Source organism: Streptomyces caniscabiei (genome assembly GCF_014930365.1).
Lineage (GTDB): Bacteria > Actinomycetota > Actinomycetes > Streptomycetales > Streptomycetaceae > Streptomyces > Streptomyces caniscabiei.
The window spans coordinates 170920-228590 of sequence record NZ_JABXWI010000008.1 but is presented as its reverse complement, the minus strand read 5'-3'; the positions used below and the strand labels follow the sequence as shown (position 1 = coordinate 228590).

Here is a 57671-nt window from a genome sequence, read left to right as displayed (position 1 = left end):
GCGAACGTCGTCATCGCCCAGCTCCTCCATCTGGAGGCCGCGATGCCGGACCGCGAGATCTCCGTCTACATCAACTCCCCCGGCGGCTCGTTCACTTCGCTGATGGCGATCTACGACACGATGTCGTACGTCCGCGCGCCGATCTCGACCCTCTGTGTGGGGCAGGCGGCCTCGACGGCGGCGGTGCTGCTGGCGGGCGGGGATCCCGGGCGACGCTTCGTGCTGGAGCACGCGCGGGTGCTGCTGGGACAGCCGGCGAGCGGAGGCCGTCAGGGCACGGTCTCCGATCTCGCCCTCCAGGCCAAGGAGATGGTGCGGATCCGAGCGCAGGTCGAGAGGGTGCTCGCGCGGCACACGGGACGCGAAGTGCCGGAACTGCGGGCCGACATGGACCGGGACAAGGTGTTCACCGCGGAGGAGGCGGTCGGGTACGGGCTGGCCGACGAGGTGTTGAGCCGGCGGCCGGTGGGGGTGTGAGGCCCGCGCCCCGTCAGGGGCGCGGGGAACTGCGCGAGCGACCACGTCCGACCCGCGGTCGCCGGACGAGCGGGAACCCCCGCCCCCTGGGGCGAACCGTCGAACCCGGTCAGGCCACGAGGCACAGGCCGTTGTAGGAGGCCTTGGGCGTACTGCGGGTCAGTTCGGTCTGGGCCAGGGAGAGCAGGTCCCCGAGGCCCAGGCCCAGGGCCTGAGCGGCTGCCGCGAGGACCTCCGACGAGGCCTCCTTGCGGCCGCGTTCCACCTCGGAGAGGTACGGCATCGAGATACGGGCCGCGTCGGCGACGTCCTTCAGGGTGCGTTCCTGGGCCAGGCGCTCGCGGCGGAGCACGTCGCCGACGAGGTCGCGCCACAGGGGCTCCCTGGCGGGCGGGCCGGCAGGCGGGGCCGCGGCCGGGCGCAGGGGGATGACTCGGGCTTGGTTCGAGGCGTGTGGGCTCACTTCTCCAGCCTAGGAACGGCGGGCGGGAGGGGAAGGGGGTGGCGTTCCGCCCTGAGGGGAATCCGGTTCCGCGCCGGGCGTCACTGGCCGATGCGGCCGTCGATCCGTTCGCGCAGGAAGTCGGCGTGGCCGTTGTGGCGGGCGTACTCCTCGATCAGGTGGACCAGCACCTCGCGCAGGGCGACGGGCTCGCCGTCGTGCTGTCCGGTGACGGCCAGGTCGGGGGCGGCGGCCACGAAGCGCTCGGCGAAGTCGACCTCCGCGCGCCAGGTCCGCCAGGCGTCGGCCACGGCCTCGGGGTCGGCCACGGCGCCGTTGAAGTCCCCGTCGGGGTCCTCGCCGGCGCGGTAGTGGCGAGGCTCCGGCCGGCCCGCCAACGCCTCGCGGAACCAGTACTGTTCGACGCCGGCCAGGTGGCGTACGAGCCCGAGCAGCGACATGTTGGACGGCGGCACCGAACGGCGGGCCAATGCCTCGGCGTCGAGACCCGCGCACTTCAACTCCAGGGTGAGGCGCTGGTTGCGGAGGTATCCGACGAGGGTGGCCCGTTCCCCTTCGAAGCCACCGTCGGCGCGCGGGTCCCCCTCGGGGCCGACGAAGCGGTCACCCCACCCGGGCCGCCGCTCGGGCAGCGGCTGTTCGTGCTGAGGCTGTTCCTGCAAGGGCTGTGCGTCGGGCAGCGTCCCGCGTCGGTCGGTCATGCGGAGGAGCATCGGCGCTCACCGGGCCGGCGCGCCACCGCTTTTCCCCCGGCCGGTCCTTTCTGTCGCTCCTGTCCGTGCAACCCTTCCCCCTCCTCCGCGGTCGAACAGGACGCCGGGCAAGGAACGGGCCCTTTCCGGATACCCCCGCGCAGCCCGGCCGTTCTTACTCTTTGGAGCCGTACATGCGCAAGAACCGTTCGGCTGCCCTCGCGGCAGCCGCCTTTCTTCTCGTCTCCGGCGCGGCGATCGTCGCCGCGCCGTCGGCCTACGCGGGGGTGCCCGGCAGTACGCAAGCCAGTGACCGTAACAGCGACTTCAACGGCGACGGCTACGAGGACGTGCTGGTCGGCGCGCCCGGTGCCACCGTCAGCGGCAGCAAGGGCGCGGGGCTGGTGACCGTGCAGTACGGCTCGGCCAGAGGCATCGACACCGGCAACGTGGCCCGGTTCAGCCAGTCGACCTCGGGGGTCGCGGGGGCGGCCGAGGCCGGCGACGGCTTCGGCCGGGCGGTCGCCACCGGCGACCTGGACGGCGACGGGTTCGACGACGCGGTGGTCGGCATCCCCGGCGAGGACCTCGGCACCCTGAAGGACGCGGGCGGCGTCGCCATCCTGTGGGGCTCGAAGGCCGGGCTCACGGGCGCCGCGAGCGACTGGCTGGAGACCCAGGAACCCGCCGCCGGCGAGCGGTTCGGCCTCGGCCTCGCCGCCGCGCGCTTCACCGCCGAGACGGAGGGCGACCTCCTCGCCGTCCTCGACGGGTACGACGTGGAGCTGTTCGCGTACGACGAGGCGGCCCGCGCCTCGATGCGCCACGAGACCACCCGGCGGGTCGGGCCGAAGTCCGCCGCGGCCCGCCAGATCGCCGCCAAGTCCCTGACCACGGGCGACTACGACAAGAACGGCTTCGCCGACCTCGTCGTGTCGGGACTCAGCGTCGGTGACGAACCCGGCTACGGCTGGTCGACCTATCTGTCGGGGAACGCCGACGGACTGACGTACGAGCGTGATCTGCGCGGCGGTCCGGTGGCGGCGTCCGGCGACATCAACGGCGACGGGTACGACGACCTGGTGACCGGTGAGCCGAACTCCCCGGACGACCAGCCCGGCGAGACCATGACGGGCGGCCTGGTGGGCGTACGGCTCGGCGGTCCGGACGGACCGGCGGCCGAGCCGGACTGGTGGGTGCAGGACTCCGACGGCGTGCCCGGGGTCGCCGAGGCCGGTGACGGCTGGGGCTCGGACCTGTCGGTCGCGGACACCGACGGGGACGGCTACGCGGACGTGGCGATCGGTGCCGCGGGCGAGGACATCGGCGCGGTGCGGGACGCCGGTGCCGTGTGGGTGCTGCGCGGCTCGGCCTCCGGGCTGACCTCGACCGGCGCCAGGTCCTGGGACCAGAACTCGGCGGACGTGCCGGGCGCGGCCGAGAAGGGCGACAAGTGGGGCGCCCAGGTCCGGTTGACCGACCCGAACGGCGACGGCCGCTTCGGGCTGCTGGCCGCCGCGCCGGGCGAGAACACCGACGACGGCCATGTCTGGGTGCTGTCGGCGGGCGCGGGCGGCATCACGGCGTCGGGGTCGTGGACCTTCAACGCCGCCTCGCTCGGGGCGCCCGCCGTGGACGCGTTGTTCGGGTCGGCGATCGACGAGTGAGAGATGCGGCCCCGGGGACTGCCGGACGGAACGGGTCGGCAGTCCCCGGGGCCGCCCGGCGGGCCGGTCACGAGTTCGGGATGACCGGCTCCGGGATGTCGTGGAGGGACGCCGACCCGCTCGTCGTCGTGTCGTCCGGCGGCGAGTCGGCGGTCTCGGGGCTGTCCGGCTCGGGCGCGGGGGTCCGGGTCTCCGTCGGTGCGGAGGTGGAGGGGGTCACCGAGGACGAGGAGGGGCACGGACTGGCGGTCTCGTCGCCCTCGGCTCCGCCCGGGGTCGAGGGACACGGTTCGGGCGACTCGGTGGGCGGTTCCTCGGAGAACGACGTGGACGCCGACGGGGAGGGCTGGTCGACGGGCGGGGTGGTCTTCTTGTCCTTGCCCCCTGTGTCGCCGGAGGGGCGGGTGAACCAGTCGTCGCGCTCGGGGTCGTAGAGGACGAACACGTTGATGATCACCGTCGAGGGCTCGACCACCACCACGTTCTGCGGCCGGTACGACGGCCAGGAGTCGCCCTTCGGCTCCGGTGTGGTCTTCAGGGCGACCGGCGGCTTCAGCGGGTTGCCGCAGGCGCACCGCACCCGGGGCACCCCGCGGTCGTCGACGAGGACGGCGGTGCCGGCCTGGAGGACTGCCTGGTAGCTGGTGGCGGCGCCGTCGCGGTAGCCGTGGTTGGTGACGCGGGTGTCCATGCGCAGCTGCACCGGGGTGAGCTCGCGCAGATAGGCGGGTACGCCGGAGGGCTCGACGCCGGCGACGGCGGCGAACGCTTCGTTCTTGGCGGGGTTCGCCCCGAGCACCTCGATCTGCTTCTCGACGTCGCAGCTGGAGACGTTGCGGGTGCCGCCGTAGAGGCCGGCGGCCGCACCGTCCACGGCGCGGGTCACGTTGGCGGGGTCCGATCGGGTCGGTGTCGCCGTGGGGGTCTCGGGTGGGGTGGAGCTGTCCTTCGCGGTCGACTCGGTGAACGGGTCGGGGCCGGACTTGCCGGCGGCCTGGAGGAAGACCTCGCCGTCCGCCGAGCCGCCCGCGTCGTCGGAGCGGGTGAGGACGACGACCAGGACGACGGCGACGACGGCCGCGAGGGCGATGAGGGCGACGCGGGGAGCGGACCGCCACCACGGACGGCTGGGGCCCCCGGGTCCCGCCCCGGAGCCGCCCGGGGTCCCGCCCGGCCCACCGGGGCCCTCGGGGCCGCCAGGCCCTCCCTGTCCACCAGGCCCTCCAGGGCCGCCGGGTCCGCCACCTGAGTCGCCCGTTCCGCCCGCGCCCGAGGCTCCGCTCGGCGGTTCCGGCGGCCGTTCGACGCTCGGCCGGGTCGGGTCGTGCGGGGTGGGGCCGGGCTGCGACGGCCCGGACAGGGGGCCGGAGGGCGGGCCGGTCGGGCGGCCGGAGGACGGTTGGTCGGCGCTCACGGGGCTTCTCCCGCCGTAGGGATTCTGCGGCGATTCACGCCGATGACGGCGTTTTGCTCCACAACAGGCCCATTGTGTGCTCTGGTCCCGTGCCACTCGCAAGCCGAACGGCGTCGGCCCCGGGTCCGCGGGCTCGCCGCGCGGAGTGCCCCGGCCGTGCTTAGCGTGGCAAGAGTGAGTCCCCAGACCCTGCGTCCGCGGCCGACGGCTCCGTCCGAACGGGCGGTCTCCCGCCACGGCTGGCTCCATGCCCTCGGAGCCGTGCTGGCCGGGCTGCTCGCGATGATCGTGACGGCGTCCCTCGGGCTCTGGGCGGCGGGCGCGACGGACCTCCCGGACGGCGCGTTCCCCCGGGTCGTCGCGGCCACCGTGGTGACGGCGGTGGGCGGCACCATCGAGCTCTCCGGCGACGCCGGGGCCCTCGCCGAGACGCGGGCGGGCCTGACCGTGGTCCCGCTGTCGGTGACCCTCGTCGGCGCGCTGGTGATCGCCGCCGGATTCCTGCGGCCGCTGCGGCACCGGGCGGTCGCGGGGGCGGGCGAACTCGCGGGCTGGGCCGCCCGGATCGCGGTCCTGTGGCTCGTGGCGCTGATCGGTCTCGCGCTCGCGGCCCGCCAGGACTTCGACATCTCCCTCGGCGACGTGGGCGACTTCTTCGGCACCTCCGCCGAGGTGGGCTTCGAGACGGCCATGGCACCGACCGCGTTCTTCGGGCTGCTGTGGCTCGCCGGTGTTCTGGTCCTGGCGCTGCTGGTGTCGCGCGGCGCACCGCTCCCGGCGCGGCTGCTGCGGTTCCAGGAATCGGTGCGGCCCGCCGCTTACGCGATGGTGGGCCTGCTGCTGGCGTACGTCGGCATCGGGCTGGTGATCGCGGTGGTGGTGGCGCTGACCCGGGGGCACGCCGCCGAGACGGCCGCGGTGATCCTGCTGGGGCTGCCGAACGTGATGTGGCTGGTCCTCACGATCGGGCTGGGCGCGACCTGGGACAGCCAGGTCGAGGGGCCCTTCGGGCTGCCGATGCCGAAGATCCTGGACGAGGTCGTGCGCGGCCCCGACGTGTCGACCCTGAACCTGGGCTCCCTCGCCGAGTACGACGGCCGGGTCTGGTGGCTGCTGCTCGTGAACGCCGTGCTGCTGACGCTCGCCGCGTTCGTGATGGCGGCCCGCTCCCCGGCCCGGGTGCGGTGGTGGCAGCATGGGGTGCACATGGCGGCCGCGCTCGCCCTCACCGTCCTGACGATCTGTCTGGTGGGCCGGGTCTCCGCGCACTACGGACTGTCGGTGCTCGGCATCGGCGACCTCGGCGGCGATCTGGGCGGAGAACTGTACCTGCGCCCCCACCTGTGGTCCGCGCTCGGGCTCGCCGTGCTGTGGGGTCTCGTGACCGGTGCCCTGGGCGGCGCGCTGGCGAAGGGCGTACGACGAAGGGGCGCGGTCGACGCGCGCCCCGGCCACCGGTAGCGCGGGCCCGCGTCGACCGCCGGCCACGACGAGGGGCGCACGCGGCACGGCGTCCGCCCCTCGTCGGCCGCTCAGGCCCGTCGGACGGGCACCGGCTCGGGCGTGGGTGCCGCGAGTCGGCCCGTGCGGTGCGGGCCCCCGACCGACAGGGAGGCTGTGGGTGGCATGTCACCGCGGTGGAGGAGGAGTTCGGACGGCCCGGTCGCGTGTATCACGGCGCCGGTCGTCCCGTGCGCACCGGCGCTGTGCGGAGTCGCGCCGTGTGCCGGCGCGACGGAGAACATCACCCCGCGATGCCGGCCCGCCCCGGAATCCGATCGTCCGGCTCTCCCGGGGCGAACCTCAGCGGTCGATCACCCCCGCGCCGCCACGGCCGTGGCGCGGCGGGCGAGGAGGGAGGCGCAGATCTCGCCCGCGCGTACGGCGGTGGTCGACAGGAGGGTCGAGGTGAGGCCGTGGGTGTGCTCGGTGCCGCCCTGCAGATAGATGTCGGCGGTGACGTTGGGGTTGGTGGTGACCCGGTGGTCGCGGCCGACCATGAGGGCGTCCTCGTCGTCCCGCAGGCAGAGTTTGCCGATCTCGCCGAGGTTGTCGCCGACGCCCTGGGGCCGGTAGCCGGTGGCGTAGACGAGGAGGTCGGCGGAGAGGATCTCGCGCTCCCCCGTCGGCAGGAACTCCACCGTCACCTTGACGTCCTCGGTGTCGGTCTCGACCTCGCGCAGCCGGGAGACGTTCATCATCCGCAGCCGTTCCCGGCCCTGGACTTTCTCCTGGTACATGGACCGGGACAGGGACTCGATCAGGTCCATGTCGACGACGGAGTAGTTGGTGCTGCGGTGGTAGTCGAACAGCGACTGCTTCACCTCGCGGGGCGCGCCGTAGTACAGGTCGACGGCCTCGGGATCGAAGATCTTGTTGGCGAAGGGGCTGTCGTCGGCGGGCGTGTAGCCGTACTTGGCGAAGACCGAGCAGATCTCGGCCTCGGGGAAGCTGCGGTGGAGGTAGTCCACGGCCTCCGCCGCGCTCTGTCCGGCGCCGAGGACGACCGCGCGGCGCACCGGCTGTCCGGAGCGCACGACCTGGTCGACGCGGGGCAGCAACTGGCTGTTGTGCCAGACCCGTTCGGAGAGGGCGGCGCCGGGCGGGAGGTGGGGTTCCAGGCCGGTGGCCACGCAGATGCTGCGGGTCCGGCGGACGGTCAGGCTGTCCGGGTCGCCGGGTGTGCGGCTGGTGACGTCGAAGTAGCGGATCTCGCCGTCCCGGGTGACGGGGCGCACGGAGACGACCTCGGCGGAGTACTCGACGAGGTGTGCGACGCGGGCGGCCGCCCACTCGAAGTAGTCGTGGAACTCTATGCGCAGCGGGAAGAGTGTCTTCAGGTTGAGGAAGTCGACCAGACGTCCGCGGTCACGCAGGTAGCACAGGAAGCTGAAGTCGCTGGTGGGGTCACGCATCGTCACCAGGTCCTTCAGGAAGGACACTTGCATGGTGGCGTCGTCGATGAGCATGCCCCGGTGCCATCCGAACCGGGGTTGCCTCTCCAGGAACCCGACCCGCAGTCCGTCCTCGGTGCCGGACGCCACGGAGTGTTCGTGCAATGCGATGGCGAGTGCGAGATTGGATGGGCCGAACCCGATCCCCAGTACGTCGTAGATGGAATCCGCCCCGGTGTGCAGCGTCGTCACCGCGTCATCTGCCTTTCATAGAAGGGGTCACAGAGTCTCCCAAGCCGGAACACAGCCTCCCCCAGCAGAGCCATGTTAGATAAGGTAAGCCTTACCTAGCAACGGCTGAGGAGGGCTCATATGCGGGTCGTCATGTTCGGGTACCAGACCTGGGGACACCGGACGCTGCAAGCACTGCTGAAATCCGACCACGAGGTGGTGCTGGCGGTCACCCATCCGAAGAGCGACCACGCGTACGAGAAGATCTGGAGCGACTCGGTCGCCGACCTGGCCGAACAGCACGGCGTGCCGGTGCTGTTGCGCAACCGGCCGGACGACGACGAGCTGCTGCGGGCGCTCAAGGAGGCCGAGCCCGATCTCATCGTGGCGAACAACTGGCGCACCTGGCTGCCGCCGGAGATCTTCGATCTCCCGCCGCACGGCACCCTGAACATCCATGACTCGCTGCTCCCGACCTACGCGGGCTTCTCGCCGCTCATCTGGGCGCTCATCAACGGCGAGCCGGAGGTCGGTGTCACGGCCCACCGCATGGACGCCGAACTCGACATGGGCGACGTGCTGTTGCAGCGTTCGGTGCGGGTCGGACCGCAGGACACGGCGACGGACCTGTTCCACCGCACGGTCGATCTGATCGGCCCGCTGGTCACCGAGTCGCTGGACCTCATCGCCTCCGGCGAGGCCGTGTGGACGCCCCAGGACCGCTCCCGGTCGAGCTTCTTCCACAAGCGGTCCCTGGAGGACAGCCGGATCGACTGGACCTGGCCCGCCGAGGACCTGGAGCGGTTCGTACGGGCCCAGTCCGACCCGTATCCGAACGCCTTCACCCACCACCGGGGGCAGCGCATCCGGATCGTCTCGGCCGCCGTGTCCGAGGGCCGCTACGGCGGCACGCCGGGGCGGATCTTCATCCGGGAGGGAGACGGTGTCGTCATCGTCGCCGGTGCCGAGGCCCGCTCCGGGCGGCTGCCGGGACTGGTGGTCAAGCGGGTGCGGACGGAGGACGGCACGGAACTCGCGGCCACGGACTACTTCCGCACGATGGGCGGTTATCTGACGGCCCGCCCGTGAGACCGGGCGCCGTCGGCCGTGGCGGCCGGCGGCGCCCGACCTGGTGCCCGTGTCAGCCGGCGGTGCCCGCCACGGGCACCGCGTCGGCGTCCACGCCGTCGCCGTCGCCCTCGTGGTGACGGCCCATCGGGATCACCAGCGGTGTGCGGCTGACGGGGTCCTCCCCGACCACACAGCGCAGTCCGAAGACGTCCTCGACCGTCCTGGCGGTGATGACGTCGGTCGGGGCGCCCTGGCCCGCGATGCGCCCGCCCTTCATGGCGACGATGTGGTCGGCGTACCGGCAGGCCTGGTTGAGGTCGTGCAGGACCATCACGACCGTGCGGCCCTGGTGCCGGTTGAGATCGGTGACCAGGTCCAGGACGTCGATCTGGTGGGCGAGGTCCAGATAGGTCGTCGGCTCGTCCAGCAGCATCACGGGGGTGCCCTGGGCGACGGCCATGGCGATCCAGGCGCGTTGCCGCTGTCCGCCGGAGAGTTCGTCGACGGGGCGGTGGGCGAGGTCGCTCATGGCGGTGGCCCTGAGCGCCTCGTGCACGGCCTCCTCGTCGCTCTGGGACCACTGCCGCCACCAGGTCTGGTGCGGGGAACGCCCGCGCCCCACCAGGTCGATGACGGTCAGTCCCTCGGGGGCGACGGGCGTCTGGGGGAGGATGCCGAGCCGCTGGGCGAGGACCCGGGTCGGGATGGAGTGCACCGAGCGCCCGTCGAGGTGGACGGTGCCCGCCTTGGGGGTCAGCAGGCGGGCCAGGGCGCGGAGCAGGGTCGACTTGCCGCAGGCGTTGGCGCCGACGATCGCGGTGACCCGGCCGGTCGGGATCACCAGGTCGAGGTCCTCGACGACGATCCGGTCGTCGTAGGCCAGGCGCAGGCCCTCGGCGCGGAGTTCGGGGCCGTCGGCGGGGCCGCCCGCCCCGGGATCGGAGACGCGGGCGTCGGCGCGGGTGTCGCGCTTCGTCGTCGGCTCGTCCTTCGATGACACGTCTTCAGCCTCCTGAACCGGCGCGGTTGGCGCGGATGAGCAGCCACAGCAGTACGGGCGCCCCGAGCACCCCGGTGACGACCCCGACCGGCAGCTCGGTGTCCGGGACGAGCTTGCGGGCGGCGAGGTCCGACACGAGGACCATCACGGCGCCGGTGAGCCCGGCGGCGAGGGGCGGCGGGAAGGGGGTGCCGGCCAGGCGCTGGGCGACCTGGGGCGCGGCGAGCGCCACGAAGGCGATGGGGCCGGCGGTCGCCGTGCCGAAGGCCACGAGGCCGACGGCGATGAGCAGGACGGCCACCCGGACGACCTGCACCCGGGTGCCGAGGCCCTTCGCGACGTCGTCGCCGAGTTGCATGACACGGATCTGCCGGCCGAGCAGGATCGCCGGCGGCACGAGCACGGCCATGGTGACGGCGAGCGGGCCGATCTGGTCCCAGGTACGGCCGTTGAGGTTGCCGACGAGCCAGCCGAGGGCGGCCTGGGCCTGGAAGCGCTGGCCGCGCGCCATGAGGTAGTCGGTGAGGCTGGTGCAGATCCAGGCGACGCCGATGCCGACGAGGACGATGCGGTAGCCGGTGGTGCCGCGTTTCCAGGCCAGCGCGTAGACCAGCAGGCCGGTGACCGTCGCGCCGAGCAGGCCGAGGGCCTGGGTGCCCATGCCCCCGTCCCAGCCGAGGACGATCCCGGCGACGACCGCGGTGCCGGCGCCCTGGGTGATGCCGATCATGTCGGGGCTGGCCAGCGGGTTGAGCGTCACCGTCTGGAGGAGGGCTCCGGAGACGCCGAAGGCGATGCCGACGAGCAGTCCGGCGAGGGCGCGCGGCAGCCGCAGTTCGTGGACGATCAGCTCGGTGCCGGGGTCGCCCGTGCCCACCAGGGCCTTCATCACGTCGCCGAGCGGGAGGGCGATGTCCCCGACGGAGGTCACCACCGCGAACGCCAGGAACGCGGCGGCCGCGAGCAGCAGACAGACCACCAGCAGCCGGGGCCGTACGACACCGGAGACCGGCGGGGCGGGCAGACGGAAGGCGATGCGGTCGGCCGTACGCCGCGCGGGTGCGGGGTCCCCGGCGCCCTTCGGGGGCGGCACGGGCGCGAGTTCGGTGGTCATCGGCTCACAGCTCCACGGATTCGGTTCGCACGGGCCCGCGTACGCCCGGTCGTGAGGTCATGGTTCACAGCTCCGCGAGGCGTCGGCGGCGGACCAGCGCGATGAAGAAGGGGCCGCCGACGAAGGCGACGAGGACGCCGGCCTGGATCTCGGTCGGGCGGGCGAGCAGACGGCCGGCGATGTCGGCGGTCAGCAGGAGGCAGGGGGCGAGGACGGCCGACAGCGGGAGCAGCCAGCGGTGGTCCGGGCCGATCCCGGCGAGTTGGGCGAGGACGCGGGCGATGTGCGGGACGACCAGGCCGACGAAGACCACGGGACCGATGACGGCGACCGCTCCGCCGGTGAGCAGCGTGACGGCGACGACGCCCTGGACGCGGACCAGGCCGAGCTTGAGGCCGAGCGACTTCGCGACGTCGTCGCCGAGGGCGAGGCTGTTGAGGGCGGGGGCGCAGGCGAGGGCGAGGATCGCGCCGACGGCCAGGAACGGCAGGACGCGCAGGAGCACGGCCTCGTCCTGGTTGGCGAGGGATCCGGCGCTCCAGAAGCGGTAGCGGTTGAGCGCGTCCGGGTCGGTCAGGGCGATGGCGCTGGTGAGCGAGAACAGCAGGGAGGTCACCGCCACGCCGGCCAGCGCGAGTTTGACCGGGGTGGAGCCGGAGCGGCCCAGTCCGCCGAGGAGGTACACCAGGACGCTGGCGGCGAACGCGCCGCCGAAGGCGAACCAGATGTACCCGTACACCGATCCGATGCCCAGCACGCCGACCGACAGGACCACGGCGAAGGCCGCGCCCGCGCTCACCCCGAGGATGCCGGGGTCGGCCAGCGGATTGCGGGTCAGCGCCTGCATCAGCGAGCCCGACAGACCGAGGGCGGCGCCGGTGGCGAGCCCGAGGGCCGTGCGCGGCAGGCGCACCGACCAGATCACGTTGTCGACGCGGGTGCTGGGGGCGTCGCCGAGCAGGGTGTGCCACACCTGGTCGAGCGGGACGCCCAGGGCACCGAACGCCATCGACAGGGCGCACAGTGTGAGCAGGAGGACGCCCGAGAGCGTCAGCAGCAGTACCGCGCGGGGGCCTTTCGCCGCCCGGACCGTCGAGGTCCCCACGTCTTCAACTTTCTTTGATGAGGCTTGCCTTAACTGTAGGGCGAGCACGGGATGAACTGTAGGTCTTCCGTCGAATGCCGCACCGTCCCGGCGGGTACCTCTCTTTGCGGGCCCTGTGAATTAGGTAACCCTTACCTTAGTATGTCGGCGACCCCGGCCCCAGGTCCGGGACCCCGACCCGCTGGGGAGGCTCGCGGCTGTGTGCGGTTCCGAGGAAGTTCTGTCCCATTGGCGGCGGTTGCTGACACCGCTTCCGCTCGAGATCGCGCTGCCCGCCGACCGGCCGCATCCGCCACAACCGCTGCCCGAGCGGGACTCGCGGGTGCTGTCGGACGTCGCGGACGCCCCCGACGTCGTCCGACTCGCGGCGTTCGTCGCGCTGTTGCACCGCTACACCGGGGCGACGGACCTCACCGTGGGCCATGACGGGCTCCCGCTGCGGGTGTCCGTCGAACACGAGCCGACGTTCGCCGAGTTGACGCGGCGGGTGACGCAGGCGTGGGAGGAGGCGCAGACCCACCGGGTGCCCGTCGGCCTCCTGGTCGAGGAGCTGCGGCCCCGGCCGACGCGCGGCGGCGGACTGTTCTTCAACACGGCGTTCGGCACGGCCTCCCGCCCGGCCGGTGAACTCCCGGCCCCGGTCGACGTGTTGCTGGAGGTGGACGGGGACTCGGCGCGGGCGGCGTACTCCCCCGCCCTGTTCGACGGCACGACCATCGAGCGGCTGCTCGGTCACTACCGCACGCTGCTCGCCGACGCCGTGGCCCGCCCCGGGACGGCGGTCGCCCGGCTGGACCTGATGTCCCGGGAGGAGTATGGGCAGGTCGTCCTCGACTGGAACGACACCGCGCACACGGTGCCGTCGGACACCTGGCCCGCGATGTTCGCCGAGCAGGTGCGACAGCGGCCCGAGGCCGTGGCGCTGGTCTTCGAGGACGAGGAACTCACCTACGCCGAGCTGGACGAACGCGCCAACCGCCTGGCCCACGCGCTGATCGCGCGGGGTGCCGGGCCCGAGCGGATCGTCGCCCTGGCGCTGCCGCGTTCCGTCGAGCTGATCGTCGCCGAGGTGGCCGTCCTGAAGTCGGGCGCCGCCTATCTGCCGATCGACCACGACTACCCGGCGGACCGCGTCGCGTACATGCTGGGCGACGCACGGCCCGTCTGCATGGTGACCACCGGCGAGACCGCGCGCGACCTCCCGGACCCGGCCGAGGGGATGACCCTCCTGGAGCTGGACACGCCCGCCACGGCCGCCGAGTTGGCGGAACGGCCGGTCCACGACCCCACCGAGGCGGACCGCGGGGCACCGCTGACCGTCCTCAACGCCGCCTATGTGATCTACACCTCGGGTTCCACCGGCCGTCCCAAGGGCGTCGTCCTCGCCCACGGCGGTGTGGCGAAGCTGGTGGCCACGCAGAGCGAGCGGTTCGGCATCGGCCCGCACAGCCGGGTGCTGCAGTTCGCCTCGCCCAGCTTCGACGTCGCCTTCTGGGACCTGTGCCTCGGACTGCTGTCCGGCGGCCGGCTCGTCGTCGTCCCCGCCGAGCGCCGGGTGCCCGGGGCGCCGCTCGCCGACTACGCGAACGCGCACGGCATCACCTTCATGATCCTGCCGCCGGCGCTGCTCGCCGCCATGCCCGACGACATCGAACTGCCGCCGACCGCCACGCTGTTGGCCGGCACCGAGCGGGTCTCCCCCGAGCTGGTGGGCCGGTACGCGCGCGGCCGGATGATGTTCAACGCCTACGGCCCGACCGAGGCCACCACCAACTCCACGCTCGGGCTGTGCGATCCCGACATCCCGGCCGGGGCGATCGTGCCGATCGGTGTGCCCGACCCGGGGACCCGGGCGTACGTCCTGGACGCGTTCCTGCGGCCGGTGCCCGCCGGGGTCACCGGCGAGCTGTACCTGGGCGGCGCGGGCCTGGCCCGGGGCTATCTCGGGCGGCCGGACCTGACCGCCGAGCGGTTCGTGGCCGACCCGTTCGGGGAGCCCGGCGAGCGGCTGTACCGCACCGGCGATCTGGTGCGCTGGCGCGCGGACGGGCGGCTGGAGTTCCTGGGGCGCGCCGACGCCCAGGTCAAGATCCGCGGCTTCCGTATCGAGCCGGGCGAGATCGAGTCGGTGCTGCGCGGCCATCCGGCCGTCGACCAGGTCACGGTCGTCGTCCGCGAGGACCGGCCGGGCGACCGCCGCCTCGCCGCCTATGTCGTCCCGGCCCTCGACGCGCCGCGCGACGCGGACGCGGACGCGCGCGTCGAGGAGTGGAAGGAACTGCACGAACTCCTCTACGGGGCGGCCGGCGCCGAGGACTCGCGTGCGGCGGACACCGACGGCTCCGGCCTCCGTGAGAACTTCGCGGGCTGGAACAGCATGTACGACGGCACGCCGATCCCCGTCGAGGAGATGCGCGAGTGGCGGACGGCGACCGTCGACCGGATCCGTGAACTCGGCCCCGCCGGGCGGGTGTTGGAGATCGGCGTCGGCAGCGGTCTGATCCTGTCCGCGATCGCGCCCGACAGCGAGGCCTACTGGGGGACCGACCTCTCGGCCCAGGCGGTCACGGCACTCCGCGCGCAGGTCGACACCGAGCCAGAGCTGGCCGCCAAGGTCGAGCTGCGGGCGATGCCCGCGCACGACACCGAGGGCCTGCCCGAGAGGTACTTCGACACCGTCGTCGTCAACTCCGTCGCGCAGTACTTCCCCAGCGGGGAGTACCTCGCCGACGTGCTCCGTCAGGTGGCGGGGCTGCTCGCCCCCGGCGGCCGGATCTTCGTCGGCGACGTCCGCAATCTGCGCCTGCTGCGGACGCTGCGCGCGGCCGTGGAGACCCGGCGGGCCGCCGGTGGTGACGAGGGCGACAAGAGCGCGCTGCGGGCGGCCGTCGAGCGCTCGGTGCGCTGGGAGGGCGAACTCCTGCTCGACCCGGACTTCTTCGCCGCCCTCGACGGCTTCGACGCGGAGATCCGCCTCAAGCGGGCCGCGCACCACAACGAGCTGAGCCGGTACCGCTACGACGTCGTGCTGCGCCCGGCGGCTCCGGTGGCCGCCCGGGAGCTGCCGGAGGCCGACTGGTCGGCGGTCGGTGGACTCGGCGGACTTGCGGAGCTGCTGGCCGGGCGCCCGGAGGGGCTGCGCGTCACCGGTGTGCCCAACGCGCGCCTGGCCGACGACCTGGCGGACCTGCGGCGGCTGGAGGACAGCAGCCGGCAGGCGGCCGACGCCACCGACCCCGAGGACCTGCAGGCGCTGGCGGCCGAGCACGGCTACCGGGCGGCGCTCACCTGGAACGGGAACGCCGACGACGGCGCGTTCGACGCCGTGCTCGTCCTCGACGGCCCCTTCGGCCCGCTGTACCGGACGACCGGGGCCCGTCCGCACGCCAACCGGCCCGCGCCCTTCCGTGACGTGAACGCGCTGATGCGGACCCTGCGCGGGCACGCCGCCGAGTGGCTGCCCGACTACATGGTCCCCTCGGCGTTCGTCCCGCTGCACGCCCTGCCGGTCACCCCCAGCGGCAAGATCGACGCGCGAGCGCTGCCGGCCCCGGACTACGCCACCATGAGCTCCGGCCGGGCCCCGCGCACCCCGCGCGAGAAACTGCTGTGCGCGCTGTACGCCGAGGTGCTCGGCGTGGACGCGGTGACGGCCGAGGACGACTTCCTCGCGCTCGGCGGCGACAGCATCAGCGCCATCCAGCTGCTCATCCGGGCCCGGGAGGCGGGCCTGAGGCTGACCACCCGCGACGTCTTCCGCCACCGCACGGTCGAGGCGCTGGCGCAGGCCGCCGTCGAGCGGGTCGCCGTCGAGCGGGTCTCCGAACACACCGCCGACGAGCCCCTGATCGAGGTCGACGCGGCCGAACTCGCCGAGATCCAGGGCGCGCGTCCGCTGACCGTCGCCGAACTGCTGCCGCTCACCCCGCTCCAGCAGGGCTTCTTCTTCCACTCGCTCACCGGCGGGGCCGACGGGGACACCTATGTCGTCCAGCAGGTCCTGGACCTCGCCGGACCGGTCGACGCCGCGGTGCTGCGCCGTGCCGCGCAGTGCCTGCTGGACCGGCACGCGCCGCTGCGGGCCGCGTTCCGCCAGCGCCCCGACGGCACCCCGGTGCAGATCATCACGCGGGACGCCGCACTGCCCTGGCGGGAGGTCGACCTGTCGTCGCAGGACGCCGAGGTCCGCGAGACGCTGGGCGACGCCGTGGCCGCCGACGAGCGGGCCCGGGGCTTCGACCTGGCCGCGCCGCCACTGCTGCGCTGCGCCCTGGTCCGGCTCGGCGAGGAGCGCAGCCGCCTGGTGCTGACGTTCCATCACATCGTGGCGGACGGCTGGTCGCTGCCGGTGCTGCACCGCGAACTGATGGCGTACTACGGCACCGACGCGCCCGCGCTGCCCGAGGTCGCCCCCTACCGCGGCTTCCTGCGCCGCCTCGCCGAGCAGGACGGGGACACGGCGCGCGAGGTCTGGCGCGACGCGCTCGCCGGGCTGGACGAGCCGACGCGGCTGGTCGGCGCGCCGGGCGACGGGGCACCCGTACGGCCCGAGCATGTGCGGGTGGAGCTGTCCGAGCGGACCACCGCGCGGCTCGCCGAGCGGGCCCGTGAACTCGGTGTCACCCTCGGCACCGTGGTGCAGGGCGCCTGGGGTCTGCTGCTGGGCCGGCTGACCGGCCGGGACGACGTGGTGTTCGGCACCACGGTCTCCGGGCGCGACGGCGAGGTCGACGGCATCGCCTCCATGGTGGGTCTGTTCATCAACACCCTTCCGACACGCTTCCGTTGGGCGCCGCGTGAGTCCCTCGGGGCGCTGCTCGTCCGCCTCCAGGAGGAACAGGCGCGGCTCCTGGACCACCAGCATCTGGGCCTCGCGGAGATCCAGCGGCTCACCGGGCACGCGGGCTCCGGCGAACTCTTCGACACCCTCGTGGTGTTCGAGAACTACCCCGCCGAGTCGGACCTCCGGGACGCCTCGGGCACCGTACGCATCACCGGCGACGCCTTCCACGACGCCGTGCACTATCCCCTCGCCCTCGTCGTCAAGCCCGGCCGACGGCTCGACCTGCGGCTCAAGCACCACGCCGAGCGCCTCGACGGCGACACCGTCCGCGCCCTCGGCGACCGGCTCGCCCGCGTCCTGGAGGCCGTGGCCGAGGCGCCGGAGGGCGCGGCGGCCTCCGTGGAACTGCTCTCCCCCGACGAGGCCCTGCGCGCGCTCCTCGCCGGCGAGGAGCGCGTCGTACCGGAGATCACCCTGGCGGAAGGGTTCGCCGCGCAGGTCGCCCGGACGCCCGACGCGACGGCCGTCGTCTTCGAGGACGAGCGGCTGAGCTATGCCGAACTGGACGCCCGCGCCGAGAAGTTGGCCGTGCGGCTGCGCGGCCGGGGCGCGGGCCCCGGGGCGTTCGTGGCGGTCGCCGTGCCGCGCTCGGCGGAGCTGATGGTGGCGCTGCTCGGCGTGCTGAAGTCGGGCGCCGCCTATCTGCCGGTGGACCTCGACTACCCGGCGGACCGGGTGGCCCACATGCTGGCCGACTCGGGAGCCACGACCGTGGTCACCCTCGCCGCGACGGCCGACCGACTGCCCGCGCCGAGCCCGTCCGCCGGGGGGAACGCGCCTTCCGTACTGCTGCTGGACGCCGCCGACGCCCCGTCGGCCGACGCCTCCACCGAGGCCGCCACCGCACCCGCACGCCCCGACGACCCCGCCTACCTGATCTACACCTCCGGGTCGACCGGTCTGCCCAAGGGCGTCGTCGTCACCCACCGGGCCATCGTGAACCGACTGGCGTGGACACAGGGCGAGTACGGACTCGGTCCCGACGACCGGGTGCTGCAGAAGACGCCGTCCAGCTTCGACGTGTCCGTCTGGGAGTTCTTCTGGCCGCTCCTCGAAGGCGCGACCGTGGTGCTCGCCCGCCCGGACGGCCACCGCGACCCCGCCTACCTGGCGGAACTCGTGCGGGAGCGGGCCGTCACGACCATGCACTTCGTGCCGTCGATGCTGGAGGCCTTCCTCCAGCACGAGGACGTCGCCGGCGACCCCACCTGGTCGGCTTCGCTGCGCCGCGTCCTCAGCAGCGGCGAGGCGCTCCCGGTCACCGCCGCGAGCCGCTGGCACGCTCTCACGGGCGTACCGTTGCACAACCTGTACGGCCCGACCGAGGCGGCCGTCGACGTCACGTACCACCCGTATGCCTCCGACGAGGAGCAGACCGGCGCATCGGTGCCGATCGGGCGCCCCGTGTGGAACACGGGCCTGCGCGTGCTGGACGTCTGTCTGCGGCCCGTCCCGGACGGGGTCCCCGGCGAGCTGTACCTGACCGGTGTCCAGCTGGCCCGCGGCTACCACGCCCGGCCGGCCCTGACCGCCGAGCGGTTCACCGCCGACCCGTACGGGCCGCCCGGCAGCCGGATGTACCGCACCGGTGACCTGGTCCGGCGCCGCGCGGACGGGGTGATCGAGTACCTGGGCCGTACGGACCGGCAGGTCAAGCTGCGCGGCAACCGGATCGAGCTCGGCGAGATCGAGGCCGCGCTGGCCCGGCTGCCGGAGGTGGCGCAGGCCGCCGTGACGGTACGGGACGACGCGCTGGTGGCGTACGTCGTGCCCGGCGGAGGCGCCACCGAGGTGGGCGACCTGCGCGAGGCCCTGACCGGCGCCCTCCCCTCCCCCATGGTCCCGAGCGCCTGGGTCACCCTCGACGCGCTGCCGCTCACCCCGAGCGGCAAGCTGGACCGGGCCGCGCTGCCCGCGCCGCAGGCCGTGCGCGCGACCGTCACCCGGGCTCCGGGCACCCCCCGGGAACAGGTGCTCGTCGAGATCTTCGCGGCGGTGCTGAAGCTCGACGAGGTCGGCGTCGACGACGACTTCTTCCTGCTCGGCGGTGACAGCATCTCCTCGATCGCCGTCTCCAGCCGGGCCCGCCGCGCGGGTCTGGTGATCGGCCCGCGGGAGGTGTTCGAGCACCGCACGCCGGCGGCGCTCGCGGCGACGGCGGCCCTGGACGAGCCGACCGCCGGGGAGAGCCCTGTCGCGTCCGCGTTCACGCTGACCGAGGAGGAGCGGGAGCGGGTCGAAGGGCTCGCGCCGGGCCGGATCGAGGACGTCTGGCCTCTCGCCCCGCTCCAGGAGGGGCTGTTCTTCCACTCGAACTTCGACGACAGCTCCCTGGACGTCTACACGGTCCACGAGTCGTTCGACTTCGCCGAACGCGTCGACGCCGAGCGGCTGTCGGACGCCGTGCGGACGCTGCTGGGCCGCAACCCCAGCCTGCGGGCCGGCTTCACCAGTGAGGGGCTGCGCCAGCCGGTGCAGTTCATCGTCCGCGACGCCGACGTCCCGCTGCGGGAAGTGGACCTGGCGGGACTCCCGGCGGCCGAACAGGACGTCCGGATGAGGGAGTTGCTGGAGGAGTCGCGGGCGCAGCGGTTCGACCTCACCCGCCCGCTGCTGTTCCGGATGCTGCTCGTGCGGCTCGGTGCGGAGCGCGGTGACCGGCTGATCGTCGGCCGCCATCTGATCCTGTGGGACGGCTGGTCGGCCTGGCTGTTCCTGGACCAGCTGTTCGCGCTGTACGAGAGCGGGGGCGACCCGGCGGGCCTGGACCGCCCCGGCTCCTACCGCGACTACCTGACCTGGCTGGAGCGGCAGGACGACACCGAGGCGACGCGTGCGTGGCGGGCGGCCCTGTCCGGTTTCGAGGAGCCGACGCTCCTCGTGCCCGCCGCCTCCGAGCGGGGCCAGGAGCCGGTGATCCCGGAACACCTGGAGGCCGTGCTCGACGCGGCGGTCGGGGAGCGGCTGCGCGACACCGCCCGCGCCCACGGTCTGACGCTCAACACCGTGCTCAACGCGGCCTGGGGTCTGGTCCTGGCCGGCGTGACCGGCCGCACGGACATCGCGTTCGGTACGACGGTCGCCGGGCGGCCGAGTGAGGTGCCGGACGTCGAGAACGTCATCGGCATGTTCCTCAACACCGTGCCCGCGCGCATCGCGTTCGACCCGCGCGAGCCGGTCCTGGACCTGCTGCGCCGCGTCCAGGGCGAGCGTCTTGAGGTCATGCCGTACGAGTACCTGGGGCTCGGTGTCCTCCAGGCCGAGACGGGCCACCGGCGGCTGTTCGACACGCTGTTCGTGCTGCGCAACGCCGACACGGACGAGCGGCTCGCCGAGCTGCGCGAACGGCACGGCGCGACGGCCGTGGCCAACGTGGACGCCACGCACTATCCGGCGAACCTGGTGGTGACACCGGGCGAGCGCGTGCGGGTGACCCTGGCCTACCGGCCCGATCTGCTGGAAGACGCCTACGCTCAAGCGCTGTTGGACCGCTTCGTGCTGCTGGTCGACCGGCTGGTGGCCGACCCGGCCGCCCCGGTCGGCTCGCTGGACGCGCTGCTGCCGGCGGAGGCCGCCGCGCTCGCCCGCGAGGAGGCCGAGCAGCGGCAGCCCGTGCCGCACGAGACGGTCGCGGACATGCTGGCCGCGCAGGCCGCCCGCACCCCGGACGCGACCGCCCTGGTCTTCGGCGCGCAGACCCTGACGTACGCCGAACTCGACGCGCGCTGCGACCGGATGGCCCGGCTGCTGATCGCGCGGGGCGCCGGGCCGGAGAAGGTGATCGCGCTCGGGCTGCCGCGCTCGATCGACATGGTGGTGGCGCTGTTCGCGGTGCTGCGCACGGGGTCGGCGTATCTGCCGCTGGAGCTGGACCATCCCGCCGACCGGCTCTCGCTGATGCTGGCGGACGCGCGCCCGCTGCTCCTGCTGTCGACGGAGGCCGTGTCGCGGACGCTGACCGGCGACACGCCGCGTGTCCTGCTCGACGACCCGTCGGTGGCGGACGAGTTGGCGGCTTTCCCGGCCGGTCCGGTGTCGGTGTCCTTCAGCCTGGACCACCCCGCGTACGTCATCTACACCTCGGGCTCCACGGGCCGGCCCAAGGGCGTCGTCACCCCGTACGTCGGTCTGACGAACATGCAGCTCAACCACCAGAAGGAGATCTTCGCCCCGGCGATCGCGTCGGCGGGCGGGCGGCGGCTGCGGATCGCGCACACCGTGTCGTTCGCGTTCGACATGTCCTGGGAGGAGCTGCTGTGGCTCGTCGAGGGGCATGAGGTGCACGTCTGCGACGAGGAGCTCAGGCGGGACGCGACCGCGCTGGTCGCGTACTGCGAGGAGCACCGCGTCGACGTCGTCAACGTGACCCCGACCTACGCCCATCTCCTCATCGAGGAGGGCCTGTTGGAGGGGCACCGGCCGCCGCTGGTGCTGCTCGGCGGCGAGGCCGTCACCGAGACGGTGTGGAACACCCTGCGGGACACCGAGGGCACCTACGGCTACAACCTGTACGGCCCGACAGAGTACACGATCAACACGCTCGGCGGGGGGACGGAGGACAGCGCCACCCCGACCGTGGGCAGGCCGATCCGCGCCACCCGGGCCCGCATCCTCGACGCGTGGATGCGTCCGGTGCCGGACGGTGTGGCGGGCGAGCTGTACATCGCCGGTGTCGGGCTGGCGCGCGGCTATCTCGACCGGCCGGGCCTGACCGCCGAACGCTTCGTGGCGGACCCGTTCGGGCTGCCGGGCGAGCGCATGTACCGCACCGGCGACCTGGTGCGGCGCCGCGCGGACGGCAACCTGGACTTCCTGGGCCGGACCGACGACCAGGTCAAGATCCGGGGTTACCGGGTGGAGCTGGGCGAGATCGAGACCGCGCTCGCCCAACACCCCGAGGTGTCCCAGGCCGCCGTGATCGCCCGCGACGACACCTCGGCGCCGGGCACGAAGCGCCTCGTGGGCTATGTGGTGCCCGCCGAACTCGACGGTGACGCGCGGGAGTCGGCCGAGCGGGAGCAGATCGGTGAGTGGCGGGAGATCTACTCCGCCGAGTACACCGAGATCGGTACCGCCCTGTTCACCGAGGACTTCGCGGGCTGGGACAGCTCCTACGACGGCACGCCGATCCCCGTGGAACACATGCGGGAGTGGCGCGAGGCCACCGTGGAACGCATCCGTGAACTGCGGCCCCGCCGGATCCTGGAGATCGGCGTCGGCTCGGGTCTGCTGCTGTCGAAGCTCGCTCCGGACGCGGAGGCGTACTGGGCGACCGACTTCGCCGCCCCGGTGATCCGCAAGCTCACCGAAGGCGTCAAGAGCGACCCGGCGCTTGCCGGCAAGGTCGAACTGCGCTGCCAGGCGGCCGAGGTGACCGACGGCCTGCCCACCGGGTTCTTCGACACGATCGTCATCAACTCCGTCGTGCAGTACTTCCCGAGCCTGGACCACCTCCACCAGGTGATCCGGGGCGCGCTCGGCCTGCTCGCGCCCGGCGGCGCCCTCTTCCTCGGCGACATCCGCGACCTGCGCCAGGCCAGGGTGTTCCAGTCCGGCATCCAGTCCGCCCGCGCCGACGGGGACACCGAGCCCGAGGCCCTGCGCCGGGCCGTGGAGCGGGGACTCGCGCTGGAGAAGGAACTCCTCGTCGACCCGGACTGGTTCACCACCCTCGGTGTCGGTGTCGACCTGCGCACCAAGGCGGGCCGCCACCACAACGAGCTGACCCGCTACCGGTACGACGTGGTGCTCTACGAGGGGGGCGTCGGCCTCGCGCTGGACGGTGTCCCGGCCGTCGACTGGACGGGACGGGACGCGCTCCTCGCCCGGCTCGACGGCACCGGACCGCTCCGGGTGCGGGGCGTCCCGGACGCCCGTACGGCCGGCGACCTCGCCGGGCTGCGCGCCCTGGACACCGGCCGCCCCTCGCCGGTCGCCGCGACGGGGGTGGAGCCGGAGGACCTGCGGGAGACCGCTGAGGCCCGCGGCTACCGGCTGCTCACCACCTGGTCCGCCGAACCCGGCGCCTACGAGGCCGTGTTCGTGCCCGGCACCGACACCTCCCGCACGGCGGGTCTGTACCGGCCGCGCGCCGACCGCGACGCCACCGCTCCGTTCGCCAACACCCCGGCGGCCGGACGCGGCCACACCGCGCTCGTGCGGCGGCTCCGCGACGACCTCGGACAGCGGCTGCCCGGCTACATGGTGCCCGCCGCGTTCGTGGTGCTGCCGGGGCTGCCGATGAACGACAACGGCAAGCTGGACGTGCGCGCCCTGCCGGACGCCGAACCGGCGGTCGCGCTGTCGGCCGGGCGCGGCCCGCGCACCCCCGTCGAGGAGGTGCTGTGCAGGCTCTTCGCAGAGGTGCTCGGGCTGCCCCGCACCGGCGCCGAGGACAACTTCTTCGACCTGGGCGGCCACTCGCTGCTCGCGACCCGGCTGATCAGCCGCGCCCGCACCGAACTGGGCGCCGAGCTGGCCATCCGTGACCTCTTCGAGGCGCCCACCCCCGAGGCACTGGCACTGCGGGCGGGCACCGGACGCCCCGCGCGGCCCGCTCTGCGGACGGTCGCCGAGCGGCCCGCGCGCGTACCGCTGTCGGCGGCGCAGCGGCGGCTGTGGCTGGTGGAGCGGCTCGCCGGCGACGGGGTGGCCTACAACTTCCCCCTCGTGTTCCGGCTGCGCGGCGAGCTGGACCTCGACGCGCTACGGGCCGCGCTGCTCGATGTGACGGCTCGTCATGAGGCGTTGCGCACCCGCTTCCTGGAGGAGGACGGCGAGCCGTACCAGTGGATCGTGCCGCCGGGCGCGGCCGAGCCCTCCTTCCGGGTCGTCGAGGCGACCGAGGGCGACCTGGCCACGCGGATCGAGGCGGCGCAGCGCCGGCCCTTCGACCTGAGCACCGAACTGCCGGTGCGCGCCGAGGTGTTGCGTCTCGGTGCGGCCGACCATGTGGTGGCGCTGGTGCTGCACCACATCACCACCGACGAGTGGTCGGACCGCCCGTTCCTCGCCGATCTCACCACCGCGTACCGGGCCCGGACCGAGGGACGTGCGCCGATGTGGGCGCCGCTGCCGGTGCAGTACGCCGACTACACGCTCTGGCAGGACTCACTGCTCGGGCAGGTCGGCCCGGACCAACTCGCCCACTGGACCGAGGCGTTGCGCGACCTGCCCGAGGAGCTGTCCCTCCCCCAGGACCGGCCGCGGCCGGACGCGCCCACCGGGCGGGGCGGCAAGGTGCGTCTGGAGCTGTCCCCCGCCACCGGTCGGGCGTTGCGCGAGCTGTCCGCCGCCACGAACACCAGTATGTTCATGCTGTTCCAGGCGGCCACGGCGGCGCTGCTGCACCGGCTGGGCGCCGGTGACGACATTCCACTCGGGGCGCCCATCGCGGGGCGCACGGACGACGCGCTGGACGACCTGGTCGGGTTCTTCGTGAACACGCTGGTGCTGCGCACCGACCTGTCGGGTCCGGAGAGCGGCCCGTCGGACCTGACGTTCGCCCAACTGCTGGGACGGGTCCGGGAGTCGGCCCTCCAGGCGTTCGAGCACCAGGACCTGCCCTTCGACCAGGTCGTCGAGGCCGTGAACCCGCCCCGGGTCGCGGGTCGCAACCCGCTCTTCCAGGTCATGCTGGGCTACCACTACCGGCCCGACGGCGACCCGGACGTGCTGGGCATGCCGACCGAGTGGTTCGACATGGACACCGGCATGGCCAAGTTCGACCTGCACTTCACCTTCGTCGACGAGGTGGGGCAGGACCGTCTCACCCTGCTGCTGGAGTACGCGCTCGACCTCTACGACGACGAGACGGCCCAGCGCACGGCCGGGCGGCTGGCCCGGCTGCTGGAGCAGGTCGCCGACGCGCCCGACACCCCTGTCCGGGATCTGGAGGTGCTGGAGGAGGCCGAACGGGAGTCCGTGCTCGCCCGGTGGAACGACACCGCACACGAGGTGCCCGCGACCACCCTGCCGGAGCTGTTCCGGGCGCAGGTGGCGCGGACCCCGGACGCGTTCGCCCTCGTCCACGACGAACAGCGCCTGACGTACGCGGAGTTGGACGCGCTGGTCGAGCGGACCGCGCGGGTCCTCACCGGGATGGGCGTGGGTCCGGAGCGCACGGTGGCGGTGGCCCTGCCGCGTTCGGTGGACCTGGTGGTCGCCCTGCTGGCGGTGCACCGGGCCGGCGGCGCCTATCTGCCCCTGGAGGCCGACCAGCCCCGGGAGCGGCGGGCGCTCATGCTGGAGGAGGCCCGGCCGGTGTGCGTCGTCGAGGGCGCTCTGCCGGAGGGACCGGAAGGGGAGCTGCCCGCCGCGTACGACCCGGCGAGCCCCGCCTACGTGATCTACACCTCCGGCTCGACGGGCCGCCCCAAGGGCGTCGTCGTGCCGCAGGAGGGCATCGTCAACCGCCTGTTGTGGATGCAGGACGAGTACGGGCTCGGCCCCGACGACCGGGTGCTGCAGAAGACCCCGTCCGGCTTCGACGTGTCGGTATGGGAGTTCTTCTGGCCGCTGATCACCGGCGCCGCGCTGGTGGTCGCCCGGCCGGAGGGCCACCGGGACCCGGCGTATCTCGCGCGGGTGATCCGTGAACAGGCCGTCACGACCACGCACTTCGTGCCGTCGATGATCCAGGTGTTCCTGGAGGAGCCGGCCGCCGCGCGGTGCACGGGTCTGCGCCGGGTGCTGTGCAGTGGTGAGGCGCTGCCGGCGTCGGTGGCGGCACGCTTCCACGAGGTGCTCCCTGCGGAGCTGCACAACCTGTACGGGCCGACGGAGGCCTCGGTCGACGTCACGGCCGGCCCGGTGCTGCCGGGCGCCGACCGGGTGGTGATCGGGCGTCCCGTGTGGAACACCCGGACCTACGTCCTCGACGCGGCGCTGCGGCCGGTGCCGCCCGGTGTGGCGGGAGAGCTCTACCTGGCGGGCGTCCAGCTCGCCCGTGGCTACCTCGACCGCCCCGGCCTCACCGCCGAGCGGTTCGTCGCGGACCCCTACGGCGGGCCGGGCGCGCGGATGTACCGCACGGGCGACCTGGCCCGCTGGCGGCCGGACGGCACGCTCGACTTCCTCGGCCGCACCGACCACCAGGTCAAGATCCGTGGTGTGCGCGTCGAGCCCGGCGAGATCGAGACGGTGCTCGCCCGGCACGAGTCCGTCGCCCACTCGGTCGTCGTCCCGCACGAGCAGCGGCTCGTGGCGTACGTCGTCCCCGCCACGGGACGGGCCGTCGACCCGGCGGTCCTGCGGGCCCACGCCGCCGGCGCCCTGCCGGACCACATGGTGCCCGCGGCAGTCGTCGCCCTCGACGCGCTGCCGCTGACGTCCAACGGCAAGCTGGACCGCCGGGCGCTGCCCGCGCCCGACTTCACCGCGGGGAGCGGCGCCGGCGGCCGGGCGGCCGGTCCGCGCGAGGAGATCCTGCGTGGTCTGTTCGCCGAGGTGCTCGGGGTGGACCGGGTCGGCGTCGACGACGACTTCTTCGCTCTGGGCGGCCACTCGCTGCTGGCCATGCGGCTGGTGGCCGGGGTCCGGGCCGCGTTCGGGTCGGAGGTGTCGCTGCGCACGGTGTTCGACGCGCCGACGGTCGCCCGGCTGGCGCGGCGGCTGGCCAATACGGCGGACGCGGGGGCCACGCCCCGCCCGGCACTGACGGTCCGGGAGCGTCCCGAGCGGCTGCCGCTGTCCTCCGCCCAGCAGCGCCTGTGGGTGCTGTACCAGGTGGAGGGCCCCAGCGCGACGTACAACATCCCCTCGGCCTGGCGGCTGACGGGCGCGCTGGACGTCGAGGCGCTGCGGGCGGCCGTGCACGATCTGGTCGTCCGGCACGAGACACTGCGCACGGTCTTCCCCGACGACGAGGGCCGGGCCCACCAGCTGGTCCTGGCGCACGACGAGGTGAACGTCCCGTTCGAGGTCGTCGACACCGACGACGACCTCCTGCCCGAGCTGCTGGCGGAGGCCGGCGCGTACGGCTTCGCGCTGGACCGTGAACTCCCGCTGCGGGTCCATGTGTTCCGCACGGGTGAGGAGGAGTGGACGGTCCTGCTGCTCCTGCACCACATCGCCGGGGACGAGTGGTCGCAGGGCCCGCTGAACCGGGACCTGGCGCTCGCCTACGCCGCCCGTACGGCCGGACGCGCCCCCGACTGGGAGCCGCTGCCCGTCCAGTACGCCGACTACACCCTGTGGCAGCGGGACGTCCTCGGCGACGAGAAGGACGAGGGCAGCCTCGCGGCACGCCAGGTCGCGTACTGGAAGCAGGCGCTGGCCGGGCTGCCGGAGGAGCTGGCACTGCCCGTGGACCGGGCCCGCCCCCTGGAGTCCACCTACCGGGGCGGCGCCGCCGACCTCTCGCTGGACGCCGAACTCGCCGCCGCCCTCGACACGTTGGCCCGCGACAACGGGGCCAGTGTGTTCATGGTGCTCCAGGCGGCCGTGGCCACACTCCTCTCCCGGCTCGGCGCGGGCGACGACATCCCGATCGGCAGCCCGATCTCCGGGCGCACCGACGCCGGGCTGGACGACCTGGTCGGGTTCTTCCTCAACACGCTGGTGCTGCGCACCGACACCTCCGGGGACCCGACGTTCCGGGAGCTGCTCGGCCGCGTCCGGGAGACGGACCTCGCCGCGTTCGACCACCAGGACGTGCCCTTCGAGCGGCTGGTGGAGGTGCTCAACCCGGCCCGCTCCCTCGCCCGTCACCCGCTGTTCCAGGTGATGGTGGTGTATCTCGCGGCCGACGGCGAGGACACCGGGCTGCCCGGTCTGGCCGCCCGGCGGGACGAGGTGGCGCAGACGACCGCCAAGTTCGACCTGTCCTTCGACTTCGTCGAACGCGGCGACGGCACCGGGGTGGACGGCGTCCTGGAGTACAGCGCCGACCTGTTCGACGCGGCCACGGCCCAGTCCTTCGCGGACCGGCTGCGGCGCGTCCTGCGCGCGGTGACCGCCGATCCGGACACCCGGCTCGGTGTCGTCGACATCCTCGCCCCGGACGAGCGGGACCGGCTGCTCGCCGGCTGGCACAGCCGTCCGGTCGCCGGCGGTCCCACCACGGTGCCGGCGCTCTTCGAGGAGCGGGCGCACCGGAACGGCGAGCTGCCCGCCGCGGCCTCCGACGGGGTCGAGCTGTCCTTCGCCGAACTCAACGCGGACGCCAACCGGCTGGCCCGGCTGCTGGTGGAGGCCGGTGCCGGGCCCGAGCGGTTCGTCGCGCTCGCGCTGCCGCGCACCGCGCACTTCCTCACGGCGGTCCTCGCGGTGCACAAGGCGGGCGCCGCGTATCTGCCGCTCGACCCGGACGCGCCGGCGGAGCGCACGGCCGACGTTCTCGCGGACGCCGGACCGGTCCTCACCCTGACGACCGGAGAGTTCGCCGGCACACTGCCGTCCGGCATCGCCTCCCTGCTGCTGGACGACCCCGGCACCCGGGACCGGATCGCGGCCGAGGACCCGGCCGACCTCACCGACGTCGACCGGCTCGCCCCGCTGACGCCCCGCCACCCGGCGTACGTCATCTACACCTCGGGCTCCACCGGCCGGCCCAAGGGCGTGGTCATCACCCACGAGACGCTCGGCAACCTCTTCCACAGCCACCGCGAGACGCTGTACGAACCGGCGATCGAGGCGGCCGGGCGGCGGCATCTGCGGGTCGGTCACGCCTGGTCGTTCTTCTTCGACGCGTCCTGGCAGCCGCAGCTGTGGCTGCTGGACGGGCACTGTGTCCATGTGCTGTCGGAGGAGGTCCGGCGCGACCCGGAGCTGGTGACCGAGGCCGTGCTGCGGCACCGCTTCGACTTCCTGGAGGTCACGCCGTCGTTCTTCGCACAGATGGCCGACAGCGGGCTGCTGCGCGACGGCGACTGCCCGCTCGCGGTCGTCGGCGTCGGCGGCGAGGCCGTGCCGGTCGCGCTGTGGAAGCGGCTGTCCGAACTGCCCGGCACCGAGGCGTTCAACCTGTACGGGCCGACCGAGTCGACCGTGGACGCCCTCGTCGGCCGCGTCCGCGACAGCGAACGGCCGCTCGTGGGGCGGCCGGTGGCCGGCACCCGGGCGTACGTCCTCGACGACCGGCTGCGGCCGGTGCCGCCCGGTGTCCCCGGTGAGCTGTACCTCGCGGGCGGCGGTCTCGCCCGCGGCTATCTGGGCAGCCCCGGTCTGACGGCCGAGCGGTTCGTCGCCGATCCGTTCGGTCCGGCCGGATCACGCCTGTACCGCACGGGCGACCTGGCGCGCTGGACCGCCGACGGGCGGATCGACTACCTCGGCCGCGCCGACGACCAGGTCAAGATCCGCGGGTTCCGCATCGAGCCCGCCGAGATCGAGGCCGCGCTCACCGCCCACCCGGAGGTCGGCCAGGCGCTGGTGACGGTCCATCAGGATGGTCCGCGCAAGCTGCTCGTGGCCCATGTGGTGCCGGTCCCGGACACCGCGCCCGACCCGGCGGCGCTGCGTGCCCATGTCGCCGGTCTGCTCCCCGACCACATGGTCCCGGCGGCCGTGGTCACGCTGGAGCGGTTCCCGCAGCTGGCCAACGGCAAGCTGGACCGGTCCGCCCTGCCCGCGCCCGACTTCGCCGCGATGTCTTCGGGACGGGCACCGGCGACCGCCGTGGAGGAGCTGCTGTGCGCGGTCTTCGCGGAGGTGCTGGGCCTCGAACGGGTCGGTGTGGACGACGACTTCTTCGCCCTCGGCGGTGACAGCATCGTCGCCATGCAGCTCGTGGGGCGGGCCCGCGCGGCGGGGCTGAGGATCAGTCCGAGGCTGGTGTTCCGGCACCGTACGGTCGCCGCGCTGGGCACGGTCGCCGAGGCGAACGACGTCTCGGCGCCGCGCCCGGCGGACGACGGCACCGGCACGGTGCCGCTCACGCCGGTCATGCACTGGCTGCGCGAGCTGGGTGGCCCCTTCGCCTCCTACCACCAGGCGGCGCTGGTCCGCACTCCGGCGGCCCTGGACCTGCCCGGTCTGACCGCCGTGCTGCGGGCACTCGTCGACCGGCACGACCTGCTGCGCGCCCGATTGGTCCGGCCCTCCGCCGAGGACACCGACGGGTGGTCGCTGCACGTGCCGCCCGTCGGGACGGTGGACCCGGCCGGCTGGACCGAGCGGGTCGATGTCCGCGGGCTGGACGCGGTCGCGCTGGGCGAGGCCGTGCGGGAGCACACCGTCGCGGCACGGGCGTCGCTCGACCCGGACGCCGGAGTCATGGTCAGGGCCGTGTGGTTCGACGCGGGCGACGCCCCAGGACGGCTACTGCTGATGGGGCACCATCTCGTCGTGGACGGTGTGTCGTGGCGGGTGCTGCTGCCGGACCTCGCGGCGGCCTGGCAGGACGTGTCCGCCGGGCGGCCCGTCGGGCTGCTGCCCGTCGAGACGTCGTTCGCCCGCTGGTCGCGGCTGCTCACGGAGCTGGCCGGGCGGCCGGAGCGGGAGGCCGAACTGCCCGTGTGGGAGGGGATTCTCGCCGGCGGCGCGGCCTCCCTGCCGCTCGCGCGGGACCGGGATCCCGACCGCGACACCAGCGCCACCCGGCGCGAGGTCGTGCTCCGGCTGCCCGGCGAGCACACCGGTCCCCTGCTGTCGGCGGTGCCGGCCGCGTTCGGCGCCGCCGTCAACGACGTACTGCTGGCGGGGCTCGCGCTCACCTTCGCGGACCGGCGGCGCCGGGACGGCGGTGCGGACACCTCCGTCCTGGTCGACCTCGAAGGCCACGGCCGCGAGGAGGAGCTGGGCGGGGACGGGATCGACCTGTCGCGTACGGTCGGCTGGTTCACCAGCGTCTACCCGGTCCGGCTGGACGCGGGTCCGGCCGACCCCGACGAGGCCTTCGCCGGGGGCCCGGCGGCGGCCGAGGCCGTGCGCCGGGTGCGGGAGCACCTCGCGGCACTGCCCGCCAACGGCGTCGGGTACGGGATGCTGCGGCACCTCAACCCCCGCACCCGCGAGGTGCTGGCGGCCTACGAACCGCCGCGCGTCGAGTTCAACTACCTGGGCCGGTTCGGCATCCCCGAGGAGACGGACTGGTCGTACGCGCCGGAGGAGGACGCCGCGGACATCGGGGCGGAGGGCTCGATGCGGGAGGGCCACGCGTTGGAGATCAACGTGGTGACCGAGGACCGTGCGGACGGGCCGGTGCTGGCCGCGCACTGGTCGTATCTGGAAGGACTGCTGCCGCGCGACACGGTCCAGGATCTCGCCGAGACCTGGTTCCGTGCCCTCCGTGGGCTCGTCGCGTGGGCGGAGCGGAACCCGAAGTGAGGAAGAGGAGTGGTGGCATGAGCAACCCGTTCGAGGACCCCGAGGGCACCTACCTGGTGCTGGTCAACGACGAGAACCAGTACAGCCTGTGGCCGGACTTCGTGGACGTGCCGGCCGGCTGGCGGGTGGTCCACGGACCCGACTCCAGGCAGGCCTGCCTGGAGCACGTCGAGACCCACTGGACGGACATGCGGCCGCGCAGTCTGGCCGAGTCGATGGACGGCTGACGCGGGAGAGACACGAGAGGGGGCCGGTCGGTGACCGGCCCCCTCGTCGTGCTGGTGAATCGCCCCTGATCGCGTCAGGAGGCGGGCTGCTCCACCTTGGTGTCGCTCTCGCCGTCGACGGCCGCCGCCAGCTGCGGCGCCAGGCGCTCGATCACGTACGGCAGGCTGAGGACGGTGCCCATGGAGAGTGCGTTGCCGTAGTCGCTGGTCTCGTTGACGTAGACCTCACGGCCCTCCTTCACGACCTTCAGGTCCTTGTAGGAGGCGTCCTTGTGCAGCTTGGCGGCGTCCTTCGTGACGTCGCCGACCTGCCAGACGATGACACCCTGGTCGAGCAGGTCCGTGCGCTCCTTGCTGATGTTCGCACCGAACTGATCGCCGATCACCTTGTCGAGGTCCTTGGGCAGGGTGAAGCCCAGGCCGGTCAGCAGGCGCGAGCGCGGGTCCTGGCTGCCGAAGACGAACATGCCCTCGTACGGGGTGGCCATGACGGCCGTGGCGCCCTTGAAGCCGGGGTTGGCGTCGGCTGCGGCCTTGATCTTCGCCTCGGTGTCGGCGACCGCCTTCGCGGCCTCGTCGGACTTGCCGAGCGCCTTGCCGATCGTCTCGGTCTGCTCCTGCCACGGGACGCCGTAGTCGTTGTACGCCTTCGGCTGGGCGACCACGGGCGCGAACTTGGACAGCGACTCGTACTGCTCCTTGGTGAGTCCGCCGTACACCGCGAGGATCAGGTCGGGCTTGAGGGCGGCGATCTTCTCCACCTGCGGGCCGGTGCCGGTGTCCTTGAGGACGGTCGGCGCCTCGGCGGAGCCGAGCTTGTCCGCGGCCCAGGGGCCGATGGCGCCCTTGTAGCCACCGAGCCATTCGGTGGTGCCGACGGGGACCTCGCCGAGGGCGAGGACCGAGTCCTGGTCGGTGAGGCCGACGGTGACGATCCGCTTGGGTTCGGCCTTGATCGTGGTGCTGCCGTACTTGTGGTCGACGGAGACCGGGAAGGCGGAGTCGCCGGAGGTGCTCGCCTCCGCGCCGGCGCCCGACGCGTCGTCGGAGTCGGAGCCCCCACCGCACGCGGTGGCGAGGAGCAGGGTGGCGGAGGCGAGCACGACGGCGAGCCGTGGCGCTCTGCGGGAGCGGAACATCAGCGGTCCTTCGGTTCGGGTTTCTGCGGAGCGGTGCGTGTGGGGGTCTCGGGGGCCGGCCGGGGGCCGGTCTCGCGGGCGTCCGACCACGCCGACCACAGGTCGGCGTAGGGGCCGTGCGCGGCGTGGAGTTCGTCGTGGGTGCCGCTCTCGACCACCCGGCCGGCCTCCATCACGACGACGCGGTCGGCGGTGGCGGCCTGGCTGAGGCGGTGGGCGACGATCAGCGCGGTCCGGCCGTCGACGGCGCGCGCGACCGCCTTCTCGAGGGTGCGGGCGCCGGCGCTGCCCGCCTCGGCGGTGGCCTCGTCGAGGATCACCAGGGGCGGGTCGGCGAGGATCAGCCGGGCCAGTGCGAGGGCCTGGGTGCGCTCACCGCTGAGCCGGTGGCCGCCGTCGCCGACGACCGTGGCGAGCCCGTCGGGCAGGGCCTCGGCCCAGGTGAGGGCGTCGACGCGGTCGAGCGCGGCGCGCAGATCGTCGTCGGTGGCGTCGGGCTTGGCTAGCCGCAGGTCGTCGGCGAGGGGGCCCGCGAAGACATGGGTCTCCTGGGTGATCAGGGCGATCGTGCGGGAGGCGGCGGCGCCGAGTTCGGTGGGCGGGATGCCGCCCACCAGGACGTCGCCGGTGGTGGGCGGCTGGATGCCCGCGACGAGTCGCGCCAGGGTGGTCTTGCCGGCTCCGCTGGCGCCGACGAGGGCCACCCGTTCGCCGTGGCGGATCGTCAGGTCGATGTCGTGCAGGACGGGGTGGCCCGGCCGGTAGGCGTGGCCGAGCCCTCGGACGGTGACGTCGACACCGCCGGCCCCGACCGTGCGCGTCGGCGGCGGGGCCACGGGTTCGTCGGTGACGCCGACCAGCCGGGCGAGGCCCGCCGTGGCGGACTGGGCGTCGTCGAGGAGGGCGAGGGCCGCGTTGACGGGTCCGAACAGGCTGTGGAAGTACAGGGCGGCGGCAGTCGCCGTACCGATGCTGGCGGAGCCGTCGCGGACCAGCCAGTAGCCGGTGACGAGGACGGCGGCGAGCCCGATGTACTCGGCGATGTGCAGCCGGCTGTAGAAGCCGAGGACGAGTCGTACACCCCGCATGGTCAGCGCCACCACGGACCACGACCGCTCGGTGACCCGCTCGGTGTGCTCGCGGCCCAGCCGGAACGCCCGCACGGTGGAGCTGCCGCCGATGGTGTCGAGCATCTGCTGCTGCTGGGCGCCGGCGGCCACCCGCTGCTCGGCGTAGAGCGGGATGGCGCGGGCGACGTACCAGCGGGCGGTGGCCACCTGCACGGGGACCGCGAGCAGCGCGGCCAGCAGGAACCGCCAGTCGAGCAGGGCGAGGGCGCCGAAGGTGAGGACGATGGTGAGCACCGACCGTCCGAGGGCGGGCAGCGCGTTGCGTACGGCGTCGGCGATGAGGGAGACGTCGGCGGTGACCCGGGCCGTCAGGTCGCCGGCGCCGGCCTTCTCCACGCGGTCCAGGGGGAGGGCGAGGGCGCGCTCGACGAAGCGTTCGCGCAGCCGGGCCAGGGTCGTCTCGCCGAGCCGGGCGATCTGCGACAGCCCGAACCCGGCGGTGACGCCCTGGACGACGGCCACGGCCACGAGGAGCACCGCGGTGGCGGTGATGGCGTCGGCGGACCCCCGGTCGGCGGCCAGGTCGACGATCCGCCCCAGCAGCGGCTGCACCAGCAGCCCGACGGCGGTGGACGCGACCATGACGGTGAACGCGGACACGGCCAGCCGCCGCTGCGGCCGCAGGAGTTCGACGACCGCGGCCCGCGTGCGGGCGGCAGTGGCGACGGGCAGCAGTACAGGTTCGGCACGCCCACCGCGCGGGGGCTCGGCCTCGCCGGTTCGGGAGACCACGGAGGCCTCGGCGACCCCGGCCTCAGCCTCAGCCTCAGCCCCGGCCCCGGCCCCGGCCCCGGACTCCGCCTCGGTGGATTTCACCTGATCGGTCATGTGAGGACCGCCGTCCGGTAGTCGGCGCGCTCGTGGACGAGGCGTTCGTGGTCGCCGGTCGCGAGGACGCGGCCTTCGTGGAGGAGGACGACACGGTCGGCGACGGCGAGGAGGGCGGGGCTGTTGGTCACCAGGAGTGTGGTGCGTCCGCCGCGGACGTCCCGGATGCCGGCGGCGATGCGGGACTCGGTGACGGCGTCGACGGCGGTGGCCGGTTCGTGCACGACGAGGACCGGCGCGTCGGCGGCCAGGGCGCGGGCCAGGGCCACGCGCTGGCGTTGGCCGCCGGAGAGGGAACGGCCGCGTGCGGTGACGGCGGTGTGGATGCCGTCGGGCAGGGCGCGGGCGACCTCGTCCGTCCCGGAGGCGACCATCGCGGCGGTGACGCCCGCCGGTACGGCCGCGCTCTCCGACCCCGTGTCGGCGGCGCCCGACGTCGCTCCCGTGGGCGCGGTCGTGACGATCGCCGCCGTGACGTTGTCCAAAACCGTTCCCTCGAACAGGTCGGCGTCGTGCTCGGCGACCAGCATCACCGCGCGGACGTCGTCCGGTCCGAGCGCGGTCAGCGCGGTGCCGTCCAGTTCCACGGTGCCGTCGTCGGGGTCGGTGTGGCGGCCGAGGCAGCGCAGCAGCGCGGTGGCGTCGGCGGGGTCGGTGGTGGCGACGCCGACGGTCTCGCCGGGGGCGATGTCGAGGTCGACCCCGCGCAGGGCGCCGTGGGTCAGGGCGCGCAGCGTCAGCCGGCCCTGGACGTCGGCCGGCGGTACGGCATCGGCGGAACCCTTCGCGGCCACGGCGCCGGGGGCGTCCAGCACCTCGGCGATCCGGGCGGCGGAGGCGCGGCCCTGGGCGAGTTCGGCGTTGATCCAGGCGAACTCGGAGAGCGGGCCGACGATGAACAGGGCGAGGCCGACGGAGGAGACGAGTTCACCGAGGCCGATGTCGCCGCGTGCGGCGAGGTGTCCGCCGACGAGCGCGACCAGGGCGATGAACGCGCCGGTGAGGATGGTGACGACGCCGTTCTGCCAGGCCTCGGCGCGGGCGGCGCGCAGCGTGGCGGCGAGGGAGTCCTGGCTGACGCGCCGGTAGCGGGCGACGGCCGCCTGCTCGGCGCCGATGCCCTTGAGGACGCGCAGCCCGGCCACCAGGTCGGCGGCGACGCCGGAGGCCTGGGCGGCGCGGTCCTGTTCGGTCTCGCTGCGCCGTTCCAGGGGCTTGCTCAGCAGGTGTCCCAGCCACAGCAGCAGAGGGGAGCCCAGGAGCACGAGGAGGCCCAGCACGAGCGAGACGCGCAGCAGGGCGACCGCGCTGACGACGAGCCCGGCGGTGGCCGCTAAGGCGACGATGAGGGCCATGGCGACGGCCCCGACCCGCTTGGCGTCCTCGGTGGCGATGTTCGTCAACTCGCCCGGCAGCCTGCCCTCTTCGGCGCCGCCCTCGGGTGCGAGGACCCGGCCGACGAGGGCGGTCCTGAGGTGGTGCGCGGCGGTGACGGCGGCGCGTTCACCCGCCCGCGCGCTGAACCGGAAGCTGAAGGAGAGCCCGACGTACACGGCGGCCAGGAGGAGCAGCCACAGCAGCAGTCCGGGGATGTCGCCGTCGACGACGCCGCGCTCGATGGCCACTCCGATGAGCACCGGCACCAGGGCCTCACCCGTCTGGTGCCCCATTCCCAGAACCGCGCCGAGCACGACGTCCCGACGCTGTCCGCCGACCGCGCGCCACAGGACGTTCCGTCCCGGTGGGTCCGCTTTTCTCACGCAACACTCCGGACCGGTTTCGCCAACACAGGAAACGTACAAAGAAACTTAGGTAAGGCTAACTACATTTGTCTTCCTGGGCCAGCCCCGAGACGTCTTCGAGACCTGAGCGACCTCCCCGAACGCGGGGGACATTAGCCGAACCGACCGTCAACTGGCGTACGGACCAGGCGACTTCACCTGGACGAGAACGCCCCGGGCCCCCGCCCCCGACCGGAAGGACCTGTCCGTGCTCAGCACCAGGATCACCAACGCCCACATCGTCACCATGGATCCGGACCGCCCGACCGCCCGGGAACTCGGCGTCTGGGGCGGCCGGATCGTCGGCCTGGACGAGGACGTGGCGGGCCTTCCGGCGCGCCGGACCCTGGACCTGGACGGTGCCACCGTGCTCCCCGGCTTCATCGACGCCCATGTGCACCTGGCCTGGGCGGGCCTGAAGGCCAAGGCACCCAGCGTGGCGCCGTGTCGACGCGCCGACGACGTGCTCCGCGTGGTGGCACAAGCGGCGTCAGGGGCACCGGACGGCGGCTGGGTGGACTTCGGCGGCTACGACCAGCGCACCCTCGACCGCCCCCTCACCGCGAGCGACCTCGACACCGTCAGCGCCGGACGCAAGGTGTACCTGGGCCATCTCTCCGGGCACGCCTGCCTCGTCAACTCGGCGGTGCTCGCGGGACTTCCGGCGGACGTGGCCCGGCCGGACGGGTTCCTCGCGGAGGGCGCCATGGGGGCCGCGCTGCAGTCCCGGCCGCCGCACTCGCTCACCGAACTGGCCTCGGCGATCGAGCACGCGGCCCGCGTCTGCCGGTCCGAGGGCATCACCGGGTGCGCCGAAGCGGGCGTCGGGGCCCGGCTGTTCGGGCACAGCCCCGTCGAGGGCGCCGCCTACCAGCTCGCCCACGAGTCGGGCCGGCTGCCCCTGCGGGTACGGCTGATGGTGGCCGCCGACGCGCTGCGCCCGGTGCGCGCCGACGCCGACGACACCACGAGCCGGGCGATCGACCTCGGTCTGCGCACGGGCTTCGGCGAGGGCGCCCTCTCCCTCGGCTCGCTCAAGGTCTTCACCGACGGCGGCATGATGGCCCGTACGGCGGCCCTGACCAGCCCCTATCTGGGCACTGGCGGCTCCGGTCAACTCATGCACGAGCCCGAGGTCCTGGAGAGCACGATCGTCGAGGGGCACCTCGCGGGCTGGCAGCTCGCGGTGCACGCGATCGGCGACCGGGCCCTGGACGTCGCCCTGGACGCGCTGGAGAAGGCCCGGAAGCTGAGCCCTCGCCCGGAGGCACGCCACCGTGTCGAGCACGCGGGCCTGGTCCGCCCCGACCAACTGCCCCGGCTGGCCGCGCTCGGTGTCACCGTCGTCGTCCAGCCGAGCTTCCTGCGCTACTACGGCGACGACTACGCCACGATCATGGGCGAGGAGCGGGCCGGCTGGCTGTACCGGGGCCGGGGCTTCCTCGACCACGGTGTCCGGGTGGCCGGCAGCTCGGACCGCCCGGTCGCGAACGGCGCCCCGCTGCGGGCGATCCAGTTCATGGTGGAGCGGGCCTCGGAGTCCGGCCGCCTCATCGGCCCCGACGAGGCGATCACCGTGGAGGAGGCGCTGCGCGCGTACACCGTCGAGGCCGCCCGCGCCTGCCACTGGGACGGTGACGCCGGCAGCCTCACCCCCGGCAGGCGGGCCGATCTCGTCGTGCTGGGGGACGACCCGCGCCGGGTGGACGTGTCCCGGATCGGGGACATCGAGGTGGTGCGGACCTTCGTCGAGGGCGAGGACGAGTTCTGACGGTCAGACGGGCGGGCGCCGGGCGGGGGCGGTGCGCAGGAAGTCGGCGGAGGGCACGAAGAACATGGTTCCGGTCACGGCCCGGGAGAAGTCCAGGATCGGGTCGTGGCCGTTGGGCGGTTCGCCGAGGAACATCCTCCGCAGCATCGCCTCGGGGACCGAGGGGTCACGGGCGTAGGCGATGAAGTACGTGCCGAACTCGCCCTGTCCGGGCCTGCCGAACGGCATGGCGGCGCGCAGTATGCGCTGTTCCGTGCCGTCCGGGGAGAGGAGGGTGTTGACGTCGACGTGCGAACCCTCCACGTCGAGTTCGAGGTTGGTGAGCTTGGTCCGGCCGATGACCCTCTCCTGGGCCTCGACGGGGAGCTTCTCCCAGGACTCCACATCGTGCAGGTACTTCTGCACGAGCACATAGCTGCCGCCCCGGAAGCCGGGGTCCTCGTCACCGACGAGCACGGCGTCGGCGGCGACGCGCCCGACCGGGTTCTCGGTGCCGTCGACGAAGCCGAGGAGGTTGCGGGAGTCGAGGTACGCGAAGGCCTGGACCTCGTCCTCCAGGGTGACCGCGCCGCGCAGTTGCCGCATGATCTCGGCGGCCAGCGCGAAGCAGAGGTCCACGCGGGTCGCCCGGATGTGGAAGAGCAGGTCGCCCGGCGTGGACACGGCCCGGTGCCGGGGGCCCTCCAGCTGCGGGAACGGGTGCAGGGCGGCGGGGCGGGGCGTGCCGAAGAGGCGGTCCCAGGCGTCGGCGCCGATCCCCGCCACACAGCCGAGCGCGCCGTCGGGGCTGGAGAAGCCCACCGCCCTTTCCAGACCGGCGAGTTGGGCCAGCACCCCGCGGGCCGTCGGCTCACCACCGGGGACGACGCCGACGACCAGGAAGACGGCGGCGGACGTCAGCGGGCTCAGCATCGGCTGCGACGACACGTCCTCCGGCAGGACCGGCGGCACCATGGCTCCCCCTCTTCACGCACCACACGTGCGCACCACGTGTGGACGACATTCGCTCAGGACGGCTCGGGCGGCTCCGTGGGCAGTCGCACGACCCCGTCGTCGCGCGCCGCCTGCCCCGGGCGTGTTCCGCCCTCCTCACCATGCCCGGCCGGACCGAGGACGATGCCCGGCCGTGCCCACTCCCCCGCAAACAATGATGAACGCCACAATCTCCCGTGCCGCGAAGGCGGTTGGCGAAGTGCGGTCCTCGTTGTGTACGCGGAGACCCGGACGCCCAATACTGTGCGCAGACGTCACCAGGGGGGCTCCATGAAGTGGTTCCGACGCGACCGTGCGCGGCGACAGGCCCCTGTGGTGCCGCCCTCCGGGCTCGGCAAGAGCGACGAGCCGCCCCGGCAGGCGCCCCCGCTGCTGACCGCGGGCGGCCCGGCGCTCCAGCGGATCGACGGCGACGGCGACGCGGTCACCCGGCTGACCACCGGGACGGGGCCGGTCATCTTCGACATCACCCACGCGGGGAGCGGTCACTTCGTCGTGGACGCCCTCGACGGGAGGCTGCACTCGCAGAGCCAACTCGTCTACACCGACGGCCCGTTCTCGTGCCGCGCCCTGGTGAACGCCGACGACCGGCCGGTGCGGGCGGTGCGCGTCCAGGCGGACGGGCCGTGGACGGTCGACGTGAGCCCGCTGTCGAGCGCGCTGCCCTGTGCGGGCCACTCGCGGCGTCCCGCCTCGGACGTGCTGCGCCACACCGGCGGGCCCGGGATCGCGACGCTCCGGTACGAGGGCGATCCGCGCTCCGACGACGGCGGGTACTTCCTCGTCGACACCTTCGAACCGGACGGCACCGGCTTCCTCGACGAGCTGGCCAACCACGTGGGCCCCTGGCACGGCGAAGCCCCTCTCTCCGGCCCCTGTCTCCTCTACGCCCGCTCCGACGGACCGTGGTCGATCGTCGTCCGCCTCCTGGACCCGCCCGCCTCGCCCTGACCGCACCACCTGCGCGTCCCGGCCGGTCACCGCCCCTGGTCACACAAGCGGATCACCCTCTCTTGCTTCTGTAGGGTTGCCCCGAGGACGCCCCGGGGCCGGAGTGAGCCAGGGGTCGCCGGACCGTACGCGGAGGGGGAACGGCACGCATGACCGCGGTGCCCGTACCCGAGGCCGGAGGGCTCCCCGTCGCGCGGGAGGCCGAACTCGCGCGGCTCACGCAGGTCCTCGACGCGCTGGGGAACGGCCGGGGGTCGGTGGTGGAGATCACCGGCGAGCCGGGCATCGGCAAGACCCGTCTCGCGACGGCCCTGCTGGACCTGGCGGCCCGCCGGCGTCTCCCGGTCGCCCGGGCCCATGCCGTGCGCGGCGGCGCGGTCCCGCTCCAGGTCTTCCGTGACGCGTTCGAGGCACGGCGGGGTTTCCCCCGGCCGGCGGGCGGGGGCGGACGGGTGTTCGCCGAGTTCCACGACCGGCCCGCCCGCTGGGCCGCCGGTGGTGTCCTGGTCCTGGACGACGTGCACCGGTGCGATCCGGCGTCGACGGCGGCGCTCGTGCGGCTGGTCCGTTCCGTGGTGGCCGGCCCCTTCGTGCTGGCGCTCGCCCACCGGCCCCGGCAGACCCCGCCGGAGCTGCGGGACGCGCTGGAGGACGGGGTCCGGACCGGCACCCTCACGCGGATCGAACCGGGTCCGCTCGACGCGGAGGCGACGGCCGTCCTGCTCGCCGCCCGGCACACGTGCGCGGGCCCCGCGCCGCACGCGCACGAGCGCGCGAACCACCCGCCGTCCTCCCACGAACCCGCCGTGGTACGGGAGTTCGCGAGTCAGGTGTGCGCCGCCGCCGAGGGGAATCCACGGCATCTGCGTCTGCTGCTCGCGGCGCGCTGGCGGCCCGGCCACTGGCCCGACCGCCCGGGGACCGACATCGACGGACTGCTCCACGAGGCGAAGCCGTTGATCGCCGAACTCGACGCTCTGACACCCCCGGCCGCGACGGCGATGGCGGCGGCGGCCGTGCTCGGCACCCCGTTCCGCCCGCAGGACGTGGCCCGGGTCGCCGGGCTGGGCCTGGACCCCACCCTCGACGCGTTCGCCGAACTGGAGCACGCCGACCTGGTCCGGCCGGCCGACTGGAGCGGGGCCCTGCGCTTCCGTCACCCCGTCGTCGGTCACGTCGCGTACGAACGGGCAGGATCCTCGGTCCGGCTGCGCGCCCACCACCGCGCCCTGGACCTGGTCACCGCCCGCGGCGGCCGGGCCGCCGAACGGGCCCGCCACGCCGAGCACCTCCTCGGCACGGAGGGCCTCGACGCCGCCCGCACGCTGGCCGAGGGAGCCGCCGAGATCGCCGCACGGTCGCCGGCGACCGCCGCCCGCTGGTTCCGGCTGGCCCTGGAGACCCTGCCCGACCGCGACGGTGACCGCGCCGCCCGGACCGCTCTCGAACTCGCCTGCTGCCGCGCCCTGATCGCCTCCGGGCAGCCGGCGGAGGCACGCGCCCGCGCCCACGAACTGCTGGGCGCCCCCCGGGCCGAGCTCACCGACAGCCAGACGCTCCAGGCACACACCGTCTGGGCCGACGCCGAGCGACAGCTCGGCCGGTACAAGGAGGCGACGGCCGTCGTGGGGGCCGCGCTCGGCCTGCTGCCCCGGCCGCTGCCCGACCCACTGCCGGCCGAGGCCGTCCGCCTCGCCATCGAGTACGGCCTGATCCATGTCGTCCGCGGCACCCACGAGCAGGCGCGGACGCTGCTCCGGGAGGCCGCGCGGGCGGCGGGCGGAGCGGATCGCACCGTGCTCCGCGTCCTGTCCGCCCTGTGCGCCACCCACGCCGGGGACATCGACGAGGCGGGCCCCGAGGTCACCGACTGCGCGCGGCTGCTGGACGCACTGCCCGACCCGCTCGCCGGACGGACGCCGGAGACCCTCGCCCTGCTCGGCTGCGCCGAGCTCTACCTGGAACGGTTCGCGGACGCGGCACGCCATCTGGCCCGCGGACCGGAGACGGCGGACTCGGACGCGGGCCGGCCCATCCTCATGCACCGGCTGCTGGCCCTCGCCATGGCCGAGCAGTGGACCGGCCGGCTGGACGACTCCGAGCGGCGGGCCCGCCAGGTCGAGACCCTGGCCGGCGCCCTCGGCGCCGAAGGCGCGGTCACCCTGGCGCGGGCGATGCGTACGACGGCGCTCGTCTGGTCCCGGGGCCGGGGCCACGCCGCCGAGGCCGTCGCCCTGGTCGAGGAGGCGACCACGGTCGCCCCGCCCGGCCGGAGCTGGTGGGCCACCTCGGCGACGGGTCTGCTCGCCGAGGCGCGCCTGCTGGCCGGGGACGCCGCCGGGTGCCGTCGGACCCTGCTGGAGGGCGTGGGCGGCGAGCGGCTGCCCCTGGTGCGCCCGTTCTCCCGGCCCTTCCTCCTCGCCCTGCTGGCCACGGCCACGCTGGAGTGCGGGGACCTCGACCGGGCACACCATCTCGTGCGGACCGCCGAGGTGGAGGCCGGCCGGCTCGGCCTGCCGGTGCAGGAGGCGTACGTGCACGAGGCCCGCGCCCGGCTGCACGCCGCCGACGGCGAGCACGACGCGGCGGCCAAGCTCTTCGCCCTGGCCGCAGGGGCGTTCCGCGCCGCCGACATGCCTGTGCGGTACGCCTGGACGCTGGCGACCGGCGCCCCCTCGTGCGCCGAGGCGGAGGGCCCGGCCGAGGCCCTGCGGCAGCTGGACGTCGCCGAGACGGTCGCCCGCTCCTACAGGGCTTCGCTGGTACGGGAGCGGGTGGAGGAGCTGCGTGCCGAACTGTCCGGGAGCGACCCGGCGGCACACGCGCTGGGGCTGCTCAGCGACCGCGAACGCGAGATCGCCGACCTGGCGGCGGAAGGGCTGCGCACCCGCGACATCGCCGAGCGGCTCTTCCTCAGTCCGCGCACGGTGGAGACCCACCTGTTCCGCGTGTACCGCAAACTCGGTGTCTCGTCCCGGCTCACCCTGTCCGCCCTGCTGCGCCGGACGGGCTGACCGCACCGGACAGGCACGCGGCGGCCGACCGCACGGGGGTCCCGCTCAGGAGCAGAGCCGCGGCCGGCGTGCCGTCCCGCCCGCCGCACTCCCCCTCCCCCGTCAGGCGGCGGAGGCCGGCGCCTCGGCCGTGCTCGCCTCCCGCTCGTCCGGCTCCGGGCCGGAGCCGGTGGCGGCCCGTGCGCCGGGGATGAACACGGCGACCGCCGCGGCGACCACCGCGGCACCGCAGCCGATCATCAGACCGGTCCGGAAGCCGGCCTCGGAGGGCAGGCTGAAGCCGCCGAGCGTGGTGGTCATCTGGGCAAGCACCACACCGACCACGGCCGCCGCGGTGGAGGTCCCCAGGGCCCGCATCAGGGTGTTGAAGCTGTTGGCGGAGGCGGTCTCGGACAGCGGCACCGTGCTCATGATCAGCGCGGGCATGGCCCCGTAGGCGAGGCCGACGCCGGAGCTGACGACGAGGGAGACGATCAGCAGACCCCAGGTGGAGCCCATCAGCGCGAGCGAGAGCCCGTAGCCGGCGGCGATCACCAGGGAGCCGGTGACCAGGGTGAACTTGGGGCCGCGGGCGTTGGTGAGCTTTCCGCCGAGCGGGGAGAGCGCCATCATCATCAGCCCGGCCGGGGCCATCCACAGCGCCATCGCCAGCATCGACTGGCCCAGACCGTAGCCGGTGGCCTCAGGCAACCTCAGCAGCTGCGGAGTGATCAGCGACTGGGCGTACATGCCGAAGCCGACGAGGACCGAGGCGACGTTGGTGAGCAGCACGCGCGGGTGCGCGGTGGTGCGCAGGTCCACCAGCGGCTCGCGGGTGCGCAGCTCCCACAGGCCCCAGGACAGCAGCAGCGCGCCGGCGCCGAAGAAGAGGCCCAGCGTGACGGCCGAACCCCAGCCCCAGTCCGCGCCCTTGGAGACGGCGAGCAGCAGACAGACCACACCGCCGCCGAGGCCGAGGGCGCCGACGAAGTCGAAGCGCTGTCCCTTGGCGCCTGCCGGGGTCTCGGGGACGAGGAACCAGACCATGGCGGTGACCGCGACGGCCAGGCCCGCGGCGCCCCAGAACAGCACGCGCCAGCTGGCGTACTGGGCGACGGCGGCGGCGATCGGCAGGCCCAGACCGGCGCCGATGCCCAAGGAGGCGCTGACCAGGGCGATGGAGCCGCTGAGCTTCTCCGGCGCGATGACGTCGCGCAGCAGGCTGATGCCGAGCGGCACCACCCCCATACCGATGCCCTGGAGCCCGCGGCCCACGATCATCGGCACGACGGACGAGGACAGCGCGCAGACCACCGAGCCGATGATCAGCGGGGCGCAGCACACCAGGAGCATGCGGCGCTTGCCGTGCAGATCGCCGAGACGGCCGCCGATCGGGCCGAAGACCGCTCCCGTCAGCAGGGTCGCGGTGATCACCCAGGAGGCGTTGGCGGCGCTGGTGTCGAGGATCGTGGGCAGGTCGGTGAGCAGCGGCGTCACCAGTGTCTGCATGATCGCGGCGACGATGCCGGCGAGCGCCAGCGTCGCGATGACACCGCCCGGGCGGGCGGCGGGCGGGGGGTTGGCCGTCAAGGAGTTCCTCCGTGCGATGGACCGGGATCCGGGCATACGTCATGCACCTGGCGTGCAGCATACCTACCCCATGCATGGCACACGTGAAGTGCATGACACATGAGAAATGCATGACACACACTCCATGCATGATGCACAGGGCTGTCGGCGGTGCGCCCTTCCGCCGGGTCGTACGGGCCCGGCGGGATGGAAAGATCGCCCTGGCCGTGTCCGCAACGAGGAGGTAGGCGACCGTGGAAGATCCGACGCGCCGGGTCGAGTACGAGAACATGCTGCTCGGGCGCTACCAGCATCTGAGCAAGAGCAAGGGGCGCCGCAAGGACTCCACGCTGGAGCGCAGCGCGTACATCGTCCTCAGCCGCATCCGGATCGAGGGGCCGATGTCGATCAGCGAGTTGAGCGACGCCTTCGGCCTCGACGCCTCCACCCTGCGCCGGCAGACCGCCGCCGCGCTGCGGGCGGGACTGGTCGAGCACACCCTCGACCCGGAGGGCGGGGTGGCGCGGAAGTTCCGCATCACCGAGGAGGGCGAGCGCCGGCTGGACGAGGAGCGGGAGGGCAATGTCCGTACGCTCGCCATGGTCCTGGAGGGCTGGTCGGAGGAGGACATCGCCGGGTTCGCCGACTATCTGGAGCGCTTCAACACGAGCATCGAGCGGCTGGCCGGAAAGCCCTGGCCGCGCCCGTAGGGGGCCTCGGGGCCCGGGTAACCTCGGGGGCATGCGGATCTCCGTCTCCTCGGACATGGACGAGCCCGTCGCGCGCCTCCTCCTCGCGGAGCTGCGCGGCCGGGGCCACGACGTCGTGACACACGGCGCGCTGCGCGACGGGGACGACCCCCGGTGGGCCGTCTGTTCGGCGGCGGCGGCGCGCGAGGTCGCCTCCGGCGCGTCCGACCAGGCCGTCGTGTGCTGCTGGACCGGCACGGGCGCGTCGATCGCCGCGAACAAGGTGCCCGGGGTGCGGGCGGCCCTGTGCACGGACGCCTACACGGCCGACGGCGCCCGCCGGTGGAACGACGCCAATGTCCTCGCGATCGGGCTGCGGCTGACCTCCGAGCCGCTGCTCAAGGAGATCCTGGACGCATGGTTCGCCGCCGAGGCCGGCACGGACACCGACGACCGGGAGAACGTGGCCCACGTGGAGCGGCTCGACGTCAGCCGGGGTGACGGCCGGCCCGGATGAACACGGGCGCGGCCCACGGAGGCGGCTCGGGCGGGGCGTCGGGCGGCCCGGACGCGGTCGGCGGGACCGGCCGGGTCGGCGCGTGTCCCGGCGGTGTGAAGCCCCGCGCCGTGCCGGCCGCCCGGAGCGCCGCCACGAAGGAGAGGCAGGAGTCGTACCGGTCGTCCGGGGACTTGGCCAGCGCCGTCGCCATCACCTGGTCCACCGCGGGCGGCAGATCGGGCCGCAGGCCGGTCAGCGGGGGCGGCTGGTCGTACTGGTGGGCCCACAACAGGGCCATGTCGTCGTCCCGTTGGAACGGGGGCCGGCCGGCGAGTGTCTCGTGGACGACACAGGCGAGGCTGTAGACGTCGCAGCGACCGTCGACCGGCTTGCCCGAGATCTGCTCCGGCGCCACGTAGTCGAGCGTCCCGACGAACTGGCCGACGGTGGTGAAGCCCGTCAGCGACAGCGACTTCTTCGTCAGACCGAAGTCGGTGAGGTAGACGTGCTCGGGGTGGTCGCTGTCCGTGCCCTGCGCGACCAGGACGTTGCCGGGCTTCACGTCCCGGTGCACCAGGCCGTGGTCGTGCGCCGCGTCGAGCGCGGAGGCGACCTGGGCGGCGATCCGGGTCGCGGTCGTGACCGGCAGCGGGCCCTCCCGGTCCAGCAGGTGCCGCAGGTCGCTGCCGGCGACGTACCGCATGGCGATGTAGAGGACACCGTCCGTCTCGCCCGCCTCGAAGACCGGCACGATGTGGGGGTGGTCGATCGCGGCGGCCACCCGGGACTCGTGGGTGAAGCGGCGCCGGAAGGTGTCGTTGCGGGCCAGTTCCGGGGCGAGCAGCTTCAGTGCGACCGTCCGCTCCAGCCGCAGGTCCGTCGCCTGGTAGACGACGGCCATACCGCCCCGGCCGATCTCGCGCTCGACGCGGTATCCGGCGATCCGCCGCCCGACCAGCTCGGAGGGGCGCCCCGCGTACGGCTGTGTCTCACTCATCGGGGGTCACCGGCGGGACCAGCCGCGTGGGTTCGCCCTCGCCCGCGACGCGATCGGCCGGATCGCGATCGGTCGGCCTGGTGGTGCCGCCGGGCCGGGAGTCGGTCGGTCGCCGGTCCTCCGGTCGGCGTGCCGGTTCCCCCACGATCCTCGTCGGTTCCCGCGGCGTCGAGGCGGGGGCGGCGGCCGGTGCGGAGCGTGGAGCGACCTGGGCCTCGATCGCGACCGCCGGGGTCTCACGTGCGGCGGCCGGGGTCTCGCGTGGTTCCTCGACCGCGGCGAACGTGCTCAACCGCGCCCCGTCGCAGTACACCCACCGCTCGTGCGCCGCGTCGAACAGCCACAGCGACTCGCCGTCGACGACGACCCCGACCCGCAGCCCCTTCGTACGCTCGTGGAACGCCTCCCCGTCGCGGTGCCCGGCGGCCAGCGCCTCCGCCTCGGTGCGGTAGCGCGTCAGGGCCTCCTCGGCCCGGGCCAGCAGCGGACGCGGGTCGGCCGTACGGGCGGGTGCCGCGCCGGCGGCGGGCGGGTCCTGCGGTACGGCGACGAGGAGGCGGCCGTCGACCCACGCGGACCATCCGTTGGCGCACAGGACATGCCCCCAGTCACCGCGCCGCTCCAGCAGCTGTACCGGCAGCAGCGCGTCGAGGGGGACGGTCGGGCGGTCCGGGTGGGGGCTCTCCCAGGCGGACAGGCCACCCGGCGGGACGACATGGGTGGGCAGGAAGCCGGTGGTCGTCATGGCGGCTACTTCCGCATCACCGCGGGCTCACGGCGGCGCAGCAGCCGGGCGACGGCCCAGCCGCAGAGCAGCGACAGGACGACGAGCATCCCCAGGTCGAGCAGCCACACGCCCGCCGAGTGCGCGAACAGCGGGTCCGAGGTGTCGGGGACGATCCGTTCCAGGTCGATCGTGCCGGCCATCGCGGCGAAGGCCCAGCGCGACGGCACCAGCCAGGCCAGCTGTTCGAGGACGATCGTGCCCCGCACATCCAGCAGGGCGCCGCAGAACACGACCTGGACGATCGCGAGGAGCACCAGCAACGGCATGGTGACCTCCTCCTTGCGGACCAGCGCGGAGACGACCAGGCCCAGCATCATCGCGGTGAAGGCGAGCAGGGCCACGGCGATCGTGATCTCGACCAGCGGCGGCATCAGCACCCCTTCGCCGCCGGGGGCACCGAGGTCGACGCCGAGCAGCGCGACCAGGGTGAGGACGATCGCCTGGAGGACGGTGACCGTGCCGAGGACGACGACCTTGGACATCAGGTACGCGGATCTGGACAGCCCCACGGCCCGTTCGCGCTGGTAGATCACCCGCTCCTTGACCAGTTCGCGCACGGCGTTCGCCGCACCCGTCAGCACGCCGCCCACACACAGGATGAGCAGCGCGTTCATCGCCGTCTCCCGGTCCAGGGTGCCGCCCGCGAGGGCCCTGGCCATCGCGCCCATCACGAACGGCAGCGCGATCATGATGGCGAGGAAGGTGCGGTCGGCGCCGAGCGCGGCCGCGTACCGGCGGACCAGCGTGCCCAGTTGGGCGCCCCAGCTCTGCGGCTTGGGCGGCGGCGCCACGGCGACCGGCTCCGCGTCGGGCTGATACGGCTGCCCCATGGCGACGGTGACGTACTGGCGCCGGAAGGGCGAGTCGCGGTACTCCCCCGCCCAGTCCCGCTCCTGGTCCCGTTCGAAGGCCTCGAACGCCTCCGGCCACTGTTCGAACCCGAAGAAGGCGAGGGTGTCGTCCGGCGGCCCGTAGTAGGCGACCTTGCCGCCGGGCGCGAGGACGAGGAGACGGTCGCAGACGTCGAGGCTGAGGACGCTGTGGGTCACGACGATGACGGTGCGGCCGTCGTCGGCGAGGCCGCGCAGCATGTGCATCACGGAACGGTCCATGCCGGGGTCGAGCCCGGAGGTCGGTTCGTCGAGGAAGAGCAGGGAGGGCTTGGTCAGGAGTTCCAGGGCGACGCTGACGCGTTTGCGCTGGCCGCCGGAGAGGCTGTGGATGGGCTGCCCGGCGCGCTGTTCCAGGCCCAGTTCGCGGATCACCTCGTCGACGCGGGCCTGCCGTTCGGCCATCGCGGTGTCCTGGGGGAAGCGGAGTTCGGCGGCGTAGGACAGGGCTCTGCGCACGGTCAGCTGGGCGTGCAGGATGTCGTCCTGCGGGACCAGGCCGATGCGCTGGCGCAGCTCGGCGTAGTCGCGGTAGAGGTCGCGGCCGTCGTAGAGGACGCTGCCGCTGTCGGCGGGGCGCTGTCCGGTGAGGGCGTTCAGCAGGGTGGACTTGCCGGCGCCGCTCGGGCCGACGACGGCGAGGAGGCATTTCTCGCCGACCGGAAACGACACGCCGTCCAGCAGCGTCTTCCGGCCGCGGTCGACGGCGACCGTGAGTTCCTGGACGTCGAGGGAGACCTCACCGGTGTCGACGTACTCCTGGAGTTCGTCGCCGACCAGGCAGAACGCGGAGTGACCGATGCCGACGATGTCACCGGGAGTGACCGGCGCCCGGTCGACGGGCGTGCCGTTGAGGTAGGTGCCGTTGTGGCTGCCGAGGTCGACGATCTCGTACGTGCCCTCCGGCCGCGCCCGTAGCTCGGCGTGCCGGCGGGAGACGATGAGGTCGTCGATGACCAGGTCGTTGTCGGCGGCGCGGCCGATGTGCACGGTCCGCTCGGGCAGCGGGTGGACGCTGGTGGGCTGCCGGAAGGTGCCGGTGGTGGCGGGGCGGTGGATGCCGGAGGGCCGCTCGGGGGCGAGGCCGGTGAGCACCGCGCGGGGGCCGTCGGGGAGGCTCCCGAAGTGGATGACCGTGCCGGGGCCGACGTCCCACTCGTGGATGCGGTGGCCGTCGGCGTACGTGCCGTTGGTGCTGTGCTCGTCCTCGATGGTCCAGTGGTCGGCCTCGGCCCGGAGCACGGCGTGGTGCCACGAGACCCGGTCGTCGTCGAGGACGACGTCGCTGAGCGGGTCGCGCCCGACGTGGTAGGCGTGGGACGGGGCCAGCACGGTGGAGCCCGACTCGGTCTCCAGCACGAGTGCCGGCGCGGTGGGGGCGATCGACCGCTCTGCCATGCGGAAAATTCTACCGATCGGTCCCGATATGCGCGCCCGACAGCGGCGGGGCGGGGCCCACGAGCGCGGGCGCGCCCCGCTCAGGCGGCGGGGGCCGCGATCCTCTGGGCGATGCGCTGCATGCGTACGGCGTCGACGGACTCGGCAAGCAGCTCGTACTCCGTGGTGTCGTCGTTCGTCGCGATCCGGACGAGGTTCCCGGCGGCCAACTCCTCGGCCACCAGGTCCTGTTGTACGTCGTCGGCGGACCATGCGCGCAGCTGGCTCGGTACGTCCGGTACGGTGTCGGCGACCGGAACCACCGCGTTCGGGGGGAAGTTGGGGTTCTCGGGTCGCGGGTCGAGGCGTTCGGCGATCCATAACGCGCGGTCGCGCATCCACCACAACGCCAGGGCCAGGGTGGGGGCGCGATAGGTACCGAGGGGCACGCCGACGCGCTGACCGCCGCACCAGCCGTACGCGGTGACATGGCACAGGAATTCGTCGTGCACGCTTCGCTCCCCCGATCGCACCGCCGGCCCCGCCCGGCCCGTCACGCCGAGCGGACTTGCTCTCGCCTCACAGACTTGCTGGTCGTGCGCATCCGGCGACAAGAACGTCACGCAGAGTGACGTGAAGAGCGCGCATGGGTGCGCGTTCGTTCATGACTCAATCGCCCTGTCAGTCGAGTATCGCCACTCCTGACCCTCTGTCACCATGCCAATTCAGCCAGTCTCCTGGCATATGCGAGGGCATGATTGGCCGAAACGGCACGCCGACCACGGCGACCGGGTCTTTCCCGGGCCGGGGCATGCGTGCGGGAGGCCTCCGGGCCGGTCGCCGTCTTCTACGGACGCACCCGACGGAGCGTTCAACGACCGCGCCCGATGAGTTTTGGCGCTCCCGGCGGTCTCCTGTTCGTGGCGGACCACCGGGAAGCGGAGGAGACATCATGAGCGCGCTCGACGAGCAGTTCACAACGGAGCTGCGGAAGAGCCCCGCCAAGGGCGGCTGGACCTATCTCGTATGGCCCGGTTCCGCGGCGTTCTTCGGCACCCGCGGCCTGGTCAAGGTGCGCGGGACGATCGACGGGCACCCCTTCCGCGGCTCCTTCATGGCCCTGGGCGACGGCACCCACAAGCTGCCCGTGAAGGCCGAGGTGCGCAGGGCGATCGGGAAGGAGGCGGGCGAGTCGGTGACCGTCCGCCTGGAGGAGCGGATCGAGGGCTAGGACCGGTCGCGGACCGGTTTGCGCGGGCCCCGGTGCGAGCCGGGGCCCGCACCGAAGGGCCGCACGCCTCGATGCCGACGGCTGCCGCGAGCGCCCTGGCTGTCGGTGGCTAGTGCCGCGTCAGGCAACGTTTGCCCGTCAAGGAGCGGCGTCCGGTGCGTGCTCTCGGTGTGCCGGCCGAAAGCCCTCGTACTGGATGTACTTGGGTTTTCGGCCGGTGCGGCGAGAGGGCGTGCCGGGCGTCGCGACGGGGCGAACGTTGCCTGACGCGGCACTAGCCCTTGCCCTCGATGATGGCGTCGATGCGGGCCAGCTCGTCCGCCTCGAAGTCGAGGCGGGCGATGGCGCCGACGCTGTCCTCGATCTGACGGGCGCTGCTCGCGCCGACGAGGGCGGAGGTGACCCGGCCGCCGCGCAGCGTCCAGGCCAGGGCGAGCTGGGCGAGGGTCTGGCCGCGGGACTTGGCGACCTCGTCCAGCGCGCGCAGCCTGCCGACCAGGTCCTCGGTGACGGCCTCGGAGTTCAGGAACGGGCTGTCGCTCGCCGCGCGGGAGCCCTCCGGGATGCCGTCCAGGTAGCGCGAGGTCAGCAGACCCTGCTCCAGTGGGGAGAAGACGATGGAGCCGACCTCCAGCTCGTCGAGGGCGTCGAGCAGGCCCTCGCTCTCGGGGCGCCGGTCGAGCATCGAGTACCGCGGCTGGTGGATCAGGAGCGGGGTGCCCAGCTCGCCCAGGATGCGGGCGGCCTCACGGGTCTGCTCGGCGGAGTAGTTGGAGACACCGACGTACAGCGCCTTGCCCTGCTGGACCGCCGAGTGCAGCGCGCCCATCGTCTCCTCCAGCGGAGTCTCCGGGTCGGGGCGGTGCGAGTAGAAGATGTCGACGTAGTCGAGGCCCATACGCTTCAGGCTCTGGTCGAGCGAGGAGAGCACGTACTTGCGCGAGCCCCACTCGCCGTACGGGCCGGGCCACATCAGATAGCCGGCCTTGGTGGAGATGACCAGCTCGTCGCGGTACGGGGCGAAGTCGTCCTTGAGTGCCTCGCCGAGGGCGGACTCGGCGGAACCGGGCGGCGGCCCGTAGTTGTTGGCCAGGTCGAAGTGGGTGACACCCAGGTCGAAGGCGCGGCGCAGGATCGCGCGCTGCGTCTCGACGGAGCGGTCGGGGCCGAAGTTGTGCCACAGGCCGAGCGAGAGCGCGGGGAGTTTCAGGCCGCTGCGTCCGGTGCGCCGGTAGGGCATGTCCGCGTAGCGGTCGGGGTGTGCGGTGTACAACGCGACTCCAGAGAGGTTGGCGCGGGGGGACCGGGGTCCCTGAGAACCGGTGTCCACTCTTTCGCGACCTGGGGGCATTGGTCCAACAGAAGAATCCGATGGGATTCAGCGCCTACGCTTCTCAGTCATGGAACTCCGTCACCTCCAGCACTTCGTCGCGGTCGCCGAGGAGGAACACTTCACCCGGGCCGCCGAGCGGCTGCTGGTCTCCCAGTCGGGCCTGTCCGCCTCCGTGCGGGCCCTGGAACGTGAGCTGCAGACGCCGCTGTTCGTGCGGACGACCCGCCGGGTGATGCTGACCCCCGCCGGGCGGGCGCTGCTGACCGAGGCGGAGCGGATCCTCGCGCAGGTGCGGTCGGCGCGGGAGGCGGTGGCCGCCGTGCAGGGAGTGCTGCGGGGCATGCTGGCCGTGGGGTTCGAGCAGTGTGTGGCCGGACTGAATGTCGCGGGGCTGCTGGCCTCGTTCCGCCGCCGTCATCCGGATGTGGAGATCTGCCTGCGGCAGGCGGGCTCGGGCGCGCTGGCCGAGGAGGTCGCGAGCGGCCGCCTCGATCTGGCGTTCGCCGTGCGGGCGGCGCAGAAGGACACCGACCAGCTGCGGGTCGTACCGCTGTCCAGCGAGCCGATGACGGTCCTGTGCCATCCCAGCCATCGCCTCGCCGCCGCCGGCGCCGCGGTGACCCCCGAGGAGCTGGGCGGCGAGGTCTTCGTCGACTTCCACCCGGACTGGGGCCCGCGCCGGACCACCGACGCGGTGTTCGCCGCCGCCGGCGTCCGCCGCACGGTCGCCCTGGAGGTCAACGACGTGCACAGTCTGCTGGAACTCGTCGAGGAGAACCTCTGCGTCGCCGTCGTCCCGCGTCACTTCCGGCACAAGCGCGACACGCTGGTCCCGCTCGCCGTCAAGGACAGCGGCGCGACCGTCTACGAGACGGTCGCGCTGCTGCCGCCGCCGCAGGCCATGAGCCCGGCGGCGCGCGCCCTGATGGAACTCCTCGATCCGCCGCCGGGGTCTGCTGAGGTCAGCCGGTGACGGGCACCCACCCTCGGTTCACGGTGTCGTACTCGTAGCGCGGCAGTCCCTTGACCGCGGTCGTGCGGAACGGGCTGCCGCCGTCGTCGATCCGGACCGTGCCGGTACGGCCCTCGGAGGACCAGTCCAGTTCCAGGTACCAGCTGCAGTCACAGGTCTCGGTCTCGGCGGAGACCTTCAGCACCTCCGGGTCCTCGGCCGACACGCTGTACGGAAAGGTCACGGCGGGGATCCGTACGTCCAGGTCGGCGCCGTCCACCGGGCGGGCGATCGGCCGGTCCTTGTCCAGGTCCACGTCGAAGTACCGGGGCGTGACCCGCCCGCCGCAGCCCCCGCCCATACCGTAGGCGTTGCCCTCGACGGGAGTCGTGCGCCCGACGACGCGGACCCGCAGCGCGGTCAGGACGACGGCCGTGGACTTCCGCCCCTGGACCGTGATCTCCACGGTCGTGTTCCGGCCGTGCACCCCCCGCTGCGTCGCGGCCCAGACCTCCCCGTCCTGCGGCGCCGGTGGCGGGGGCACCTCCTTCGGCGGCTTGGCGACAACGTAGTCATGAGCGCAGCCGGAAGCCCAGAGCTGGGAGTTCGCCGTCCAGGTGAGGGGCACGCCGCTGGCCGGCGGCTTCCGCTCGGCGGTGTCGTCGTCCTTCGTGGAACCGCTGTCGGGCTCGGTGGGCGAGGTCGAGGGCGTGCCCGAAGGTCTCTTCGTGCCGTCGGTGTCCGGGGGCGGGGAGGGCGACGGGCTCGTGGGAGCGGTCGAGGGCCGCTGGGCCGCCGAGGTCGTCCGGGACGGTGTCGGCTCACCACCCCCGGCACTGCCGTCCGCCGACCGGCTGCCGCCGCCCGGCAGCGCGGCGAGGCTGCCCAGGGTGGCGATCAGCACGGCACCGACGGCCGCGCCGACGAGACTGCGCCGACGCCGATGCCAGGGGCGCCGGGCCGAGGCCACCGACGCCGACACAACGACGGGCTCGGACGCCTCGGCCGACCGAACCGGCTCAGCGGGGTCGACCGCCCCGGGGGACGGCGCGACCGGCTCAGCGGGCTCGACCGACTTCACGGGTTCACCGGACCCGACCGGTTCACCGGACCCCACGGGCTCACCTGACTCGACGGCTTGGACCAGCGCGGCCGACTCCGGCGACTCGGCCGGCTCGGCCGGCTCGCGCAGCTCGGCCCCCTCGGTCGACTCAGCCGTCTCAGCCGTCTGTGCCGACTCGGTCGACTCCGCCGTCGTAGCCTCCGCGGCCCCTCCCCCACCCGTCCGCGCCCGCTGCCGTGCCGCTACCGCCGGGAGCCACAGGCGGTGCAGTTCGAGCCGTTCCGCGCCGGTCGCTCCGCAGAGCGCGGCGAAGCGTTCGACGGGCGCGAAGTCGAGCGGGACGGTGTCACCCGCGCAATAGCGGTGCAGCGTCGAGGTGTTCATGCCCAGGCGCCGGGCCAGCTGCCCGTAACTGCGGTCCGTGCGTTCCTTGAGACGCGTGAGCGCTTCCGCGAACTCCCGTACGTCGTCCGGTGCTGCCGACACTGTTCTCCACGTCCTCCCCGTCCCGGGACGGCGTCCCAGGCACTCCCCGTACTTGCACGTCAGAAGGGCTGGGATGGTTCCAGGACCGCCGATCGGATGACGGCCGTTGCGCTCACGCCCAGTGACGGCCGATGCTCTTGGTGTCGCACCGACCAGGGCCGGACGGACCATCCGGCGCAGGCGGCGGAGCGACGGCACTCACTCATCCACGTACTCGTTCACGGGGGACAACCATGCCCAATCACACCCGGGCCCGCACGCTCACCGCACTCGCCGTGGCGGGCCTCACCGCGCTCTCCGCGCTCGCCGCCGGCGCCGTCCCGGCCGCCGCCGCGAAGGCGGGCACCGCGCCGAAGTACCTGTCGGCCTCCCAGCTCCCGCCGCATCCCTCGTCCTCCTGGACGGCCGGCGGGATCGAGGACGGCCTCCCCGAGGAGCTCCAGTACTGCCTGGGCGACGCGCTGCTGGCGTACGACATCAACCACCGCTCGTTCCGGACGGACCTGGAGACCAGCGCCCGCCAGACGGTCGTCGTCACCGGCAGCGACAGCAAGGCCAAGGCGCTCGCCGCGCGGCTGAACAAGGACTTCCGCGACTGCGTGAGCGACTCCTCCGACCCGGACGTCGAGGCCGAGTACCGGGACCTCGGGACGCTGCCCGTCGAGGAGGGCGCCCGTGTCCACGGCGTGGCCACGGTCACCTCCTGGGGGGCCATGGACATCCGGCTGCTGTCCGTGGGCCGGGACGGCCGGACCGTCACCGTCGTGGACTGGGGGCAGATGGGCGGCTTCAAGGACGCGCCGGTCAAGGCCTTCAAGAAGACGACGACCACCGCCGTCAACAAGCTCTACTGACCTGAGCCCCGCGGCAACCCCGCAGCGCCGGATCGGGGGACCGGCGCTGCGGGGCGGGGCGCTGCGGGCACGGCCCCGATGCTCGATGGTGGACGTATGGATGTGAAGGACGTTCTCAGCGACGCGTTCGGCCGGATCAGGGAGGAGGTCCACTCCGCCGTGGACGGGCTGTCACCGGAGCAGCTCCACGCCCGCCCCGCGCCCGGGGCCAACTCCGTCGCCTGGCTGGTCTGGCATCTCACCCGCATCCAGGACGACCATGTGGCCGACGCGGCCGGGCTCGACCAGGTCTGGCTGTCCCAGGGCTGGGAGAAGCGCTTCGGACTCGCGCTGCCGTCCCGGGACACGGGCTACGGGCACGGCGCGGCGCAGGTCGCCGCCGTGCGGGTCGCCTCGGGTGACCTGCTGACCGGTTACTTCGACGCCGTGCACGAGCGGACCCTGGAGTATGTGCGCGGGCTCGGCCCCGACGACCTGGACCGTGTCGTGGACGAGCGGTGGACCCCGGCCGTCACGCTCGGCGTACGCCTGGTGAGTGTCCTGGCCGACGATCTCCAGCACGTAGGCCAGGCGGCGTACGTACGGGGGCTGCTCGGCCAGTAGGTCGGTAGGTCGGCGAGGCCTCCGTTCCCGTGCCCCTGCTGCCCGCCCCTGATCCGGCCCCGGCCCGCGACCGGCTCATCCGGTCGCGAGGGAGACCTCGGTCGACTTGATCAGCGCGGTGACGGCGGACCCCTCGGCCAGACCGAGGTCGGTGACCGCGTCCGTGGTGATCGCGGCGGTCAGTTCGGCGCCGTCGACCGCCACCCTGACCGAGGCCATGGCGGCACCCGTCGCCACCTCGCGCACCGTACCGGGGAGTTGGTTGCGGATGGACAGCCCCGCGACCGGGCCGGTGGCCAGCGCGACCTCGGTGGCCTTGACCAGGGTGCGCACGGCGGAGCCCTCGGCGAGACCGAGGTCCCTGACGGCGTCCAGCGTGATCGCGGCGGTGACGTACTGGCCGCCGTCGAGGCGGACCTTGACCGTGGCCATGGCCTCGCCGGGGGTGACGGCGGTGACGGTGCCGGGGAGCTGGTTGCGGATGCTCAGGCTCATGGTGGGTCGCCTCACAGGATCAGGGTTTTTGTCCCCTTCGGGGTGCTGTGCGGACCACCGTAGTCCGGCGGGGGCCGCCCCCGTGCGATCTCCGTCGCGACCGCGAGGCGAAGGGTGCACGACACCTCGCGGATCCGGTCGAGCGGCTGGTCAGGCGGGGTAGGCGTGGGTCTGGGCCGCCTTCACCGTCGCCCAGACCTCGGCTCCCGGGTGCAGGTCGAGTTCGGCGGCGGCGACGGTGGTGAGGTCGGCGGCCAGCGGCAGCTCACCGGTGAGGGCGGCGCGGATCTGGTCGCCGTGGGTCTCCAGGCCGGCCACCTCGCACCGCCAGAGGTTGCGGGCGCTGGACCCGGTCGGGCGGTCGCGGTGGAGGGTGACCGCGCTGGGCGGGAAGGCGACGAAGACCGGGCCGGTGAGGTCCTCCGTGGTCGTCACCTCGGCTCCGCCGTCGACGCGGACCGTGTGCCCCTCGGCCTCGCCCCGGTAGAGGTTGAGGCCGACGAGGTGGGCGATGTAGTCCGTACGGGGATGACGGGCGATGTCGGCGGGACCGCCCTCCTGGACGACCTGGCCGTCCTCGACGACCACGAGCCGGTCGGCCAGCACCATGGCGTCCAGCGGATCGTGCGTGACGAGCACCGCGACCGCCTCGAACTCGGCCAGGTGCCGGCGGAGTCGGGAACGCACCTCCAGGCGGGTACGGGCGTCCAGCGCCGCCAGCGGCTCGTCGAGCAGCAGCAGACGCGGGCGGGTGGCGAGGGCACGGGCGAGGGCGACCCGCTGCGCCTGGCCGC

Annotated in this window: 35 protein-coding genes (2 of these 35 only partly in view); 15 read left to right on the top strand and 20 right to left on the bottom strand. The window is 73.5% G+C overall.

All coding sequences use genetic code 11. The features are described from left to right. Nucleotides 1-477, top strand: the 3' portion of a protein-coding gene (locus HW837_RS23190; protein ID WP_045555601.1) for a ClpP family protease. 126 nt of this gene lie to the left of the window's left edge; only the last 477 of its 603 coding nucleotides appear in the window; the start codon falls outside the window, past its left edge; its stop codon occupies nucleotides 475-477. A gap of 109 nt (nucleotides 478-586) precedes the next feature. Here the strand turns inward: HW837_RS23190 and HW837_RS23185 are convergent, their stop codons facing one another. Together HW837_RS23185 and HW837_RS23180 are read right to left on the bottom strand one after the other, a co-directional pair. Next, complete coding sequence (locus HW837_RS23185) at nucleotides 587-940, bottom strand: helix-turn-helix domain-containing protein (protein ID WP_045555602.1); 354 nt, start codon at nucleotides 938-940, stop codon at nucleotides 587-589. 80 nt (nucleotides 941-1020) lie between these two features. Next, nucleotides 1021-1653 carry a DinB family protein gene (locus HW837_RS23180; RefSeq protein ID WP_078853273.1) on the bottom strand — a complete coding sequence of 211 codons (633 nt, stop codon included), beginning with the start codon at nucleotides 1651-1653 and terminating at the stop codon, nucleotides 1021-1023. 173 nt (nucleotides 1654-1826) lie between these two features. Between HW837_RS23180 and HW837_RS23175 the strand changes: the two genes are divergently transcribed. Continuing rightward, nucleotides 1827-3299 carry an FG-GAP-like repeat-containing protein gene (locus HW837_RS23175; protein ID WP_045555603.1) on the top strand — a complete coding sequence of 491 codons (1473 nt, stop codon included), beginning with the start codon at nucleotides 1827-1829 and terminating at the stop codon, nucleotides 3297-3299. A gap of 67 nt (nucleotides 3300-3366) precedes the next feature. On the opposite strand, the gene HW837_RS23170 is transcribed toward HW837_RS23175, so the two are convergent. Continuing rightward, nucleotides 3367-4713: a DUF6777 domain-containing protein gene (locus HW837_RS23170; RefSeq protein ID WP_193380206.1), complete on the bottom strand. Its 1347-nt coding sequence runs from the start codon at nucleotides 4711-4713 to the stop codon at nucleotides 3367-3369. A gap of 174 nt (nucleotides 4714-4887) precedes the next feature. Between HW837_RS23170 and HW837_RS23165 the strand changes: the two genes are divergently transcribed. Next, nucleotides 4888-6174 carry a streptophobe family protein gene (locus HW837_RS23165; RefSeq protein ID WP_093789035.1) on the top strand — a complete coding sequence of 429 codons (1287 nt, stop codon included), beginning with the start codon at nucleotides 4888-4890 and terminating at the stop codon, nucleotides 6172-6174. Between the two features lie 353 nt (nucleotides 6175-6527). Here HW837_RS23165 and HW837_RS23160 read toward each other — a convergent pair whose 3' ends face one another. Beyond that, nucleotides 6528-7859 (bottom strand): lysine N(6)-hydroxylase/L-ornithine N(5)-oxygenase family protein, encoded by a 1332-nt coding sequence (locus HW837_RS23160; protein ID WP_045555606.1) that lies wholly within the window; start codon nucleotides 7857-7859, stop codon nucleotides 6528-6530. A gap of 120 nt (nucleotides 7860-7979) precedes the next feature. On the opposite strand from HW837_RS23160, the gene HW837_RS23155 reads away from it, so the two are divergent. After that, entirely contained in the window at nucleotides 7980-8927 is a 948-nt protein-coding gene (locus tag HW837_RS23155; protein WP_045555607.1) for a methionyl-tRNA formyltransferase, read from the top strand. A gap of 52 nt (nucleotides 8928-8979) precedes the next feature. Here HW837_RS23155 and HW837_RS23150 read toward each other — a convergent pair whose 3' ends face one another. The 3 genes from HW837_RS23150 to HW837_RS23140 all read right to left on the bottom strand — a co-directional run bounded on the left by HW837_RS23150 (nucleotide 8980) and on the right by HW837_RS23140 (nucleotide 12128). Continuing rightward, nucleotides 8980-9909, bottom strand: coding sequence for an ABC transporter ATP-binding protein (locus HW837_RS23150; protein WP_390623574.1), 930 nt, complete (start codon nucleotides 9907-9909; stop codon nucleotides 8980-8982). A 4-nt stretch (nucleotides 9910-9913) separates the two neighbouring features. Next, nucleotides 9914-11023: a FecCD family ABC transporter permease gene (locus HW837_RS23145; RefSeq protein ID WP_093789033.1), complete on the bottom strand. Its 1110-nt coding sequence runs from the start codon at nucleotides 11021-11023 to the stop codon at nucleotides 9914-9916. A 64-nt stretch (nucleotides 11024-11087) separates the two neighbouring features. Continuing rightward, complete coding sequence (locus tag HW837_RS23140; RefSeq protein WP_045555610.1) at nucleotides 11088-12128, bottom strand: FecCD family ABC transporter permease; 1041 nt, start codon at nucleotides 12126-12128, stop codon at nucleotides 11088-11090. 199 nt (nucleotides 12129-12327) lie between these two features. On the opposite strand from HW837_RS23140, the gene HW837_RS23135 reads away from it, so the two are divergent. Continuing rightward, the gene (locus HW837_RS23135) at nucleotides 12328-31239 is read left to right on the top strand and encodes a non-ribosomal peptide synthetase (protein WP_193380205.1); all 18912 of its coding nucleotides are present in this window, start codon (nucleotides 12328-12330) and stop codon (nucleotides 31237-31239) included. Between the two features lie 17 nt (nucleotides 31240-31256). After that, on the top strand, nucleotides 31257-31466 hold the full coding sequence (locus HW837_RS23130; RefSeq protein WP_045555612.1) for an MbtH family protein: 210 nt from the start codon (nucleotides 31257-31259) through the stop codon (nucleotides 31464-31466). 74 nt (nucleotides 31467-31540) lie between these two features. On the opposite strand, the gene HW837_RS23125 is transcribed toward HW837_RS23130, so the two are convergent. The 3 genes from HW837_RS23125 to HW837_RS23115 are packed head-to-tail and all read right to left on the bottom strand — an operon-like array spanning nucleotide 31541 to nucleotide 36323. Then, a complete protein-coding gene (locus HW837_RS23125) occupies nucleotides 31541-32605 on the bottom strand; it encodes an iron-siderophore ABC transporter substrate-binding protein (protein ID WP_193380204.1) in 1065 nt (354 codons plus the stop codon). Next, on the bottom strand, nucleotides 32605-34563 hold the full coding sequence (locus HW837_RS23120; protein WP_237270306.1) for an ABC transporter ATP-binding protein: 1959 nt from the start codon (nucleotides 34561-34563) through the stop codon (nucleotides 32605-32607). The genes HW837_RS23125 and HW837_RS23120 overlap by 1 nt, the downstream gene beginning before the upstream one ends. Next, complete coding sequence (locus tag HW837_RS23115; RefSeq protein WP_093789029.1) at nucleotides 34560-36323, bottom strand: ABC transporter ATP-binding protein; 1764 nt, start codon at nucleotides 36321-36323, stop codon at nucleotides 34560-34562. Before HW837_RS23115 ends, HW837_RS23120 begins: the two co-directional genes overlap by 4 nt. A 229-nt stretch (nucleotides 36324-36552) precedes the next feature. Between HW837_RS23115 and HW837_RS23110 the strand changes: the two genes are divergently transcribed. Further along, complete coding sequence (locus HW837_RS23110) at nucleotides 36553-38115, top strand: amidohydrolase (RefSeq protein WP_093789028.1); 1563 nt, start codon at nucleotides 36553-36555, stop codon at nucleotides 38113-38115. Nucleotides 38116-38118: 3 nt separating this feature from the next. Here the strand turns inward: HW837_RS23110 and HW837_RS23105 are convergent, their stop codons facing one another. Further along, the gene (locus HW837_RS23105; protein ID WP_045555616.1) at nucleotides 38119-39069 is read right to left on the bottom strand and encodes a Dyp-type peroxidase; all 951 of its coding nucleotides are present in this window, start codon (nucleotides 39067-39069) and stop codon (nucleotides 38119-38121) included. A 309-nt stretch (nucleotides 39070-39378) separates the two neighbouring features. Between HW837_RS23105 and HW837_RS23100 the strand changes: the two genes are divergently transcribed. Together HW837_RS23100 and HW837_RS23095 are read left to right on the top strand one after the other, a co-directional pair. Further along, nucleotides 39379-40059: a hypothetical protein gene (locus tag HW837_RS23100; protein WP_093789027.1), complete on the top strand. Its 681-nt coding sequence runs from the start codon at nucleotides 39379-39381 to the stop codon at nucleotides 40057-40059. 149 nt (nucleotides 40060-40208) lie between these two features. Continuing rightward, complete coding sequence (locus tag HW837_RS23095; RefSeq protein WP_093789026.1) at nucleotides 40209-43073, top strand: LuxR C-terminal-related transcriptional regulator; 2865 nt, start codon at nucleotides 40209-40211, stop codon at nucleotides 43071-43073. A 102-nt stretch (nucleotides 43074-43175) separates the two neighbouring features. Here HW837_RS23095 and HW837_RS23090 read toward each other — a convergent pair whose 3' ends face one another. Continuing rightward, nucleotides 43176-44642: an MFS transporter gene (locus HW837_RS23090; protein WP_093789025.1), complete on the bottom strand. Its 1467-nt coding sequence runs from the start codon at nucleotides 44640-44642 to the stop codon at nucleotides 43176-43178. A 233-nt stretch (nucleotides 44643-44875) separates the two neighbouring features. Between HW837_RS23090 and HW837_RS23085 the strand changes: the two genes are divergently transcribed. Both HW837_RS23085 and HW837_RS23080 read left to right on the top strand, forming a co-directional pair. Next, the gene (locus tag HW837_RS23085; RefSeq protein WP_045555620.1) at nucleotides 44876-45331 is read left to right on the top strand and encodes a MarR family winged helix-turn-helix transcriptional regulator; all 456 of its coding nucleotides are present in this window, start codon (nucleotides 44876-44878) and stop codon (nucleotides 45329-45331) included. A 31-nt stretch (nucleotides 45332-45362) separates the two neighbouring features. Further along, nucleotides 45363-45827, top strand: a complete 465-nt coding sequence (locus HW837_RS23080; RefSeq protein ID WP_045555621.1) for an RpiB/LacA/LacB family sugar-phosphate isomerase — start codon at nucleotides 45363-45365, stop codon at nucleotides 45825-45827. Here HW837_RS23080 and HW837_RS23075 read toward each other — a convergent pair. The 4 genes from HW837_RS23075 to HW837_RS23060 all read right to left on the bottom strand — a co-directional run bounded on the left by HW837_RS23075 (nucleotide 45799) and on the right by HW837_RS23060 (nucleotide 50372). After that, a complete protein-coding gene (locus HW837_RS23075; RefSeq protein WP_045555622.1) occupies nucleotides 45799-46806 on the bottom strand; it encodes a serine/threonine-protein kinase in 1008 nt (335 codons plus the stop codon). The genes HW837_RS23080 and HW837_RS23075 overlap by 29 nt on opposite strands. Continuing rightward, nucleotides 46799-47551, bottom strand: a complete 753-nt coding sequence (locus HW837_RS23070; protein ID WP_045555623.1) for a hypothetical protein — start codon at nucleotides 47549-47551, stop codon at nucleotides 46799-46801. The genes HW837_RS23075 and HW837_RS23070 overlap by 8 nt, the downstream gene beginning before the upstream one ends. Before the next feature lie 5 nt (nucleotides 47552-47556). Next, complete coding sequence (locus HW837_RS23065) at nucleotides 47557-49881, bottom strand: FHA domain-containing protein (protein WP_193380203.1); 2325 nt, start codon at nucleotides 49879-49881, stop codon at nucleotides 47557-47559. An 80-nt stretch (nucleotides 49882-49961) separates the two neighbouring features. After that, the gene (locus tag HW837_RS23060; protein WP_045555625.1) at nucleotides 49962-50372 is read right to left on the bottom strand and encodes a hypothetical protein; all 411 of its coding nucleotides are present in this window, start codon (nucleotides 50370-50372) and stop codon (nucleotides 49962-49964) included. A 440-nt stretch (nucleotides 50373-50812) separates the two neighbouring features. On the opposite strand from HW837_RS23060, the gene HW837_RS23055 reads away from it, so the two are divergent. After that, nucleotides 50813-51091 (top strand): DUF1905 domain-containing protein, encoded by a 279-nt coding sequence (locus HW837_RS23055; RefSeq protein ID WP_060885889.1) that lies wholly within the window; start codon nucleotides 50813-50815, stop codon nucleotides 51089-51091. A gap of 274 nt (nucleotides 51092-51365) precedes the next feature. Here HW837_RS23055 and mgrA read toward each other — a convergent pair whose 3' ends face one another. Further along, entirely contained in the window at nucleotides 51366-52364 is a 999-nt protein-coding gene (gene mgrA / locus HW837_RS23050) for an L-glyceraldehyde 3-phosphate reductase (protein ID WP_045555627.1), read from the bottom strand. 127 nt (nucleotides 52365-52491) lie between these two features. On the opposite strand from mgrA, the gene HW837_RS23045 reads away from it, so the two are divergent. After that, nucleotides 52492-53397 carry a LysR family transcriptional regulator gene (locus HW837_RS23045; protein ID WP_045555628.1) on the top strand — a complete coding sequence of 302 codons (906 nt, stop codon included), beginning with the start codon at nucleotides 52492-52494 and terminating at the stop codon, nucleotides 53395-53397. On the opposite strand, the gene HW837_RS23040 is transcribed toward HW837_RS23045, so the two are convergent. Next, the gene (locus HW837_RS23040; RefSeq protein WP_193382507.1) at nucleotides 53387-54925 is read right to left on the bottom strand and encodes a helix-turn-helix domain-containing protein; all 1539 of its coding nucleotides are present in this window, start codon (nucleotides 54923-54925) and stop codon (nucleotides 53387-53389) included. The two genes, HW837_RS23045 and HW837_RS23040, sit on opposite strands and share 11 nt — an antisense overlap. 233 nt (nucleotides 54926-55158) lie before the next feature. Here HW837_RS23040 and HW837_RS23035 point away from each other — a divergent pair, with 233 nt between their 5' ends. Then, the gene (locus tag HW837_RS23035) at nucleotides 55159-55779 is read left to right on the top strand and encodes a hypothetical protein (protein ID WP_045555630.1); all 621 of its coding nucleotides are present in this window, start codon (nucleotides 55159-55161) and stop codon (nucleotides 55777-55779) included. Nucleotides 55780-55875: 96 nt separating this feature from the next. Continuing rightward, complete coding sequence (locus tag HW837_RS23030; protein ID WP_045555631.1) at nucleotides 55876-56382, top strand: mycothiol transferase; 507 nt, start codon at nucleotides 55876-55878, stop codon at nucleotides 56380-56382. A 75-nt stretch (nucleotides 56383-56457) separates the two neighbouring features. Here HW837_RS23030 and HW837_RS23025 read toward each other — a convergent pair whose 3' ends face one another. Next, nucleotides 56458-56877: a TOBE domain-containing protein gene (locus tag HW837_RS23025; RefSeq protein WP_045555632.1), complete on the bottom strand. Its 420-nt coding sequence runs from the start codon at nucleotides 56875-56877 to the stop codon at nucleotides 56458-56460. A gap of 150 nt (nucleotides 56878-57027) precedes the next feature. After that, nucleotides 57028-57671: the 3' portion of an ABC transporter ATP-binding protein gene (locus HW837_RS23020; protein ID WP_093789022.1), read on the bottom strand. The gene runs 433 nt beyond the window's last position; the window shows 644 of its 1077 coding nt (coding positions 434-1077); the start codon falls outside the window, past its right edge — the gene reads right to left on this strand; its stop codon occupies nucleotides 57028-57030.

Excerpts from the sequence above, each read along its gene's own strand:
- HW837_RS23065 (WP_193380203.1), bottom strand. The coding sequence starts at position 49,881 with ATGGCAGAGCGGTCGATCGCCCCCACCGCGCCGGCACTCGTGCTGGAG.
- HW837_RS23105 (WP_045555616.1), bottom strand. The coding sequence starts at position 39,069 with ATGGTGCCGCCGGTCCTGCCGGAGGACGTGTCGTCGCAGCCGATGCTG.
- HW837_RS23055 (WP_060885889.1), top strand. The coding sequence starts at position 50,813 with ATGAGCGCGCTCGACGAGCAGTTCACAACGGAGCTGCGGAAGAGCCCC.
- HW837_RS23100 (WP_093789027.1), top strand. The coding sequence starts at position 39,379 with ATGAAGTGGTTCCGACGCGACCGTGCGCGGCGACAGGCCCCTGTGGTG.
- HW837_RS23155 (WP_045555607.1), top strand. The coding sequence starts at position 7,980 with ATGCGGGTCGTCATGTTCGGGTACCAGACCTGGGGACACCGGACGCTG.
- HW837_RS23130 (WP_045555612.1), top strand. The coding sequence starts at position 31,257 with ATGAGCAACCCGTTCGAGGACCCCGAGGGCACCTACCTGGTGCTGGTC.
- HW837_RS23045 (WP_045555628.1), top strand. The coding sequence starts at position 52,492 with ATGGAACTCCGTCACCTCCAGCACTTCGTCGCGGTCGCCGAGGAGGAA.
- HW837_RS23025 (WP_045555632.1), bottom strand. The coding sequence starts at position 56,877 with ATGAGCCTGAGCATCCGCAACCAGCTCCCCGGCACCGTCACCGCCGTC.
- HW837_RS23120 (WP_237270306.1), bottom strand. The coding sequence starts at position 34,563 with ATGACCGATCAGGTGAAATCCACCGAGGCGGAGTCCGGGGCCGGGGCC.
- HW837_RS23030 (WP_045555631.1), top strand. The coding sequence starts at position 55,876 with ATGGATGTGAAGGACGTTCTCAGCGACGCGTTCGGCCGGATCAGGGAG.
- HW837_RS23075 (WP_045555622.1), bottom strand. The coding sequence starts at position 46,806 with ATGAGTGAGACACAGCCGTACGCGGGGCGCCCCTCCGAGCTGGTCGGG.
- HW837_RS23070 (WP_045555623.1), bottom strand. The coding sequence starts at position 47,551 with ATGACGACCACCGGCTTCCTGCCCACCCATGTCGTCCCGCCGGGTGGC.
- HW837_RS23175 (WP_045555603.1), top strand. The coding sequence starts at position 1,827 with ATGCGCAAGAACCGTTCGGCTGCCCTCGCGGCAGCCGCCTTTCTTCTC.
- HW837_RS23125 (WP_193380204.1), bottom strand. The coding sequence starts at position 32,605 with ATGTTCCGCTCCCGCAGAGCGCCACGGCTCGCCGTCGTGCTCGCCTCC.
- HW837_RS23080 (WP_045555621.1), top strand. The coding sequence starts at position 45,363 with ATGCGGATCTCCGTCTCCTCGGACATGGACGAGCCCGTCGCGCGCCTC.
- HW837_RS23180 (WP_078853273.1), bottom strand. The coding sequence starts at position 1,653 with ATGCTCCTCCGCATGACCGACCGACGCGGGACGCTGCCCGACGCACAG.
- HW837_RS23095 (WP_093789026.1), top strand. The coding sequence starts at position 40,209 with ATGACCGCGGTGCCCGTACCCGAGGCCGGAGGGCTCCCCGTCGCGCGG.
- HW837_RS23035 (WP_045555630.1), top strand. The coding sequence starts at position 55,159 with ATGCCCAATCACACCCGGGCCCGCACGCTCACCGCACTCGCCGTGGCG.
- HW837_RS23145 (WP_093789033.1), bottom strand. The coding sequence starts at position 11,023 with ATGACCACCGAACTCGCGCCCGTGCCGCCCCCGAAGGGCGCCGGGGAC.